Source organism: Fibrobacterota bacterium, assembly GCA_019509785.1.
In the GTDB taxonomy this organism is placed as follows: domain Bacteria; phylum Fibrobacterota; class Fibrobacteria; order UBA11236; family UBA11236; genus Chersky-265.
Window position 1 is genome coordinate 1 of sequence record JAEKLQ010000058.1, and the last position, 44,524, is coordinate 44,524.

36 protein-coding genes are annotated in these 44,524 nt (G+C 64.2%); 16 read left to right on the forward strand and 20 right to left on the reverse strand.

Annotated features, from left to right (window positions below; translation table 11 throughout):
• A partial coding sequence (locus JF616_17365) for a tyrosine-type recombinase/integrase (GenBank protein ID MBW8889527.1) occupies positions 1 to 203 on the forward strand: 203 nt, incomplete at its 5' end.
• A gap of 129 nt (positions 204 to 332) precedes the next feature.
• On the opposite strand, the gene JF616_17370 is transcribed toward JF616_17365, so the two are convergent.
• The 5 genes from JF616_17370 to JF616_17390 all read right to left on the reverse strand — a co-directional run bounded on the left by JF616_17370 (position 333) and on the right by JF616_17390 (position 7,144).
• Entirely contained in the window at positions 333 to 683 is a 351-nt protein-coding gene (locus tag JF616_17370) for a hypothetical protein (GenBank protein ID MBW8889528.1), read from the reverse strand.
• Between the two features lie 27 nt (positions 684 to 710).
• Positions 711 to 3,731: an efflux RND transporter permease subunit gene (locus tag JF616_17375; protein MBW8889529.1), complete on the reverse strand. Its 3,021-nt coding sequence runs from the start codon at positions 3,729 to 3,731 to the stop codon at positions 711 to 713.
• Between the two features lie 254 nt (positions 3,732 to 3,985).
• Entirely contained in the window at positions 3,986 to 5,092 is a 1,107-nt protein-coding gene (locus JF616_17380; protein ID MBW8889530.1) for an efflux RND transporter periplasmic adaptor subunit, read from the reverse strand.
• On the reverse strand, positions 5,089 to 6,522 hold the full coding sequence (locus tag JF616_17385) for a TolC family protein (GenBank protein MBW8889531.1): 1,434 nt from the start codon (positions 6,520 to 6,522) through the stop codon (positions 5,089 to 5,091). Before JF616_17385 ends, JF616_17380 begins: the two co-directional genes overlap by 4 nt.
• The gene (locus JF616_17390; GenBank protein MBW8889532.1) at positions 6,512 to 7,144 is read right to left on the reverse strand and encodes a TetR/AcrR family transcriptional regulator; all 633 of its coding nucleotides are present in this window, start codon (positions 7,142 to 7,144) and stop codon (positions 6,512 to 6,514) included. The genes JF616_17385 and JF616_17390 overlap by 11 nt, the downstream gene beginning before the upstream one ends.
• 269 nt (positions 7,145 to 7,413) lie before the next feature.
• Here JF616_17390 and JF616_17395 point away from each other — a divergent pair, with 269 nt between their 5' ends.
• The 4 genes from JF616_17395 (at position 7,414) to JF616_17410 (ending at position 12,638) form a co-directional block, all read left to right on the forward strand.
• Positions 7,414 to 7,743 (forward strand): carboxymuconolactone decarboxylase family protein, encoded by a 330-nt coding sequence (locus tag JF616_17395; GenBank protein MBW8889533.1) that lies wholly within the window; start codon positions 7,414 to 7,416, stop codon positions 7,741 to 7,743.
• 6 nt (positions 7,744 to 7,749) lie between these two features.
• The gene (locus tag JF616_17400; protein MBW8889534.1) at positions 7,750 to 8,982 is read left to right on the forward strand and encodes an NAD(P)-binding protein; all 1,233 of its coding nucleotides are present in this window, start codon (positions 7,750 to 7,752) and stop codon (positions 8,980 to 8,982) included.
• A 690-nt stretch (positions 8,983 to 9,672) separates the two neighbouring features.
• Positions 9,673 to 10,710, forward strand: a complete 1,038-nt coding sequence (locus JF616_17405) for a metallophosphoesterase family protein (protein MBW8889535.1) — start codon at positions 9,673 to 9,675, stop codon at positions 10,708 to 10,710.
• A 137-nt stretch (positions 10,711 to 10,847) separates the two neighbouring features.
• The gene (locus JF616_17410) at positions 10,848 to 12,638 is read left to right on the forward strand and encodes a DUF2341 domain-containing protein (GenBank protein ID MBW8889536.1); all 1,791 of its coding nucleotides are present in this window, start codon (positions 10,848 to 10,850) and stop codon (positions 12,636 to 12,638) included.
• On the opposite strand, the gene JF616_17415 is transcribed toward JF616_17410, so the two are convergent.
• Positions 12,601 to 15,087 (reverse strand): hypothetical protein, encoded by a 2,487-nt coding sequence (locus JF616_17415; protein MBW8889537.1) that lies wholly within the window; start codon positions 15,085 to 15,087, stop codon positions 12,601 to 12,603. The two genes, JF616_17410 and JF616_17415, sit on opposite strands and share 38 nt — an antisense overlap.
• 113 nt (positions 15,088 to 15,200) lie before the next feature.
• On the opposite strand from JF616_17415, the gene JF616_17420 reads away from it, so the two are divergent.
• Entirely contained in the window at positions 15,201 to 15,902 is a 702-nt protein-coding gene (locus JF616_17420; GenBank protein MBW8889538.1) for a polysaccharide biosynthesis/export family protein, read from the forward strand.
• Positions 15,903 to 16,087: 185 nt separating this feature from the next.
• Here the strand turns inward: JF616_17420 and JF616_17425 are convergent, their stop codons facing one another.
• Genes JF616_17425 through JF616_17435 form a run of 3 tightly spaced genes read right to left on the reverse strand, consistent with a single transcriptional unit; the run spans position 16,088 to position 19,434 of the window.
• On the reverse strand, positions 16,088 to 17,257 hold the full coding sequence (locus JF616_17425) for a glycosyltransferase family 4 protein (GenBank protein MBW8889539.1): 1,170 nt from the start codon (positions 17,255 to 17,257) through the stop codon (positions 16,088 to 16,090).
• Positions 17,247 to 18,431, reverse strand: coding sequence for a glycosyltransferase family 4 protein (locus JF616_17430; protein MBW8889540.1), 1,185 nt, complete (start codon positions 18,429 to 18,431; stop codon positions 17,247 to 17,249). Before JF616_17430 ends, JF616_17425 begins: the two co-directional genes overlap by 11 nt.
• A gap of 1 nt (position 18,432) precedes the next feature.
• Complete coding sequence (locus tag JF616_17435) at positions 18,433 to 19,434, reverse strand: glycosyltransferase (GenBank protein MBW8889541.1); 1,002 nt, start codon at positions 19,432 to 19,434, stop codon at positions 18,433 to 18,435.
• A 386-nt stretch (positions 19,435 to 19,820) separates the two neighbouring features.
• Between JF616_17435 and JF616_17440 the strand changes: the two genes are divergently transcribed.
• The 4 genes from JF616_17440 to JF616_17455 are packed head-to-tail and all read left to right on the forward strand — an operon-like array spanning position 19,821 to position 25,180.
• Positions 19,821 to 20,981 (forward strand): glycosyltransferase, encoded by a 1,161-nt coding sequence (locus JF616_17440; protein ID MBW8889542.1) that lies wholly within the window; start codon positions 19,821 to 19,823, stop codon positions 20,979 to 20,981.
• Positions 20,959 to 22,272, forward strand: coding sequence for a glycosyltransferase family 4 protein (locus tag JF616_17445; GenBank protein MBW8889543.1), 1,314 nt, complete (start codon positions 20,959 to 20,961; stop codon positions 22,270 to 22,272). The genes JF616_17440 and JF616_17445 overlap by 23 nt, the downstream gene beginning before the upstream one ends.
• Positions 22,269 to 23,588 (forward strand): O-antigen ligase family protein, encoded by a 1,320-nt coding sequence (locus JF616_17450; protein MBW8889544.1) that lies wholly within the window; start codon positions 22,269 to 22,271, stop codon positions 23,586 to 23,588. The genes JF616_17445 and JF616_17450 overlap by 4 nt, the downstream gene beginning before the upstream one ends.
• Positions 23,573 to 25,180 carry an oligosaccharide flippase family protein gene (locus tag JF616_17455; GenBank protein MBW8889545.1) on the forward strand — a complete coding sequence of 536 codons (1,608 nt, stop codon included), beginning with the start codon at positions 23,573 to 23,575 and terminating at the stop codon, positions 25,178 to 25,180. Before JF616_17450 ends, JF616_17455 begins: the two co-directional genes overlap by 16 nt.
• Positions 25,181 to 25,221: 41 nt before the next feature.
• Here the strand turns inward: JF616_17455 and JF616_17460 are convergent, their stop codons facing one another.
• The 3 genes from JF616_17460 to JF616_17470 are packed head-to-tail and all read right to left on the reverse strand — an operon-like array spanning position 25,222 to position 27,141.
• A complete protein-coding gene (locus JF616_17460; GenBank protein ID MBW8889546.1) occupies positions 25,222 to 25,833 on the reverse strand; it encodes a YdeI/OmpD-associated family protein in 612 nt (203 codons plus the stop codon).
• A gap of 6 nt (positions 25,834 to 25,839) precedes the next feature.
• The gene (locus JF616_17465; protein MBW8889547.1) at positions 25,840 to 26,193 is read right to left on the reverse strand and encodes a hypothetical protein; all 354 of its coding nucleotides are present in this window, start codon (positions 26,191 to 26,193) and stop codon (positions 25,840 to 25,842) included.
• A gap of 15 nt (positions 26,194 to 26,208) precedes the next feature.
• Positions 26,209 to 27,141, reverse strand: a complete 933-nt coding sequence (locus JF616_17470) for a glycosyltransferase family 2 protein (protein MBW8889548.1) — start codon at positions 27,139 to 27,141, stop codon at positions 26,209 to 26,211.
• A gap of 78 nt (positions 27,142 to 27,219) precedes the next feature.
• Here JF616_17470 and JF616_17475 point away from each other — a divergent pair, with 78 nt between their 5' ends.
• Positions 27,220 to 28,110, forward strand: coding sequence for a hypothetical protein (locus tag JF616_17475; protein MBW8889549.1), 891 nt, complete (start codon positions 27,220 to 27,222; stop codon positions 28,108 to 28,110).
• A 6-nt stretch (positions 28,111 to 28,116) separates the two neighbouring features.
• Here JF616_17475 and JF616_17480 read toward each other — a convergent pair whose 3' ends face one another.
• Both JF616_17480 and JF616_17485 read right to left on the reverse strand, forming a co-directional pair.
• Positions 28,117 to 29,196, reverse strand: coding sequence for a hypothetical protein (locus JF616_17480; GenBank protein MBW8889550.1), 1,080 nt, complete (start codon positions 29,194 to 29,196; stop codon positions 28,117 to 28,119).
• Positions 29,193 to 29,900, reverse strand: a complete 708-nt coding sequence (locus tag JF616_17485; GenBank protein ID MBW8889551.1) for a class I SAM-dependent methyltransferase — start codon at positions 29,898 to 29,900, stop codon at positions 29,193 to 29,195. Before JF616_17485 ends, JF616_17480 begins: the two co-directional genes overlap by 4 nt.
• Before the next feature lie 321 nt (positions 29,901 to 30,221).
• On the opposite strand from JF616_17485, the gene JF616_17490 reads away from it, so the two are divergent.
• Together JF616_17490 and JF616_17495 are read left to right on the forward strand one after the other, a co-directional pair.
• Positions 30,222 to 31,121: a hypothetical protein gene (locus JF616_17490; GenBank protein MBW8889552.1), complete on the forward strand. Its 900-nt coding sequence runs from the start codon at positions 30,222 to 30,224 to the stop codon at positions 31,119 to 31,121.
• Between the two features lie 76 nt (positions 31,122 to 31,197).
• Positions 31,198 to 32,559: a DegT/DnrJ/EryC1/StrS family aminotransferase gene (locus JF616_17495; GenBank protein MBW8889553.1), complete on the forward strand. Its 1,362-nt coding sequence runs from the start codon at positions 31,198 to 31,200 to the stop codon at positions 32,557 to 32,559.
• A 39-nt stretch (positions 32,560 to 32,598) separates the two neighbouring features.
• Here JF616_17495 and JF616_17500 read toward each other — a convergent pair whose 3' ends face one another.
• From JF616_17500 to JF616_17515, 4 genes are all read right to left on the reverse strand, one after another.
• Positions 32,599 to 32,988, reverse strand: coding sequence for a tautomerase family protein (locus JF616_17500; protein MBW8889554.1), 390 nt, complete (start codon positions 32,986 to 32,988; stop codon positions 32,599 to 32,601).
• Positions 32,989 to 32,993: 5 nt separating this feature from the next.
• Positions 32,994 to 34,394, reverse strand: a complete 1,401-nt coding sequence (locus JF616_17505; GenBank protein MBW8889555.1) for a sigma-54-dependent Fis family transcriptional regulator — start codon at positions 34,392 to 34,394, stop codon at positions 32,994 to 32,996.
• Between the two features lie 89 nt (positions 34,395 to 34,483).
• Positions 34,484 to 36,664 (reverse strand): hypothetical protein, encoded by a 2,181-nt coding sequence (locus tag JF616_17510; protein MBW8889556.1) that lies wholly within the window; start codon positions 36,662 to 36,664, stop codon positions 34,484 to 34,486.
• A 39-nt stretch (positions 36,665 to 36,703) separates the two neighbouring features.
• Positions 36,704 to 39,160, reverse strand: a complete 2,457-nt coding sequence (locus JF616_17515) for a P-loop NTPase (GenBank protein MBW8889557.1) — start codon at positions 39,158 to 39,160, stop codon at positions 36,704 to 36,706.
• A 100-nt stretch (positions 39,161 to 39,260) separates the two neighbouring features.
• On the opposite strand from JF616_17515, the gene JF616_17520 reads away from it, so the two are divergent.
• From JF616_17520 to JF616_17530, 3 genes are all read left to right on the forward strand, one after another.
• A complete protein-coding gene (locus tag JF616_17520) occupies positions 39,261 to 41,171 on the forward strand; it encodes a tetratricopeptide repeat protein (GenBank protein MBW8889558.1) in 1,911 nt (636 codons plus the stop codon).
• The gene (locus JF616_17525; GenBank protein ID MBW8889559.1) at positions 41,168 to 42,709 is read left to right on the forward strand and encodes an EpsI family protein; all 1,542 of its coding nucleotides are present in this window, start codon (positions 41,168 to 41,170) and stop codon (positions 42,707 to 42,709) included. Before JF616_17520 ends, JF616_17525 begins: the two co-directional genes overlap by 4 nt.
• Before the next feature lie 243 nt (positions 42,710 to 42,952).
• Positions 42,953 to 43,519, forward strand: coding sequence for a PEP-CTERM sorting domain-containing protein (locus JF616_17530; protein ID MBW8889560.1), 567 nt, complete (start codon positions 42,953 to 42,955; stop codon positions 43,517 to 43,519).
• A gap of 115 nt (positions 43,520 to 43,634) precedes the next feature.
• Here JF616_17530 and JF616_17535 read toward each other — a convergent pair whose 3' ends face one another.
• Together JF616_17535 and JF616_17540 are read right to left on the reverse strand one after the other, a co-directional pair.
• Positions 43,635 to 44,276, reverse strand: coding sequence for a PIG-L family deacetylase (locus JF616_17535; protein MBW8889561.1), 642 nt, complete (start codon positions 44,274 to 44,276; stop codon positions 43,635 to 43,637).
• A gap of 46 nt (positions 44,277 to 44,322) precedes the next feature.
• A partial coding sequence (locus JF616_17540) for a glucose-1-phosphate cytidylyltransferase (protein MBW8889562.1) occupies positions 44,323 to 44,524 on the reverse strand: 202 nt, incomplete at its 5' end.

Here is a 44,524-nt window from a genome sequence, read left to right on the forward strand (position 1 = left end):
ACATCCGGACCGTGCAGGATTTGCTGGGGCATAGCGACTTGGCGACGACGATGATCTACACCCATGTCGTGCAGTCGTTATCGGGGCGGGTGATGAGTCCGTTGGATACATTCGGGGAGGGCGGCGAGCTGCGCGAACCCCAGGCGAGTTACGCGGACTGGGCGGGCGTGCTTTCCCTGGTCGATCGGTCCGGGCAATATTAGCGGGAAGGCGGAATCGGGGCGGAAAGAACGGGCGGCCGGATAAAGTGCCAGGCCTTGCCTGAAGACCGGTCTCGCGGCGGTCAGAGGAGGCGCGGCGGTCGAATGAGCGGGGCGGTCAGACGAGGGTGGTCAGGCGAGTCTGCGGGTGAAGGCGATGTAGGAGAGGTCGGGGAGTTTCTGGCCCAGGGCGGAGGCGCGGGAGGCCATCTGGCCGCGGTGGTGGAAGCCGTGGGAGAAGACATGGAGGATCATGTCGCGCGGGGCCGAACGGTGGGCGGAGCCGTCCAGGCGGAGGTAGTCGATTTCGCGATCGGCGAGGCCGGTACGTAACAGGGCAAGCCAGCCATCGCGGCATTCATCGTTCAGGTTGGCGAGGGAATTGAGGAAGAGCGGGTCGAACATGCGGCGATCCCAGTCCCGGCCGTAGGCCCGGTCCAGCCAGGCCTTGTCGCCCCGGAGGATGTGGCTGGCCATGGCCACGAAATATTCCTTCTGGTCTCCAGCATTTCAATGGCCCCGGGCGACTACGCCGTTGCTGTTCCCGGCGGGTAGGCCGTCCAAAGGCGCGTCGGTCAGGTCTTCCTTCACCTTCCAGCCGCGCTTCTCTTTGATCTTCTCCCACGAGTAGTAGAAGGTCGGAACTACGACCAGGGTCAGCAGGGTGTTGAAGGCGAGGCCCCAGAATATGGCCCAGGCCATCGGCTTCCACCACAGGGCCGATTCCGATTTCGTTTCGAAACCGAAGTGGACGAAGTCGAGGCCCCAGCCGGTGGCCATGGGCAACAGGCCCAACATGGCGGTCACCGCGGTCAGGAGGACGGGGCGCAGGCGCGTGGCGCCGCCTTCCACCACCGCTTGGCGCAGGGGATGGCCGTGGCGGCGCAGATGGTTGATGAAATCGATGAGCACGATCCCGTTCTTGGCCACCACGCCCGCGAGGGCGATGATGCCGATGCCGGTCATCATGATCGCGAAAGGCACCTGCATGATGGCGAGGCCCCAGTACACGCCGCCGATGGCGAGCAGGACTCCGATGAGCACCAGGAAGGGCTGCAACACCGAGTTGAACTGCATCACCACGATCAGGAACACCAGGGATACGGCCATGAAGAAGGCCTTGAAGAGGAAGCGCGTGGTATCGTCCTGTTCGCGGTTGCTGGAGCCGGCTTGGATGCGGTAGCCCGGAGGCGCAGTTTTGTTGAGTTCGGCGGCGATTTTGGCGCCGGCGGCCTTGGCGCCGGACTCGTCCTGGACGCCGGGGGCCATGTCGCCCCAGACCTGGATGGTCCGGTTGCCTTCGACGTGGGAGATCTTCGCCAGGCTGGCGCCTTGGGTGATGCGGACCATGGAGGTGAGCGGTACCTGCGCGCCGTCATGGGGAACGGTGATTTGGTCCAGGCCCTGGAAGTTCTCGCGGGTCTTGGGATCCAGGCGCACCATCACGTCGTACTCGTCCTTACCGACGCGGAACTTGGCGGCTTCGATGCCGTGGATGGAGCCGCGTACCGCCAGGGCCACGTCGGCGGTGGTCACGCCCAACGCCTTGGCCTGCTCGCGATCGATGTCGACGCGCAATTCCGGGCGCACGGGATCGTAATCCCAATCGGGATTGACCACGTTGGGGATGGTCGCGATTTTGGCCTTGAGGTCGCCGGCCAATTTGGAGAGCATGCCGAAGTCATCGCCCACGACTTCGAAGGAGACGGGATGGCCCTGGGGCGGGCCTTGTTGCTGTTCCTTAACCGAGACCTTCCAGCCCGGCAAGATATCCTTCATGTTCCTCTGCATCCAATCCATGGACAGCCAGGAGCTCACGTTGCGTTCGCTATAGTCCTTGAAGGACACGTCGACGTAGGCCTTGTGCGACTCGGGCTGGCGGTCGCCTCCGTTATTGTCGGGGGGCCCGAAGCCGACCACGCCGGAGAAGGCGTCCACGTCGGCGCTATCGGCGGGCATGGTGAAGAGCTTCTTTTCCACCACCTTGAGGGCGGAATCGGTTTCGCTGATGTCGATGCCCAAGGGCCCGGTGACGCCCACGGCGGCGACCAGGGGATCGATCTTGGGGAAGAACAGGACGCCCAAGTGGGTGGCGCCGTAGACCATGATGCCGCCGACGAAGAACAGGACGCAGAACGCGAAGATGAGCCAGGGATGCACGATGATTCGATCCAAGGCGCCGCCGTAACGCTGCTTGACTTTTTCCCAGCGCTCGCCGCCCTCTTCGAGTTTGGGGCTCTTGACCATGAACAACGATGCGAAGACGGGATTGAATACGAAGGCGACGAAAAGGGATCCGGCCAGGGTCACGGATACGGTGATGGGCAGGTACTTGAAGAACTGGCCCATCATGCCGGGCATCAGAAGGAGCGGCAGGAAGGCGAAGATGGTCGTCAAGGTGGCGGTGGCCACCGGCAACATCACTTCCTTGGTGCCGTCGATGGCGGCCTGGACGCGGTTCTTCCCCATGGTCAAATGTCGGTAGATGTTCTCGACCACGACGATGCCGTCATCGACCAGCATGCCTAACGCGATCACCAGGGAGAACAGCACCACCATGTTCAGGGTGATGCCGGAATAATCCAGCACCAGGAATCCCATCATCATGGAGAAGGGGATGGCGGTGGAGATGAAGAAGCTGTTACGGGCGCCCAGGAAGAAGGTGAGCACGATGAATACCAGCAAGACGCCGGTAAGGATGTGGTTGATCAGTTCGTGGAACATGCGGCGGATGGCGATGGACTGATCGAGGGTGTACTTGACTTCGGTTCCGTGCGGCCAGCTGGGCTGCAATTCCGCGACGATGGCCTTGGCCTGGTCCACCAGTTCCACGATGTTGGAGCCCGGGCGTTTGGTGAGGGAGATGGCCACCGAATTCTTCCCGTGCAGGCGGAAGACGGTCGAGCGATCGCGGGCGTATCCGAAATGCACGTTGGCCACGTCGCGCACGCGCACCAGGCTGGAGCGGGTCCCGCGGACGATCAGATTCGCGAAGTCGTCGGGATTGGACAGTTCGCCGGTGAGCTGGATGCTGAAGCGGTTGCCGCCGGCCACCAAGGTGCCGCCCGGGATGTTGCGATGGTTCCCTTGCACCGTCTTCATCAAATCGTCGAGGCTGACGCCGTATTGGCGCATGCGGTAAGGATCGGCGTCGATGGCCACTTCCTTGGTCTGCTTGCCGGTCAGATCTGCGTTGAGAACGCCGGGCAGGGCCTTCATGCGATCCTTGAGGTCGTCGGCGAGGCGATCCAGGCGTTCGCTTTCGTAGTCGCCGGACAGGGAGATGACGAAGATGGGCATGTTGGAGAAGTTCAGCTCCGTGACCACCGGCTCCTTGGCGTCGTCGGGGATATCGGGCTTGGCCTCGTCGACCTTGTCCTTGACGCGGCGCAAGGCGGTCTCCACGGGCACGTCGGCGTTGAATTCCACCTGGATCAGCGAGACGCTTTCCATGGATTGGCTGGTGGACTTCTTCATCCCGTCCAGGCCCTGGAGCTTGTCCTCGATCTTGTCGGTGACCAGCTTTTCCATGGAGGGGGATCTTGACCTCGGGGAAGGATTCCAGGGGCATGCTCTTGAAGGACATCGAGCCCGCGATGAGCAGGATGATCGCCAGCACGATGACGGTGACCGGATTTTTGACTGCGAACTTGGTCATGGGGGACTCCCTGGTGTCAATTCAGTGAAAAGGGTACAGGGTTCAGGGTACAGGGTTTGGGCTGCGGTTGCGCGTTTACGACGTTTCCCTGCACCCTGAACCCTGTACCCTGCACCCTCGGTTTTCCTTACTTACCCGCCGCCAATTGCCGCGGGATGTCGTATACGATCTTCGATCCCGTCGCCACCTGGAAGGCTCCGGTGGTGATCAAGGTATCGCCTCCCGAAACGCCGTTGTCGATGACGACCGAGTCGCCGGAGGTGGCGCCCAGCTTCACGGGCACTTCCAGGGCCTTGCCGCCGCGGGCAAGCATCACCATGGTGCCCTCTTGCATCCGCAGCACCGCCGTCGAAGGGACGACCACGGCATTGGCGATCTTGCGGCGCAGGATGCGGGCGCGGCCCACCATGCCCGGGCGCAGCGTATTGCCCGGATTGGGCACTTCGATGCGGGCCATGACGGTGCGATTGTGTTCCTCCACCGCGCGATCCACGCTTTTCAGCCTGCCGGAGAAAGCGCGTCCGGTGTCTTGCACCAGGGAGAATTCGGCGGTCTGGCCTTCATGGAAATCACGGGCTTCGGTTTCGGGGATGGACACGACCGCCTCCAGACGGTTGGTCGCGGCCACGCGCACCGTAGGCGCGTTGGGGGCCACCGATTGGAATCGCTCCACCAGACGGCTCACCAGCACGCCGGCGAAGGGGGCCTGGCAGCGGCTGTCTTCATAGGTACGCTGGGCCTGCAGCATGCCGACGCGCGCCTGTTGGAAGCCCAACTCGGCCTGGTCGAGCACGGCCTTGCCCACGAATCCCTTTTCCACGTTCACCTTTTGGCGCTCGAGCTCTCCCCGGGCCACTTCGACCTGGGACTTGGCAGCCGCGAGCATGGCCGAATACTTGGCGCTCTCGATGTCGCACAAGGCTTGCCCCGCCGCCACCGACTTGCCCACGTCGCTGATCTGGTTCACCCGCCCGCCCTGCATGGGCGCGGTCAGGGTGGCGTCTTCGCCACCACGCAGATCGGCGCTGTAGGCGCCCCAATCCTCGAAAGGACGGACCAGGGCCGCCGTGACCACCACGTGGATGGCTTCGCCCGACGCGGCCGGCGCGCCGCTTTCCGCGGCCCCTTCTTTCTTCTTGCAACCGCCCAGCGCCAGCAGGACGATGAGGGCCGCCGCAGCGGTGACGGCGTGCGGGGCCGCTCTAAATAACGGGGCGTGGATGCGGATGTTCATGGGACCTCCTCAGTAATCAAAGCTTTGCCTAGGGCGAGCCGCAAGGCGGCCTGGGAACGGATGCGGGCATGGTTGGCGCCCAAGTAACCGAAGGACGCGTCGCGAAAGGCTTGCTCCGCTTCCAGTAAATCGGTGAGCTGGCCTTTACCGGCCCGGAAATCCTCGCTGAGCATTTCCTGCGCAGCCTGGGCGGCTTGTACGGCCTGCTGGGCGGCCGCCAGCGACGTATCCGAAGTCTGGTAATCGCGCCAGGCGTTCTCGATCTCGATACGCATCATCTTGCGGGCCTGGCGGGCCGAGAGCCCGAGGGAACGGGCGTCCGACTGTAACTGATGCGCTTGGGACATGAGTCCCATGCCGTCGAAGATGGGCCAATTGAGGCCGATGCCAACCTGCCATTCGCGGTTTTGCTCCAGCTCCCCCAATTGATTGAGCTTGTAGGCCAGCACGCCGACCTTGCCCGTCGCCCCGAGGGAAGGCAGGTATTGCATCTTCAGGTATTTGGCCTGGCCTTCCAGCGATTGCTGGCTCAATTCCATGGCCCGCACGTCCGGACGCTCGCTAATGATTTGATCCAGCGACTGGCTGTCCGGCAAGGCGCTCACGGGCTCGACGGCGATATGCGCCGAAGTATCCAGGTCGGTTTGCGCGTTCAGGGCCCGGCCCAGTACGCGGTTGAGCGCCATCAGGGAAGCGGCCGCATCGCGCTCGGCCTGGAGGCGCTGGGGTTCCAGCGACTTTTGATAAGTGACCGCGCGCAAGACGTCCGAGCGGCGGAAGGCGGCGCCCATTTTGAAGTTCGTCTGGAGGAAGTTCACCGTTTCCGTGGCCCGCTTGGTGGAGGCCTCGAAAGTGCCGAGGCGGGCCTTGGCGGTCACCGCGCCGTAATACGCGTCCAGCACTTGCAATTGCAATTGCTGGAGGGAACGCCGTTGGTCGCTTTCGTTGGCGCGCTCTTGGATGCCGGCGGTGTGGATGGCTTGCGACAAGCGGCCGAAGGAGAAAAGCGATTGGTCAGCCTGGACCCCATAGCTCATGCGGGTCTGGGCGATGTTGATGACGCTCGATCCGCCTCCCTGCGGGGTATTGTCGACGGGTACTTCGCCGTTCACCACCTTCAGGCTACCGTCCGGATTCTTCTGGTAGACGGGAGCCGGTTTGAATCCCAAGGAACTCGGGTCGAAGGGCGAAGCCCCGCGGCCCACGTCCGCGTAGGCGGAGATGCGCGGGAAGCCGCTGGACCAGGCTTGCTGCTCGAGCGCTTTGAAGCGTACCGTTTTCTCCTTGAGGATCAAGGCCTCTTCGCTATGGGCCATGGCCTCGCGGATGGCTTGCTCTAAGGTGAGGGACTCGGCATGCGCGCGCGCCCCGAGCAGGAGCACGGGGAGCGTGGCGGCGAGGAGGCCGAGTCGAACGGGATTATTTGGCATGGTATTCCGCCCTGGCTTTATCGGTGAGCAAACCCTCGAACAGCGTCTTGCAGATGGCGTCGTACACGGCGGAGGGCTTGAAGGGAAGCGATGACAACGTTTCCGGATTGAGGATGTCGCGCACGACGGTCGAGTAGATCAGGATGAACAGGCGTTCGTCCACGTCCTTGCGGAACTGGCCCTTCTGCCGGCCTTCCTTGATGAGGGCGCCGAAATCGTCGGCGATGGTCTTCTGCCGTTGCTCCTCGACGCGCTTCCAGATATCCGGGGCATGGCGGCGCAGATCATGGACCAACGGCTCGCTCATCTGGTTGAAGAGCGCGTTCAGGTAAGACATGGTGAGCTTCAGCCGTTCCAAAGGGGATAAGTCCTTCCGGCCGCATATCGCCTTGAGCTCGCCGTTGCATTCTTGGATATGGGCGGAAGTGGTCGCCTCCAGCAAATCCTCTTTGCTGGGAAAGTGCCGGTACAGGGTTTTCTTGCTCATGCCCAGCGCCTCGGCGGCTTCATCCATGGTCACGCGGCTGAAGCCGTAACGGAAGAACAAGCCGCGCGCCTCCGCGAGGATGCGGTTGCGGACCTCGTTCTCGGTGTGCACGCTGGTGTCGGCTGGGGCGGACATAATCAGGAAACCCTGGAAACTCCTTAAGTGTCTGGAGTTTCCAAACTAATCATTGTCCTGTCAATTTGACAAGGGGGTTTCGCGCACCGGGCCGTTTCCGGGGGCGTTTCCAAATAGGTAGCAAAGCCAGATTTGCTGGTCAGCGGCCCGGCGCTAATTAGGGAGCATGGCCCGATTCCGGTTACTGACCGAGAGGTAACCGGTAATTTCCCGCCGCTCAATCTCCAGAAGAGGTAATTTCTCCCCCACTCCCCCCAGAAAGGCAAGCCATGTCCAGCTATTATCTCTCTGAAGATTTGGCCCGATTCGGTGAAATGGCCAAGACCCAGCCGGGACTGTTCGATCTGTTCATGAAATGGTACGGGGCCGCGATGGAGCCCGGCGCCTTGGACGGGCGGACCAAAAAGCTGATCGCCCTGGCGGTCGCATTCGCGATCCAAGAGCCCTACTGCATCGACTCCTACGCGGGCCAATGCGCCGAAGCGGGCATTTCCCCGGAAGAAATGGCGGAAGCGGTGAACGTGGCGGCTTCCATCCGGGGCGGCGGGACCATCGCCCATTGGGCGCAGGTGGGAAATACCCTGGCCCGTAAGGGCTGAGGCCGCATGGGCAAGCGCCTGATCGTGATCGGGGCCGGCCCCATGGGCCTGTACGCCGCCTTCCTGGCCGCGCGACGAAACCTGGACGTAACCGTTTTGGAACGGGATCGTATCGGCGCCTCCCTGCTGGGCTGGGGCCCTACGCGCTTGTTCTCGCCCTTATCCATGAATGCGCCCGCGGCCGTGCTGCAGGCCTTGCCGGGACTGCCGGCCGGGGACGCCCTCTTGACCGGGCCCGAAATGGTCGAACGCGTGCTCCTTCCCTTGTCCCGCCATCCGCTCCTATACGATCGCGTGAAGACGGGCCGGCGCGTGCTGGCGATTGGCCGCGCGGGGATGCGTCGTCTCGACTTCGCCGGCCATCCCGTGCGTCAGGAAAAACCTTTCCGCTTACTGGTGGAGGACGACGCGGGCGAGCGGATGATGGAAGCGGATTTCGTTTTCGACGCCGGCGGTAGCACGACTCCTGGCGCGGCCGGAGCGGGGGGAATGCCCGCCGTGGGGGAAAGGGCCGTCGAGGGCCGCATCCTACGGAGCCTGGGATCGCTGGAGGCTTTTCTCGCGGATGCGCCCCGCGGGAGGCTCCTCCTTATCGGCCATGGGCATTCGGCCGCCCAGGCCATGGTCCTCCTGTCCGCTGCTGTCCATTCCCGGGGTAACTTGCAAGTGACCTGGGCTTTCCGCTCCCGCCACCGCCGTCCCATACCGGAAGTGGCCGAGGATCCGCTGCCGGCGCGCGCGGCCGTGGCGGCCGCCGCCAACGATCTGGCCGCCGCGCCGCCGCCGGGCCTGGAAGTGCGCCGCGGGGTTTCCTTGAGCGCCTTGGAACGCATAACCGGTTCGGGTCGATCTGAAGCTCGATCTAGGGATCGGTCCGGGGAGCGATCCGGAGAAGGATCCGGAAACCGGTCCGGGGAGCGGCTAGAAGCCGCCTTCACCGCCGGCCCCTCTCTCGAAGTCGATACCGTGGCCGCCTTCACGGGATATCGGCCCGATCTCACCTACTTAAGCGAATTGGCCCTCGACCTTTCCCCCGTTTCCGAAGGCACGCGCCGGCTGCACGCCGTTCTCGCGGGCGCTTCCGATTGCTTATCGGTGCCCGCGCCGCAGGCGGCGGATCTGGATTCCGGGGAGGCGGGCTTGTTCCTGATCGGGGCCAAGTCCTACGGCCGGTCCAATGCCTTCCTCCTTCGCGATGGCATCCGCCATGTGGAATCGATCCTTGGCCGCATCGCCTGAATCCGCCTACCCTTCGGTTCCCATGCTCGGCTTGGACACGGTTTGGTTCCAGGTCGCCGGATCGGTTTGCAATCTCGCCTGCACCCACTGCTTCATTTCCTGCTCGCCCCAGAACACCCGCCACGCGCCTCTCGATCTGGCCGCGGTGGAACGCTATCTCGCCGAGGCGGAGGCTCTAGGGGTGCGGGACTATTATTTCACCGGCGGCGAACCGTTCCTGAATCCTGAATTGGAAGCCATCCTGGCCGCGGCCTTACGGCGCGGGCCCGCCACGGTCCTGACCAATGGGACCTTGATCAACGCGCGCCGGGCGGCCGCCCTCAAGGCCTTGTCCGAAGCCTCCCCGTATAGCCTCGACATCCGGCTTTCCCTGGACGGTTTCGATGCGCTCTCCAACGACGCCATACGGGGAGAGGGCACTTTCGCCCGCATCCTGGAGGCCTTGCGCCATTTGGCGTCGGCGGGGATCAATCCCGTGATCACCGTGACGGAAGCTTGCGAAGAGGCGGCGACGGCGGAAGGGCGGGCCCGCCTGCTGGAAGGGTTGCGGGCCCTGGGCCTGGAACGGCCGCGCTTGAAGGTGATGCCCTTGTTACGGCTGGGCGCCGAAACGGAACGCTCCCGCGCTTACGCCCCCGAGGAAAGCCTGGCCGGGGCCGAGCCCGGCCCGGAGGCCTTGGCGGCCTTGCAATGCTCGTCGGCGCGGATGGTGACGGCGGAAGGGGTATTCGTTTGCCCCATCCTCATCGACGCGCCGGAGGCGCGCATGGGGGCGACCCTGCGGGAGACCTTGCGGCCTTATCCTTTGCGGCATCGCGCCTGCCACACGTGCCATGCGAAAGGCCTGTCGTGCGCGACGTGAGAGGGGAAACCTCAAGGTTACCTCGGGAAAGCGGAGGGGCGCGCGAGATTTTCCTCGGCGATTTCCGGCGCGTGGCCCTGTTCGGGGGGATCTATTCCAATTACCTCGCCCTGGATGCCGCCTTGCCCATGGCCGTCGCCCGCGGCGTCGACCGCATCGTGGCCTTAGGGGACTTCGGGGCCTTCGGCCCGTTTCCCGATCGCAGCGTGGAGATCCTCCGCTCGGCCGGCATCCCTTGCCTGCAAGGCAATTACGAAGAGGCCCTCTCCCAAGGGGCCGACGATTGCCGTTGCGGCTACGTCGATCCGCGGGACAATCATTACGCGCGCTTGTCTTTCGAGTACACCGCCGCGAAGACCGCTTCCATACACAAAGCCTGGATGGCGGGGCTTCCCGGCCATCTGCGCTTCACCCTAGGGAACGCCCGGGTGCTGTGCTGCCATGGATCGCCGCGGCGGGTAAACGAATTCCTATGGGCCAGCGCCACGCCGGATGCCTTCCTGCGGCGCATGCTGGACGAATACGAGGCGGATATCCTGGTATGCACGCATACGGGCCTGCATTGGGCCCGATTCCTGGCGCCCGAGCGGCCGGGAGCGCCGCGGCGCGGTTTGGTGAACGCGGGCGCCTTGGGGAGGCCCGCCAACGACGGCCGCACCGAGGTCCGCTTCGCGATCCTGGAGGCCGCCGGTCCGGACGGGCCGCGGGCGGAATTCCTGCCGGTGGCCTATGACGCCGCGCGTTTGGCGCGGGAGATGGCTGAAGAAGGCCTGCCCCGCGAGTTCGGCGAGACGCTATTGACCGGCTGGTGGACGACCTGCCTGGAAATCCTGCCTGCGAAGGAGCGGGCGGCGGGGCGCTTCTAGGTCCCGCCGGCCGGCCTTAGCGGTTCCCTTTTTCGTCCTAACCCCTTCGCTTTCCGCGCTTCCGCATCACCCGCCTGGATTAGCTTAGCTAACTCAGGGTATGATGGGAAAGGCCCTTAGGGGAGGGATCTTTGACCGTGTTCCGTTCAGTTTTAGCGGCACTCGCTTGCCTGCTCGGGGGGTTGGCCGTGTCCGCGGCCGGCCCGGCGCAAGCGGCCGATGACCTCAATTCCTGGTCGCATTCCCAGAACCTGTATTACGATACCTCCCCCGCGGGCGCCGACGTGCCCGCCCTGATCGGGAATTTCCCGGTGTTGGTGCGGCTGCGGGCCGCCAATTTCCCTTTCGATCAGGCCATGCGCGGGGGACAGGATCTGCGCTTTTCCAAGCCGGACGGCACGCCCCTCAATTACGAGATCGAGCGCTGGGATTCGGCCGGGGCCAAGGCCGATGTCTGGGTGCGTATCGACAGCATACCCGGCAATTCCCAAGGGGTGCTGGCCCGCATGTACTGGGGCAAGGCCGGATCGGTTTCCGCATCCGATGGCAATGCGGTCTTCAATCCGGCCATCGGCTTCGAATACGTTTGGCATCTCGGAGGAGCGGGGACGGGAGCGCGCCCCAATTCCGTGGGCGGGAAACCGGCCGCGACGCCGATCAATTACGACGGGGACGAATCCCGGGAAGGGATGGCGGGCCTGTGCGATAGCCTGGACGGGAACGCCGCGGGGGATTACCTGGACCTGGGCAGCGGATATACCGACCTATCCCCCAACCTGACGATTTCGATGTGGGCCTCGCCCTCGCGGGCCTCGGTATGGGGCCGCCTTCTCGATCTGGGGAATGGCGCCGCCATGGACAATATCCTGTTCTCGCGGGTGGGCGGTTCCCAGGATCTTGTTTTCCAGCTTTATGCGGCTTCCGGGCAAACCGCGGCCGCGGAATTGAAGGCGACGGGCGCGCTGACCTTGGATCAATGGCAGCTTTTCGCCCTTACCGTGAACGGTACCGCGGCATCGATATACCGCAATGGCGTGTTGGTGGCCTCGGGAACGCTGGCCGCGCCGGTTTCGAACGTGAGCCGCATCCACAATTACCTGGGGCACTCCAATTGGACCGCCGACGAATACTTCGCCGGCAAGCTGGACGAGGTGGAACTGATCCGTTCCTCCCATAGCGCCAATTGGTTCAAGCTCGCATACGCGAACCAGAAGCCGGACCAGACCCTCATCTCTTTCACCCCGCCCACGCCGCAATGCGCGAACCCCAAGTTCGGCGTCCCCGCCGATACTTCGCTTGCGGAGGCTTCCCCGCTGGACTTGAAGGGCGTGGCCGATTGCGCCTCTTCCTACCAATGGGCGGCGGTGTCGGGGCCGGCGCCCCGCATCCTCGATCCCGAGGTTAAGACGCTCCACGTCGCTTTGCCCCGCGTCACCGGGGACACGACCCTCGTTTATCGGTTTACCGCCATGCTCGCGGGAGCCGCCCAAACCCACGACGTAGCCGTCCACGTACGGGAAGCCATTCCCGATCCGGCCTTCACCCTTGCCAACGCCGCTTGGAACGGAAAGGACTCGCTGGTGCTTCGGCCCGCGATCGAGAATTCGGCCGCCATACGCTCCAGCCCGGAGTCGACCCTTACCTACGCTTGGACCCTTTCCGGGGACCTGGCCGATACGACCTGGGAAAGCGATGGCCTGCTTCTGCGCGCGGCTCCGGATGGGAGCGTTCTGCGGGTGGGATTGTGCCTGGGCAATAACGGCCCGCTCGTTTGCGATACGGCCACGGTCACCGTGGGCGGGACCGTAGGATTGGCGCCGTTCGTGGGGAAGAAGCCGCCGGCGCGGTCCCCTCTCCGCGATGCGCGCGGTCGTAGGCTAGCCGGCGAATCTAAGTCCCGACGCGCGTTTCCTGTTCCGCGGCCGTAAGGGTTTTCGGACCGTTCCCCGCGCCTACGGGGGGCGGTTCCTCCGTGTGATAATAGTAACCGTAGCGGGCATAATAGTTATCGTCCGCCGGGGAGCGGTGGATGCCGTTGATGGCGGCGAGGATGGGAACCTCGCGTTCCAGGAAGGGCTCCAGCGCCCGCGCCGCCTCGCGGGCGGGCACTTGCCCGGAGCGCAACACGAAGAGCATCCCGTTGCACATGCCCGCGAAGTTAACGGGGTCGGCGGTGACGATCACCGGCGGCCCGTCCACGATGACCACTTCGAAGGCGGCGCGCATCAGCTTGAGGTAATAATCCATGGGGGCGCGATAGGCCGCCTCCGTGGCCGACTCGTCGTAATGGCCCTTGGGCATGACCGAGAGGCCGGCTTGCACGGTGGGCAATTCCAGGCTATGGGCGCGGCGGCCGAAATCGGGATCGACGCCGCCGCGCAGGAGATCGATGAGGCCGCGTTGCGGGGAGAACCCGAAGATGGCCTCCTGCCGGCCATGGCGGAAATCGGCGTCGACCAGCAAAGTGCGCCGCCCGCGGCGGGCGAAGCCGACGGCCAGATTGGCGGCCACGGTGGACTTGCCTTCGTTAGGCTGGGTGCTGGTGACAAGGAGGGTGAGGGCCCCGCGACCCGGCTCGTTGCCGAAATGGTGTTCCAGTTCCACCCGCAAGGCGCGGTAGGCTTCCACGTCCGCGGGACCCGGGAGGCGGCCATGGTGCAGGAGGTGATCGTCGACGGGCCGCCCGCCTTGGGAACGGCCGGGCATCCGGCGCGCGCGGCCGCTTAGGTAGAAGAGCGAGCCGGCCACCTTCACCTTGAGCATGCGCTCGGCGTCGTCCTTGGTCCAGACGCGCGGGAACAAAATCTGCGACAGGAGCAGCCAGAACAAGCCCGGGAAGAAGGCCACCACCACGGCGGCGGCGGAGAATACCAGGCGGCCGCGCAGGGTGGGCGCCTCGTAAATAGGCGGACGCGCGGGATCCATGATGTTGACGTCGAACAGGCCCGGGCCCGCGCCCAGCTTGGCTTTATCGTACTCGCCTTGCAAATCCTGGAGCGCCTTGGCGGCATTGTCCCTTTCCTGGGTCAGGCGTTGGGCCTCGGCCGTGAGGCCCATGTCCCCGCCGCCGCCGGGCAGGCTGCGGGCGATCTCCCCGCTGGCCTGGGAAAGGCGGGACTTATCCAATGCGCGGGTATCCTCGGCGAGCTGGGCCACCGACGGGAACAGGGATGCCATCTGCCCGTCCACCGCGACCACCATGGGATGGGCCGGATTGTATTTGGCCGTGAGCTCCACCTTCTGGCGCTCCAGATCGGTCATGCGCGCGCGCAAGGCTTCGGCCCGTTGCACGCCTTGCCCGGAGAGGAGGGCCAAGGCCTCATTCATCCATAGAATGCGGGCTTGCGCGCTATCTTCCGGGCCGGGCTTTCCGGACAAGGTTTGCGTGAGGCGATCGAGATTGGTTTCGAGCTGCGACTTCTGGGTTTGCGCGCTGGCGAGCGCGTAGGGGTTGCCTTCCTTCACCGCCAGGCGGGCCTGGTGCTTGTCATAAAAGGAGGCGAGGCGATCCTCCGTTTTGTCGAGGGTGGCTTTGGCCGCCGCGATGTTGTCGTGCATCTTGGCCAGCACGTCCTGGTCCTGGTTCTGGTTGGCCCCCGAGTAAGCGCGGATGAAATTATCGGTCAGGCGGTTGACGACGTCGGCCACCAGGAAGGGATCGCGATCGTCCAGTTCGATGGAATAGTTGACGGCGGCCCCGCCCTTGTCGAGGGGCGTCACCTTAAGGCGTTCGCCGAAGTCGACCAGGGCTTCGTCAGGGGTGCGGAACAGCATCTCGACCTCGAAGCCGCGGGAGACGTCGAGCAAGGCGGCCGGGAAGGTGATGCGGCCGCCGGGGATGGCGACGCTGTTGGTGCTATCGGCGCGGCCGTCGCTATAGGTCGCGTAATGGTCGGTGCCCCAGGGCCGGTATTCGACGCGCACGCGGCGATCCCCCGGGAAGTGTAGGCGATAGCGGCCCGCCGGCGTCTTATCCGAATAGGCGATGTCCTGGATGATGTACTTGCGGAAGACTTCCTTGGTGGTCACCTGCATGCGCAGACCCATGTCGTCGATGGTCTTGAGCAATACCTTCTGGGAATGGAAGAGGCGCACCACCGATTCGGCTTCGCCCAGGGAGACGTCGCGCACGGGGGCGTTCTGGGCGCCGCCCATCACGTGCGGAAAACGCAAGAAGGCCACGCTGGTATAAGTCTTGGGAAGATCGTATACGGCCAGGAAGGTGGCCGCGGGCAATGCGATGAGGGCCCAAATGGCCAGCAGCTTCCATTTCTTGAGCCATAGCATATGGAAGAGAGTGCTCGGCGTTGATACCTTGCTTTTGGGATTCAAGAAGGCTTCGAGGTCGAGCCCGCGCTCCCGCCGCTGCGATTCCATAGGAAACTCCGCGTTAATGTCGTCGGAAAAACGGTACAGAAATGAATGAAAATTTTTGCGACGGTAGCGGACAGCATTTAGTTTACCCACAGAATAAACGTGGGGAGGACCAGGTGATCGAGCTTCAGCCGAGATTGAATCGAATCAAGACCGTTTTCCCGATGCTATTGCTCTTGCTATCCGCGCTGGCGGCAATCCCGTGCGGGGCCCAACAGGCCAAGGAGCGCTCGGTGCCCCGCGAGGAATTCCTCTCCGGGGACGCCATCCGCATCGAAATCCCCGCGGATACCGGATCGGTGCTCGACGGCGTCTATCCCATCGATGGGCAAGGCATGGCCGATCTGCCCATCGCGGGAAAGGTAGTGGTGGCGGGCAAGACGCGCGCGAACATCGAACAATACCTGGCGGGCCTGTGGGCGCCGCTTTTGAAGGACGCCCACGTGCAGGCCACTCCCGCCATCCGCGTGGCGGTGATGGGCAACGTGAAACTGCCCGGCTATTATTATCCCTCGCCGGACGCTGTCATCTACGACGTCATCAACATGGCCGGCGGCCCCTTGCTGCCGTGGAAGATCGAGGATACCCAGCACATCCGAGGCCGTGAAGTGATCAACAAGCGCCTGATCGATTACGTCAGCCGCAGCATGACGCTACGCGAATCCGGCATCCTCTCCGGCGACGAAATCCTCCTGCCCGTGCCGGAACGGATCACCATGAAGGAAGCCATCCCGCTGATCGGAACCACCTTGGCCATCATCTTGAACGCGATGACCATCTACTTCCTGACGGCGGATCGCTCGGCCCGCAGCAACTGAAGCCGCGGGGATATGGCGCGAGAGGACCTCCCCTAAGGCGGGCTGGCATCCCCACGCTTCCCTCCCACCGGGCCCACCTCCCCTCGCATGCTGCAAGACAATGTATTGACAACGATTGTCAATACATTGTCTCTGGATAGGCGAACAAGTCCTTTCCCCGACTCCCCGCGACCGCTCGCCGCTTTTTAGGCTGCGAGCGCTTCGGCGTCCGCGGGGATGGCATCCTCGGCGGCGCGCCGGGCGGGAACCTCGAGCAGCGCGAATGCGGCGGCCACGCGGTTGCGCAGGGCCGCGAAGCTGAACTCCCGTTCCGCGAGGCGGCGACCGGCCGTGCCCATGCGGGCTCGCAAGGCGGGATTGTCGATCAGGGAGCTGAGGGCGGCGGCCCAGTCCTCGGCGCCGGCGCGGTAAGGCACCAGCACTCCGTTTTCCCCGTTATGCACGGCTTCGCGCACGCCGCCCACGTCGGTGGCTACGATGGGCAGGCCCGCAGCGCAGGCCTCCGTGGTGACCATGCCCATATGCTCCTTGCGCGTGGGGAAGACGAAAACGTCGGCGGTGCGGTAGGCTTCCACCAGCGCCTGCGGATCGGCATGGCCCAATCCCGCCAGATGCTCGACGTTGGCGGGCCATTCCCGGCCGATCAGGGCCGGGTCGTTGGACACGATGCGAAGGCGCGCGCGGCCGGCGAAACGCGCTTGGAACAACTCAAATAGGAAACGTCCGCCCTTGCGTTCGAAATCGTTACCCACGAAGAGGAGCACGGGAAGATCGCGCCGCGGTCCCGCCGGGGCCGGCTTCCAATGGCCGATGTCGATGCCGCCCGGGGCCACTACGATGCGATCCGGATCCACCCCGAAATCGTTCAGCAGGGAACGCGCGCACCAATGGGTCCGCGGCAAGAAGGCCTGCACGCGGCGGACGTAGGGGCGATAAGCCGGAGTCACCAAGCGCGATTTGAGGGCGCATCGGAGGGCGGCGCCCGGAGTAGGATCGGTGTCCCGGATGAGGCGATAGGACAGGACGTTGGTGGCATCATGGGCCAGGATCACCGGCAAGCGGGGATCGATCGCCGACAGGGCCGGCAGGATCTCGAAGCTCTGGAGGAAGACCGCATCGCAAGGCGGGGGCGGTTGCGCGCGCAATTTATGCCGCAGGATGGCCGGCCCGATGAAAAGGCCGGAGGCGCGCTGCCATAAGGGGACGTGCTTGCGCAGGGTCGCGTATTCCGGCCCATCCAGGAACACGTAATGGGGCTCAAGGCCCATGGACTCGGCGACCCGTTGCATCTGGCCCGAGAAGGTCCTCCCCCCCAGTACCCGGGACATGAGGAAGAGCACGCGTTTAGGCCGCATCCAGCACCCCCTGCGGCCGGGGCTCGAGGGCCGGGTCCCGGGCCTGCACCTGGCGCAACACGCGTCCGTAGAAATCGAACAGCCTGCGGAAATAATGCTCCGCGTTCCACTCCGCCAGCGAGCGCATGCGCGCATGCATGCCCAGCTCCTTGCGGAGGTTATCATCGCCCATCAGGCGATCGAGCTTGGCCGCCAGATCCTGCGCATCGTTGGGCCGGAACAGGAGCCCGTCCACCTCGTTCTCGATCACGGTGGGGATGCCTTCCAGATCCGATCCCAAGCGCGGCTTGGCGCAGGCGGCCGCTTCCAGAAGCACCCGGCCCATGGCTTCGGTGCGCGAAGGCAGGACGAAGATGCCGCAGCGGCCCATGTGGGCGGGCATGTCCGAAGGCAGGACCGGCGGTTGGTGGAAAATGCCGGGGTGGCCGCCCATGCGTTCCTTCAGCTCGCGATCGTCCGGATACCAACCCAGGATCTTCAGCTTCCACGCGGGATGCCGGGGGGACACGGCCTTGAACGCCTCGATCAAAAGATCCACGCCCTTGAGGCGGAAAGGATAACCCACGAACAGGATGGTTTTCTCCTCGCCCAGATCGGTGAACGGTTCCAGGTTCACGAAGTCGAAGAAATACTCCACCACGGGCGTTTTGATGCGATCCTGGTAATGCTTCAGTTGGGACGGGAACAGGGTCTTGATCCCGTCCGAGCGCGCGAGGGTGAAGCCGACCACCCGGGGATAGAGCCAGCGTTTGCAGGCGAGGGCGAAGCGGGATCCACCCTCCAGGTAATTGGCATAGGAGTCGTATACGCCGTTGACTTCGGGGGCGAAACGGGCGCCGGCCAGGCGCGCGACCAGAAGGCCGATCAGGCCCGAGCGCAGGGGATCGTAGGCCACCACCAAATCCCATCGCTCGCCGCCCAGGCGCGCGGCCAACCCTAAGCGCACCCCGTAGAGGAGGTATTTGACGTGCATCCAGGGCTTCCAGAAGGCCCCGCGGCGATAGCGCAGGGCGGTCAATCGGAAGCGTCCGCAATCGTGATCGCCCGGCTTTTCCATGGTCGTGACGATACGGCCCTCGAAGCGCTCCGAAAGGCGTTCCATGCGCTTGCGCAGGGTGGTGGGGATTTCCCATAGCGGGCCCGGCAGGACCACCAAAAGGCGGTTGCGAATCATGCTATCTCCGGGATGGGGCCCACAGGGTGATGCGCTCGCCGCGCAGGTACCGGAACCAGGCGGCCAGGATGGCCGCATTCACTTGGGCGAAGAAGAAGGGGATCTTGATCAGCAGGTTGTCCCGCGCGGCAGGGAAGGCGAGGCCGATGACGGCCAGGCCCCAGAAGCCGGTCTGCATCACCGCCAGCGCTTGCGCCAGCGGGTCGCCCAAGGCGGCGCCCAAAGCCGTGACGGGGATGAGGAGGATCATGAAGACGGGGGCCAGCCAGCGCATCAGTTTGTGGCTCAAGAGCTGGAAGGAGAAAAAACCGAAGCGGCGGAAATCCAGCAGCTCCAGGTTCGCGAAGAAAGCGGTGATGCCCCGAACCAGGGTCCGCACCTTGCGCTGGTATTCGCTTTGACCGCGCTTGATGTCGCGGTAATACCCGATCACGCTGTCGTCGGAAACGGCGATATAGCCCTTGCGCACGCAATTGAGGACGGTATTGAAATCGGAGGGCAGGTTTTCCGCCCAGGGCATGCAAACGGAGCGCCGGGCCGCGAAGAACGATCCCGACATCCCCACCAGCCCGCGCACTTCCGATTCCAGGCGGCGCAGAAGCATCTCGTAGCGCACGTAAAGGTTCTCGCCCGAGGGCTTGCCCGCCTCGTCCACCATCTTGTCGGTGGAACTCAAGGCCCCCACCCGCGGATCGTCGAAGGCGCGGGACAAACGGCGCAGGGCGTCATGATCCAGCAAGGTACCCACGTCGGTGAAGACCAGGACGTCGCCGGTACTGCGCAGGATGGCCTGCTTTTGCGCATGCTCCTTGCCTTTGCGGTCCTCCACGCGCACCAGCTTCACGCCGGGAAAGCCTTCCACGATGGCATCGGTCCCGTCGCTGGAAGCATCGGAGGCGACCAGGATTTCCAATCGGCCCGGATCGTAATCCAACGTGAGGCTATTCTCGAGCTTGGGCCGGATCCGTTCCGATTCGTTATGCGCGGTGATGATCAGGGACATGCGCGGCGCCTCTTCGCTGCGCAGGGCCCCGCCGGTAAGGGCGGCGCCATCGGCAAGGGTCGCCACACCGGCGCGGGCGGCCCCGCCGGACCCCGGGGATCGGCCCGCCAATTTGCGGGCCGCCACGAGCACCAAGGGATACACGCAGTATGAATAGACGGAAAGGAAGACCAATATGATCAGAGAAAGGGTCGCATTCATTTAATCGCTCCTCCGCCCACGCGGCCGGCGGACGATCCTAAACTAAATTCCGCCGTCCCCATGGCGGAATTATTCACAGGACCCTGAAACCGGGAGGTTACGGTCCCGTTCATGGCCTTCCCCGCGCTTGTAGGTCCGGTTCCCAAAAGCGTATTTGAATCGGACATCCCCTGCCGGCGGAAACCATGCCCATTACCGCATCCGAAACATCCGCGACGTCCCGCATGACCGTGGCCCATGCCATCCACAGCGGGGGTTTCTACGGCGCCGAAAAGGTGCTCTGCGACCTCGCGCGCGAGCAGGCCGCCGCTTCGCCCTATGCGCCGCGCCTTTTGGCCTTGCTCGATCCCGATCAGGCCGGCAACGAAGTCTGCGTCCGCGCCGCGGCGATGGGGGTTCCCGTCGATCACGTGCGCGCCAAGCCGGGCCTTTCCTGGGAAGGCCTGCGGGCCTACGCGCTGGCTTTGAACGCGAGCGGCGCCTCCCTGGTGCATTCCCACGGCTACAAGGCCACCGTCTTCCATCTGCTTTCGCGCTGGCTGGGCTTCCACCGCGTGCCCTTGATCGTCACCGCCCATGGCTACCCCAAGGACTCGGGCGGCCGCAAGGCATCCCTATACAGATGGTTGGACCTGGGGCTTCTGACCGCCGCCGATTGCGTAGTGGCCGTCTCGCGCGAGATGGAAGGCTACCTGCGCGCGCATAATCCCTTGTGCAGACCCTGCACCATCCCCAACGGCATCGCCGCGCAGGCGGAGGTCAAAGGGGAACATCCCCTGCGCGCCGCCTTGGGGACCGCCCCGGACGTACCCATCATCGGGACGGCGGGGCGCATGGCGCCCATGAAGAACCACGCCCTGCTCATCCGCGCTTACGCCCGCGTACGCGCCAATCTCCCTTGCCGCTTGGCCATCCTCGGCGACGGGCCTTTGCGCCCCGAGCTGGAAGCCCTTTGGCGCGAACTCATCCCCGACGAAGAGCCGGGCCTGTTCCCGTTCCAGCCCAAAGTCCTGGAATGGATGGCCGATATGGACGTGTTCGCCATGCCTTCCAACGACGGCGAAGGCCTGCCCATCGCCCTGCTCGAAGCCGGGATGCTATCGCGCGCCGTGGTCGTATCCGACGTGGGTGGCATGCCCGAGGTCGTCTCCGACTGGGTTTCCGGGCGCGTGTTCCCCCGCGGAAACGAAATCGCCTTGGCCCGCGCGCTGGAAGACCTGCTGGCGGATCCGGGGCGGCGGGAATCCTTCGGGAGGAATCTGCGCGCCGAGGTCCTCGCCCAACACGATATCCGCGCGGTCCATGCGCGCTATATGGAGGCCTATGCGCACGCCCTGGCCGCCTGAGCCCGCCCAAGCCTCCGCAGCGGCCGATACGACCGCGACGAGCGGCCCGGAGGCCCGCGCCGACGCCGATGCGAACGCCCGGCCGGCCGCACCCATCGCCACCTCGCCCGTAACGCACGCCCCCGGCCGTCCCCTGCGCATCCTGCAGATCAGCCATGACCTCAAGCCCGGCGGCCTCCAGCGCGTGGTGATCGATTTGGCCCAGGGCCTCCGGCGGCTGGGCCATGACGCGCATATCTGCTCCCTGCGCGGCACCGGGCCCCTCTCCGCGGAGATCCGCGCGCGGGGCATCCCGCTCCGGGAAATGCCCTGGCCGGAGCGCGGATCCGATCGCCGGATGTTCCTGAAGGTAACCCACCTGTTACGGGAACATCGGTATGACGTGGTGCATACGCATAACACCCAGCCTTTCCTGGACGGCGGGCTGGCGGCCCTTCTGGCCCGCGTGCCGGTCCGCATCCATACCGATCATGCCCGCCCCTTCCCCGACAAGATGAGATACATGCTCATGGAACGCCTGATGTCCCTCGCTTACGACCAGGTGGTGGGGGTGTCGGCGCATACCGCCGAAGCATTGCGGCGATACGAAGGCATTTCCCGCCGCAAGCTGGCGGTGATCCCCAACGGCATTGACGGGGAATGGTATCGCGCCGAATGCGCCCGCGCCGATCGCGCGCGTTTGCGGGCGGAGGCCGGCTTGGGCCGCTTCCGGAACGTGTTCGGCCTGGGCGCGCGCCTGGAAGCGCAGAAGGGGATCGCCTTCCTGATCGATGCCATGCCCGCCATCCTGGCACGCCATCCCGACTCCGCCTTGGCGCTGGCCGGTTCGGGATCCCTGGAAGGCGAGCTGAAGGAAAAGGCCCGCGCCTTGGGGGTTGCCGATCACGTGCGCTTCCTGGGATCCTACCCGCAGTTGTTGCGCTTTTATCCCATGCTCGATTTCCTGGTGCTGCCCTCGTTATGGGAAGGCCTCCCGCTTTGCATCCTCGAGGCCATGAGCCTGGGGCTGCCCATCATCGCGACGGAGGTGGGCGGCGTAGGCGATGCCTTGCAGGACGGGCGGACGGCCCGCCTGCTGCCCGCGGCCGATTCGGCCGCCTTGGCGCGGGCGGTGGTCGGCTTCCTGGACGCGCCCGAGGCCGCGCGCGAATTGGGCCGGGCCGCGCGCCGCGCCTTCGACGAACGCCACGATGCCGCGGTCATGGTGCGCGGCTATCTGGACTTGTACGGGCGGAAATCCAACGGAACGGGATCGCCGGGAACGCGATCGGTCGGGGATCGGCGCGCATGAGCCCCTATCGCGTCGGCTTCTGGACTTGGTTGGCTTACCTGCTGATCGATTTCGGCCAGGTCCATCGCATCGTCCCGGGCATGTCCCATCTGTTCCTCGGGGCCCTGGCCACCGTCACCTTGATCGTGCTGGTCTTGACCGAACTCCCCCGCGGCCTTACCGCCCCCGGAGGCGGCTGGTTCAGGCCCCTGGTGGTCTGGCGGGTGCTCTTCCTTTTCGCCATCGCCACCGGCCTTCTCTTGGCGGTGACCCAGGGCCGCGCCTTGATGGTTCTGAAGACCGAATTCCCGCGCTTCCTCGCCGCCTTCCTGGGCGCGCTGCTTTTCCTCCGGAGCGTGGACGATTTGCGCAAAGTGCTGAACGCCATGCTGGTGATGGACTTCCTGCTTTCGGCCTGGGTCATCGCCCATCACGGGCACGGGCCGGGCCTGTACATCGACGAGAACGACGTGGCCCTGGTGCTGGTGATGCTCCTCCCCTTCCCCTTCCTGCGCATCTTCGCGCCGGACAGCAAGGTAACGGCGCGGTTACTATCCATCGGGATCTTCGGGTTATCCCTTTGCGCCATCGGCATCACCTTGTCCCGCGGGGCCATGGTGGGCAGCATCCCCGCCCTGCTCTTCTGCTGGATGAAGAGCCGTCAGAAGGTCCTGAGCCTGGCGCTGGGCGGCCTGGCGCTGGTCTTGGCGGTGCTGTTCGCGCCGCCCACCTTCACCAAGGAATTCGAATCCATCAGCGATACCCACGAGAGCACCGCCGAGGCCCGCCGCTACTATTGGGATCTCTCGACCCAGATGTGGCCGCATCGCCCCATCTTCGGGGTGGGCGCCATGTGTTGGGGCAATGCGCTCTATTCCGGGCTCTTCACCACTCCCGATCGGCGCGCGCATATGACGCCGCATTCGATTTATTTCCAGTGCTGGACCGAGCTGGGCCTGTTCGGCATGACTTGCTGGATCGGCTTCATCCTCGCCGCCTTCCGCGAAACGCGCTCCTTGGGCCGACGCAAGCTGAACGCGGGCCTGGCCATGGTCGCCGATGCCGATCCCGATCCTCTCCAAGTGGCCCGTCTGCGGGCCACCATGGATTTCGTCGGCCCCTTCTCTTCCTGCCTCGCCATCGGTATGGTCGGATACCTCGTGAGCGGCGCCTTCCTCTCGGTGCTTTTCTACCCGGGCTTCGCCCTCTTCGCGGCCATCGCCCAGGCCACGGCTGCCGTGTGGCGGCGGGAGCTTTTGACCGAAGCCATGCGGGCCCGCGCGGGCGATCAGCCCGTTCCGCGCAGGGCGGAAGCGGCGCAATGGGTCGCTTCATGATCGCCCGCCAGGACATGACCGCCGATGCCGAGGCGCAGTCTCCCGCGGCGCTGGCCCCCTCGGTGGGCCCGGCCACGGTGCCCACCACGGACCCGGTGGCGGCTTCGTCCGCGGTTTCGGTGACGGCACCCAACCCGGGCCCTTCGGCGCCCGCCCAGAAGATCTTCGCCGGCGCGGGCTGGCTCGCCCTGTCCAAGGTGGGCTCGCAGATCTTTTCCTGGGCCGGCACCTTCTACGTGGCCACCCATCTGTCCCCCAGCGATTATGGCCTCTCCAACCTGTCCACCGCTTTTACCGAGTTCGCCGTGATCCTGACCAACCTGGGGATCGGCACCACCTTGGTGCAGCGACAGGAAACCGATTCCGTAAAGGCCGACAACCTGTTCACCGCCACCTTGGGCCTGGGCGTCCTTTTGGCCTTGAGCGCATTGGGCCTGGCCTACGTGGGCGCCTGGTATTTCCGCGATGCCCGCCTGGTGGCCCTCACCCAGTTCACCGCCTTCATCTATCTGCTCAGCTCGCTGACCATCGTTCCCTACAATTTCCTGAATCGCGACATGCGCTTCCGGGAGCGGGGCTTGCTGGACATGTACAGCGTGGTGGCTTCCATCTCGATCCAGATGCTGCTGGCCCGCCTGGGGTTCGGCGTGTGGACCTTGCTGTGGGGATCGGCGGTGCGCTTCGGGGCGCGCCTGGGGCTCGCCTTCTGGTATTCCGGCTACCGTCCGCGTTTGCGCTTCAGCTGGACCTTGCTCAAGGACGACATCGCCTTCTCGGCCCGGCTCACCCTGAACTGGCTGCTGTTCGTCCTCAAGGAACGCAGCATCCCCATCCTCATCGGGCGTTCGTTCAGCGTCGCGCAATTGGGCCTGCTCGGTTTCGCGGGCAGCCTGTCGGGCATCCCCAACCTCAAGATAGTGCAGCTCCTGCGCGAGGTGCTTTTACCTCTCCTCTCCAAGCGCAACCACGATCCCATCGCGCAATTACGCGGCTTGGGCACCGCCCTGAAGATGATGACCCTGCTCATCCTTCCCATCTACCTGTGCGGATGGCATTACGGAGTCGATACCCTGTCCTTGATCCTTCCGGAACGCTGGGTGCCCATGTTCCCGCTCTTCGAGGCGCTTTGCCTGGTGCAACTCTGGACCGTGCTGGCCAGCATCGTGTCCATCTACAACACCGCCCAGGGCAAGCCCGGCCGCTCCACCTGGTACGAAGGCGCCATGGCCCTGTGCATCCCCATCGCCACCCTGGCCTGCCTGCATTTCCGCCTGATCCAACTGGCGCATATCTGGTCGGCGGTGGGGGCGGGCGTCTTCTTCATCTGGTTCCTATGGCAATTCCGATCCGAGACCGCCCTGGTGCGCGGCTTCCTCGGCCAGGTCTTTTCCGCGATCGGCGTTTCGGGAGCATTGTTCGCCTTGGATACGCTGGTCTCGCGGCATCTCCCGGGAGCCGGGATGGGAAGGGAGATGGGAAGAGAGGTGGCCTGGGCCGTATTGCTGGCCCGCATCGCCCTATTCTGCGCGGGCTACGGGCTCTTCCTGCGCCTGGCGCATTGGGAATTCCTGAAGGGGTTGCGGCGGAAATAGCGGTCAGCGGCAGGCCCGGAAGAACGGCGTCGCCGCTCCCCCTACTTCTTCTCGTACTTCCAGTTCCGTCCCTTGCCTTCGGCCATCCATTCCAAGGCCTGCGCCAGGCGCTTCTCCCGGGTCGCTTCCGTCTTCGCTTCCGCCAGCCATTCGATGTACTCGCGTTGCTTGCCCGGAGGGAGCCCCTTGAATCCGGCCGCCGCCTTGGCGTCCCCGCGGAAGGCCGCTTGCAGGAAGGCCGGCAGCTTGGCCGGCGGCTTCGGCTTGGCGCGGTCCTCCGCGCTCCGGCCGGGGTTCTTCGCGCCCTGATCGGTCAGGGCCATCGCTTTCTTGATGCAGGCCAGGATCACCTTGTCCGCGGGCAAATCCTGGAGCGAGGTGATACGGCCGAACTGGCCCATGGCAGTTTCGAAAGCCTTCTCCTCCACGATCAGGCGTCCCAGCCAGAACCCCAGGACCACATGGGCCTTGAAGGCGGCCATATGCATCAGAGGGCTGCCGGCGTAGGTGAAAAAAGGCATTCCCCATTTCACGGTCTCTTCGGTTTCCGGGCAGCCCTTATGGGCCAAGGCGCGGATATGGGTGAGGATGGGCCGGGCGAAGGCGGGGGCGGAAGCGATCTTATCGTCGATGCGCGGATCGCGTTTGGGCATAGACGTTCAGTCCTTCAGCTTGTTGGTTTTGATCTTGAAATGCAATCCGCTTTCCATATAGAGCACGTCGCCCTTGATGGGCAGATAGCCGGCGGGAAAATGGGGCTTGAAGGCGTCGGCCAGGAACCAGATCGTATCATGCGCGTAACGGTAACCGCCCTGTGCCTTCAGGTTCTCCTTCACCACGCCGTAGCCGTACTCGGCATGCCCGTCCGGGAACAGGCGGATGAACTCGCTGCCCACAGGGGCGGGGCGTTCGGCCTCGAGCACGGGGCCCTGGCGGCAGGCCGTGAATACGGCTAGCGCAAGAGAGGCGGCGAACAGCAGGCCGGGAAGGCGCGAAAGTTTACCCATCGGCATGGGGCAGAAAGGTAATTACTGGGCCGCGACGTAGGTATGCGTTCCGGCGTGCGCGGCGTCCGGCGGCAGTGGCTCCGGCCCTGGGGCGGGGGCGAGGCGTCGAAAGATCCAATGGGTCATGCGCGCGCTGCTCCATTTGCCGAAAACGCCCAGGCAGGCCAGGCGGTCCATGGGGGAGAGCGGGGCGCGATTGAGGGATTCCCAATAGCCCCAGGCGCGGCTGAAGGCGGGCGACAACGGGGGGCGGGCGCCCACCCGGAACCAGGCCATCCGTTCCCTCGCCGAGGGGAATTGCCGGGTACTCGTGCCCGGATGATCGCGGCGGAGAAAGAGGATCTCGGGCACTTCGACGAAGGGGCCGTGCAGGCAAAGCTCCGCCAGCAAATTGCGATCGGCGCCGGCGTAGGCCCCGAGCAAGGGAGTGCGCCGCAGGAACTCGGTCCGCATCACGCCGAAAATGGGGAAGCAGGCGTGATCGACGCAGATGCAATCGTGGAAGCGCACGGCCGGGTCGGGCGAATCGGTGCGCAGGCGGATGCCATAGTCCCAGAGCGTCTCGCCTTCCGGCCCGATAACCCGGGTGCGCGGATAGGCGAGCACGGCGGAAGGGCGGGCCTTAAGCGCGGTGACGCAGCGCTCCAGCAGTTCCGGCGAGCAAACGTCGTCATGGGCCGCCCACCGGAAAAAAGGGGAGCGGCCGAGCCGGAACACGCGGTTGAAATTCCAGGTGGCGCCGCGGTTGACCGGTTCGCGCAGATAGCGGATGCGGCCGTCGCGCGCCGCGAATTCGCGGCAAATGGCCTCGGTGCCGTCCTTGGAGCCATTATCGGAGAGGATCAGTTCCCAGTCGGTGAACGTCTGGGCCAGCAAAGACTCAAGGGATTGCCGCAGGTAATTCTCCCCGTTATAGACGGGAAGGCCGATCGTCAGCGAGGGAGCGTCATCCATGCCTTGAAAAAACCTTATGGGCAAGTCACGGTCAATAGGCCATTTGCGATCGGAGCCGCCACCTCGTATCTTCCCCATATGCTGCGAACGGCCCTGCTCCCGATCCTGGCGGCCGTCCTCGTTTGCGGAACGCGCGCCCAAACCACGGCGACCTTCACCGGCGTTCCTTTCGCTTCCGATTTCGAGGACGCCGACGCGGCCTGCATCCAGTCCCGCCCCGCCGCAGGATGCGCGGGCTGGATGGGGATCCACGACGCCCCCATTTCCCTAAGCTCGGGTGAGAAGGCGCATAGCGGCAACAAGGCCTTGCGCATCGAATTCACCAAGAACGAAGACTATGGCGGCACCTGGCGCAAGACGGAAGCCCGCCGCATCTTCACGCGCTTTTACGATTACTACGATTCGGGGTTCGACTTCGCGGCGGGCATGAAAATCCATCGCCTCTCTTCGTTCAACGACGCCAAGCAGATCAACGATTTCGATATCATCCTGCAGCTCAAGGCCGATACCCCGGACGCCAACTATTGCGGCCTTACCGATGCGCGCTGGATCGCCCTATCGTTCAACGGGGGGCCCAACGATTGGGGCAGCGTAGAGGCGCGTTTCACCCCCGTGCGCGGCCGCTGGTATTGCATCGAAACCGAAGTCTGGCTGAATTCGCCCGGCATGTCCGACGGCGAGGCGCGCGTTTGGATCGACGGCCAACTCGTGGCCGAAGGCAAGAAGATGAACATCCGCGGCTCGCTCGATACGCCCATCAACCGCGTGATGTTCGGCGGATGGTACTCGAACTCTGCGGCGGGCAAGAATCCCTGCCCCAACCCCGTCTCGCCCTCGCGCCGCTACGTCGACGATGCGGCCATCTCCGGAACCTATATCGGACTCCTGCCCGCCAGTCCCGGCACGCGCCACCCGACCCATCGGCCCCGCAATTTACCCGCCCACGAGTACGATCCCATCCCGGACTAAGGGCCGCTAAGCAGAGGTCTCGAAAACCGGGCCGGCGGCGGACAAGGCCGGCGCGGCAAGCGCGGCCAGCGCCCCTTCCAAAGCCGCCAGACGCTCCCGCTCATCGCTTTGGCGCCGATCCAGCCAGGATCGGATAGCCGATCTGTAGGCGGGAAGGCCGTTCATCAGTTCGCGGATGCGCGCCTCCAGATCGGCCGCGCTGCCATCGGTATAAACGCAGCCGGCGTCGAAAAACCCGCGCAGCGCCCGCGAGTTCCCCAGGATGAGCGGCTTGCCCATGGCCGCGCCTTCGTAGCCCCCGCAGACCAAGGTGGCCTCTCGCCGCGTCACCGCCATTACGGCATCGCAATGGGCCATGGCCGCGAAGAAATCGTTTTCGGACAGGTAGCCCGTGGCGATGAAATTGTCCGGGGCCGAACGTAAAAGGCGCGCGTAGCCCGCGGGAGCGCGGCCCGTGATGCGGACGATGACCTCGCCGCGCAGGCGGCGGCAGGCCTCCATGGCCGCCTCGATAGGCTCGTCGAAAGCCCAGGACGAGACGAACAGGATTTCCTTGATCGCGCGCGGCTTGGCCTCGGCAGCCTCGGCCAGGGGGCGCCAGGCGGAAACATCGGGAAAGGGATCGGGCAGCACGAAAGCCCGGCCGCCGGCCCGCTCCACGCTTTCGGCCAATTCCGGATTGGTCACCAGGGTGAGGTCGGCGCGCCGCAAGGTGAAATCGCTGAGCAAATCCGAGAGGCGGCGCTTAAGGCCCGCGCCGGGCCCGGAGAGATGCGCGAAATTGCTGTGCCGGTCGACCACGAGGGTATAACCGAGCGGGCCTTTGAGGGCGCCCGCCCAGGCCGCCAAAACCATGGACGGATTCTGGACGAAGACCAAATTTCCTGGTTTTTTCGAGAGGAGCGCGGCGGTGCCGGCCAGGCACCGCGGATAGCGCAGCCAACCCTTGTGCAGGAAAAGCCGGATTTCCGCGCCCAGGATGCGCGCCAGCCCCAGGGACCGGCGCTGGGTCTCCCAGGCGATCCATGTGCGGGAGAGAGTGCGGGAGAGAAATGGGGCGGAAGCGCCGGATGGGCCGTTCCTCACAAACGAAACCTCCGCCCCAGTACGTTGTAGAGGTGCCAGATGCGGCGGTGGCGGGATAGATCGAAAAGGGGGGCCAGCTCGCGATCGACGCTGCCGATCCACATGCCCCCCGAGTAGCGGCGGTAATCCTGGAACAGCAATTGATGCGGGAACAGGTCCCATTCCGAGCGCAGGAACAGGCGGTTGGCATCGTGCAGGACCACCACGCCGCCGGGCGCGAGGAGTTCGCGGGCCTTGCGCAGGCAGGCTTCCCGGGCGCGCCCGTCGATGAGGATGAAATCGAAGGGCTCGAAGCGGTCCGGGTATTCGACGTAACTGCGGAAGTCGGCGTAGGTGCCGTCGCCGTTCTCGGGGTGCCATGGCTCTTGCTCGGCCGGCACGGCATGCACTTCGACGTTAGGGGGCGCCTCTTCCCGGATCCGCGCCGCCCAGGCGGGATCATGCTCGATGGCGATCCAAGCGCCGCCGGGGGCCCCTGGTTCTAAAAGGCGGGAGAAATGGGAGGTGCCATAGCCGGCTCCCCATTCCAGGGCCCGCTTGGGACGCAGGCCGGCAAGCAGATCTTCCATGATCCGGATTTCCCGGTATTTCATCCATGGTTTGCGCACCTCTTGTTTAAGGATGCGCTCCAGGACCTTGTCGCGGTATTCCCGCACGGCCTGATCGAGAAAGGTTTGCAGGGGTGCCGGAATGGTATTTGCCATCCTTTTAAGATGAAAATCGGCGCGCGGGGGCCGCAATAGGAAAGATTCCGCGCGATTGCCGGAGGTTAGCGTGAGGCGGACCCGTTCCACCCGATTTCGGTGCTGCCCGCGAATTCGTCACTTTCTTCACGGATCATTTTGCCGCTTGCGTAAGCAGTCGAAATAACTGACGGGAATTTTACTGGTGCCATCGAGACCGTGGCGGTAGAATAGACAAGTCTCCGCATGGGACCGAGTTCAAGCCTGATGGGATGTGTGCCCGAAGGGCGTCCTCAGCGGCGATACCACCTGACCTGAGCGGCCGGAAAGGGATTTTTCCCGATGTCCCCTGTGTCCCGTTTTGCCTTCGTTTTCGCGGGCATCATCGCCTTCGCAGCCCCTTCCCATTCCAAGGGCATCAGGGTCCGTTTCCTTCCCAATCCCCCGGAGGACTCGGTCGTCAGTTACCAGGTGATGCGCGCCGACGGGCTCAACCTGGCGACGGTAAAGGTGGGGCAGGTTTCCGCCGCGGCCGCGCGCGATACCTTCGATTTCGCGGACACCACCGCCCTCAAGGGTCGGCCCTATGTCTATAGCATCATCGGGCTCGACGCCGGCGGCGGAGCCAGCGCCCCGTCCGAATCCACCGAGGTGGCGCAGCCCTTCCTGGCCTTGCCGGATACCTTGCTCGGGGGTGCCCAGGGCGCCCGTTTCACCTTGAGCATAGGCGCCAACCCCTTGTCCGGCTCGGCGCCCCTGGCCCTTTCCCTGGAAGACAGCTCGCGTTTCAGCTTGCGCTACGACAGCGCGGCGGGGCAAATCGTATTCGCGCCGCGCGGCGCGGCGCGCTCGGGCCAGGTGGTTTTGCATGCGACCTATTTCGGCAAGTTCACCGATCAAGGTTCGGTTTGGATTTCCCTGGAGACCACCGCGCTGCGCCCTTCGCCGAGAACGGAGGGAGGCATCTGGGCCGTTCCTTCCGCATGGTCGTTGCGCCAGGGCGTGCTCCGCATCCGCGGCGCGGCCGGTTCGGCAGGATCTGCAACGGCGGCGAACTGGAGCCTGTGGACGGCGGATGGCGGGACGGTGGCCGTCCTACCCTTGCCGGGGGATGGTTCGGAAGCGGCCTGGGATGGGCGCGATGGAAGCGGCCGCCCGGTGAAACCCGCCGCATACCTTTGGGCCGCGCGGGGACCCGGAGGGACGCTTTTGCGATCGGGATCGCTGCGCATCCTCCCTTAAATACCCTCCCAGACTGATTTCACGGCCGGCGCCGGTGGCGCTTGTTTCCCCCTCCCGCGGAAACGTTTTTCATCGCATGGCCTTTTTCGCCCTGCCTCCCAGCGGAAATGCCACGCCCCCCGCCTTCCTGTTGCGCGCCGGCGATCCCGGTTTCGCCGCCTCCTTCGCGGAGCATATCGGCCGCAACGAAAACGGCATCCTGCTGACCGACTCGGGAACCTCGGCTTTGTACGTCGTTTTCCGCGCCGTGGCCGCCTTACGGGGCCGGGGGGGCCGGGGGCGCGTGGCGGTGCCGGCGTGGTGCTGCCCATCGGTCCCACAGGCGGCCCTCCAGGCCGGACTGGAACCGGTGCTGGTCGATCTCGATGCGACCACCCTGGCGTACGCGCCGGATTCCCTGGAAGCGGCGCGCGCGCATCCCTCCGGGCTGGCCGCCGTCCTCCTGGTGCATTTCTTCGGAAGGGAGGCGGTCCGTCCCGGCGGCGACTGGGGCGAGGTCCTATTCATCCGCGATTGCGCCCAGGACTTCGATTACAATCCCGCTCCGCTGGAATCGGCTCCTTGCATCTATAGCTTCGGCCGCGGCAAGGCGCTGAACGCCGGCCACGGGGGCGCCCTATGCCTCCCGCCCCCGGGCCCCTTCGCCGATGCCTGCCGCGGCGCCTACGCGGAGCTTTCCGTCAGCGGCGCGCGGCCCTTGGCCAAAGCCCTGGCCATCAACGTCCTCTCGCGTCCCCGCCTGTACTGGGCCGTCAGGGCCCTGCCCGGCCTCGGCATCGGCGCCACCGTTTGGGACGCGCCCTTGTCCTTCGCCCGCCTATCGCCCGCCTTCCCGCGCTTGGGATCGGCCTGCCTGGAAGGCTACCTGCAACGCCGGAACGGCTATCGCGGTTTGATCGCGCGTTACCGGGCCTTGGCCCTCGCCTGCGATCCGGCGCGGGCGCGGGCCGCAGGGGCCGCTTTGGAATCCGCCGGGACCGAGCTGGAATCCGTTCCCGTGCGCTTTCCCTTGCTCTTCGAGGATGCGGCCTTGCGGGAGCAATTCCATGCCGCCGTCAAGGCGCGTTTCGGGGGGGTAACGCGCATGTATCCCGCCATCCTCGCGGAGCTCCCCGGCGCGCCCCGGGATCTGGCCGGCGCCGACGGCGATCCTTACGACCCCAAGGCCTTTCCGGGAGCCCGTCGGGTGGCCCGGGAAATCCTGACCCTGCCGGTGGCGGCGGATCTGATGGGCCGCGAGGACGCGTTCCTGGCCTATTTGGAGGGCTTGCTGCGGAAGGCGGGGGCGCTCCGTGCTCCCGTAGCCGATGCCAAGGGGATGGAGCCGGGGGGCGCAAGGGCCGGGTCGGGAACCGAGGTGCCGGCGGGGGCCGAGGGTCGCGATTGGGCGCCGGGGCGCGAACGCGTGAGCCGGCCGGCGCTGTTCCCGGCGCCGTAACCGACAGGGTACCGTTTCACACGGGTTACCTTGGTCCGGCTAGACGTTCACCTTGTAGGCGAGTTCGAGCTCGTCGCCCAGCTTCCCGCGGATGCCCCAGCAACGCCGGGGCGATTCGAAAATCGTGACCTCGAGATCGTTGGGATGCATCCCGAATTCCGATTGCGCGTCGTCCATGAGTTTGCGCAGGAGGGCCTTAAGGGCCACGGGCGAACGACCCTCGAAAAGGGAGATCTCGATGATGGTGTACGCCGAAGTCCGATCCGAGGGATAGAGGAAGTCCTCCCCGTCCAAAGGGAAAAAGCGCTGGAAACGTTTGTCCTTGGGCAGGCTCAACGCCGCGACCACGGCGTTTTGGATGAGATCGGACCAGCGGGCCCGGTTCGGGACCAGGACTTCGCGGCGGCCGTAAATCTTAACCTGTGCCATGGCCCTCAGCCTCCTACGCTGGAAGAGGGGGATTGAGACTCAGGCGGCCGGTCTTCCATCTTGGCCTCCATGGAAACCGTGATGCCGTTCTTCTTCATCATGTCGTATAAGGTGGGGCGCGTGAGGCCGGTGACCTTGGCGGCCAGGCTGATGTTGCCTTTGGCCTGCTTGAGGGCGTTGAGGAGGAAATTGCGGTCGAACATCTGCCGCGCTTCGCGGTAGCTGAGGACGGTGAAGGAGGTCTCCGAAAGCTGCAAATCCTCGGGCTCGATGACCTGGTTGGCGCAGGTGATGGAGGCGCGGTTCAGCTTGTTCTCCAGTTCGCGCACGTTGCCGGGCCAGCTGTAATTCATCAGCATCTGCTCGGCGCGCTTGGAAAGCTTCAGGCGCGCCTGGTTGAACTTCAGGCGGTTGGCCTCGATGATCTTGGCGGCGATGAAGGGGATGTCGTCCTTGCGATCCCGCAGGGGCGGCAGATGGATCTCGAACTCGCTGAGGCGGTAATAGAGATCGGTCCGCATGGCGGGATTGTCCTTCTCCGCCAGGTTGGTCTTGTTGGTGGCGGCGATGATGCGGACGTTCAAGCTGCGGAAAGCGGTCTCCCCTACGCGCTGCAGCTTCTGGTCCTGCAGGAAGCGCAGCAGCTTCACTTGCAAGGCCATGGGCATGTCCCCGATTTCGTCGAGGAACAGGGTTCCCTTGTTGGCCGATTCGATGAGCCCCATCTTGTCGGTGTTGGCCCCGGTGAAGGCGCCCTTCACGTAGCCGAACAGTTCCGATTCCATCAGGCTGGCCGGGATGGAGCCGCAGTTAATGGGTACGAAAATCTCGTTGCGGCGCGGGCTGTGGAAATGCACGGCGCGCGCGCACAGCTCCTTGCCGGTCCCGCTCTCGCCGGTGATGAGGACGTTCACGTCCGTCTTCGCCAGCTTGCGGATGTTGTCGAAGATCTTCCGCATCAGATCGCTTTGCCCGATCATGAGGTTGTCCGCCTCGCTGGGCAGGCCCTGCGCCGCCTTCTCCTCGGCCGGCTTCTCCAGGGTGGCCATGCGGCAGGCCCGCGCCAGGATCACTTTCAACTCATCGATGTCGATCGGCTTCTGCAGGTAGTCGAAGGCGCCGCGTTCCACCGCGCGGCGGCCCAGATCGGCGCTATTGTTCGAGGTATTCACGATGATCTTGGCCAGGCGATCCTCGCGCAAGACCGCGTCGATGATCTCCAGCCCCCGCTCAGGCTTGTTCTCCAGGCCCATGTCCAGGCAAATGACGCCGGGCTTCTGCCGCCGCACCGCGTCCAAGCAGCCCTCCAGGGTCTCGGCCTCGAGCACCTCGAAGTCCGAGTTCAGGGCCCATTTCATTTGTTCGCGCAGGCCCACGTTGTCTTCCACGAGAAGGAGCTTGATCATGGGGGGAAAGATAACAAGCGGGCGGGAGGGACGGGTCGAATGGTTCCGGCGCGCGCGTAAATCCGCGCCGGGACGGAGCTGGAAAGGGCTTATCCCGTTCCCAAGAGGATGCAGAACTCCGTCCCCTTGCCCAATTCCGAATGCGCCAGGATGCGCCCGCCCATTTGCTCGACCAGGGTCTTGCATTGGTACAGGCCGATCCCCACGCCCTTTTCCTTGGTGGTCGCGAAGGGCTGGAACAGGCGCCGCCGCACGAATTCGGGATCCATGCCCGCGCCGTCGTCCTCGACCATGATCCAGGCCGCGTAGCTGGCGAAAAACCGTTCGCCGCCCCCGAAGAGATCCCGCAGGCGCTGGGGCGCGCCTTCGGCCAGGTACCCGAAGGAAAGGCGCAGCCTGCCCCGGGGCGAGGCTTCGCCGTCCCGGCGCATGGCCTCCAGCGAATTGGTGACGAGGTTGCGGACCACGAAGAACAGGGCTTGCCGATCCATGGGGACCGCCGAAGCCCCGCGGCCTTCGAGGGCGAAACCCACCTGGGGCAGGGAGGCCAGGCCGGAATTCTGGACCACCTCTTCCAACAGCGGCCGCAAGGGGGCATGCGCCAGCTTCACCTCTTGCGTTTTCGGGGCCACCGCCAGGCGATCGATCAGCCCTTGCAGGTTCACGGCGCAACTCTTGACCGAGGCCAGCATGCTGGCTTGGAAGGCCGGATTGCCCAGGTTCTTCTCGGCGTTCCTCATCAACAGGTTCAGGGTCGCGATCTGGTTCTTGATATCGTGGATGATGAAGGAGGCCACGTGGTGGAACGACTCGAACTGCTTGCGCTCGATGCGTTCCTGGAGCACGCGGTTCTTGAAGAGCGCATCGCCGATGGAAGTGGAAAAGACCTCGATGAGGGCGAGATCCTCCGAGTCGAAGGCCTCCCCCCCGCTGCGGCCCTGCAAGGCGAGGATGCCCCCCAACCGCTCCCCGATGAAGACCGGGAAGGCGCCGTCCAGGCGCAATTCCTCGACCAGGGGCTCCTTGCGCGCGGCCTGCCGGCGCGCGCGGCCCGCATCGTCCTCGGCCACCAGATCCAAAGGACGCCCGTCGGCGACCAGTTCGCGCGCCAGCGGGCTGTCGCCGCTGATCACCAGCCCGCGCCGCGTCGCCTCTTCCTTGTTCTCATGCTGGTAGAAATTCCCGTCCTGCCAATCGAGCAGGAAGAAGTAGGCGTCCTCGACGTTCACCGAGTATTTCATGTTCTCGATCAATTCGGTAATGGCGCCGTCCACGTCCGCGCCCGACCTGGACGTCTTATGCTGGCGGAAGAATTGCTCCTGGTAATCGTACTTGCGCGAGTAGAACCGGCTGTTGATCCAATCGCTGATGTGCCGGCGCATGGTGCCGGAGCCCAGCACCAGCACGGCCAGGAAGCAAAGGGAAAAGCCCACCAGAAAGCGATCGAAATAAGTGAAGTCCAGGTGTAGCCATTGGAAGGCCAGGATGGTGAGGGCCACGCCCAGGAAGGCCGCCCCGGTGAGGAAGACGGTGGCCGAGGAATACAAGGTGCCGCGCGGGATGGCGATGCGTTCCGAGCCCAGGCGGTAGCGGAGGAAGCCGGCCAGGATCACCGGATACACCACTCCGTAAACCACCGAAGAGGCTTCCGCGAAATGTTCCGGCAACTCGCGGTAGATCAGCACTTTCGAGAAATAGAGGATATGGAAGACGGACAGGCTGCCCAAGCCGATGAAGCAGAGCCGGCCGATGCGCCGCTGGTAATCCTTGGCGAAACGGTAGGTGCTTTCCAGCAGGTAAAGCGTGTAGACCGCCGTCAGCACGCGCATGGCGGGGATCAGTATCGCCGGACCCGTGAACAGGATGCTCGACAGGCCCAGGGAACCCGTGGCGGAAACATGGCCCGGCAGCCATAGCGCCGCCATGGCCGCCGCCGTGCCGAAGGCGGCCACCGAATAAAGCGAAACCTTCAGGCTTCCCCAGGCCAGGGAAGGCCCATCGCCCTCGTCGCGCAGGAAATGCCGGGCCAACTCCAGGATGCCCAGGGAGATCAGCAGTCCGATGAGCTGCAAGGCGAGCTGGTAATGGTACCAGACCGCGTTCTCCCTGGCGAACACGGCCCCCCAACCGAACCAGAGGTGGGCGACGAACAGGCCGGAAAGCCCTGCCAGTACGACGCGCAAGGCGGTCCGGTAGGATCGGAAAAGGACCAGGAAGCCTAGCGCCAAGTCGAGGAGGGTGCCGACCAGGAGGAAGGCGAGGGTAAGCATGGGCTGGTCCGCGCCTTAGTGCTCAGTCATGACCGAGTACTAGCCCGCCTCCGCTTCGGGGGCGGATTGGACTTGGTAGTAGTACGAGTACTTCCGGTACCGGTTCTCCTCGAAAGGGGAGATTTTCGATCCGTTCAGGATGCATGAGACCCTGGCGTTGCGCTCGAACAAGATGTCGACGGCCTCGCGCGCCTCGCGCGCGGCGGTGACGCCCGAGCGGCAGACGAAAACCACGCCGTCCACCTGGTCCGCCAGGGAGAGGGGTTCCGGCGTGATCATGACGGGAGGCATGTCGAGGATGACGACGTCGAATTGGCTGCGGGCCATCTCGACGAAAGCCTTGAAACGATCGGAACCCACCAACTCCCCCGCGTTGGCGTTCGGCGATTTGCGCGGAGCCACCACCAGGTTCCGCTGCAAGGTAGGCTGGAAAACGAGGCTCGCGGATTCCAGGAAGTGCCCGGCCTCGATGTCGGGCTGATCGAGGATGGTGTCCAGGCCGGTGGCCACGTGCAAGTTGAAGATCTTGGCGACCCTCCCCAGGCGGAAATCGGCGTCGATGAGGAGGGTACGTTTCCCCTTGCGGGCGAAAGTCACGGCCAGGTTGGCCGCGCAGGTGGACTTGCCCTCATGCGGCCGGCACGAGGTGATCAGCAGGCAGAACTTCCCGGGCGCGCCCGCGTTGCGGAAGCCATTCTCGATTTCTTCCCGGATCATACGGAAGGCTTCCACGTCTTCCAACCGCGACATCCCGCCGTGGATGATCAGCATGGGGTCGACCGCGGGCTTGCGCGAGTCGCCCTCTTCCTCGCCCTTCTTATACTTGAGCTTACGCTCGGCGATGACCCCGAGGACCTTCAGCCCCAGCAAACGCGTTACGTCTTCCTTGGTCCAGATGCGGATGAAAACCAGGGACCAGGCCAGCACCAGGCCGGGGATGAGGATAAAAAGCAGGGCGACCGCCGCCGCCGCGATCAGCAAACGCGTTTTGGTGGAAGGCGGATAGTAGATGGCCGGGCGGGCGGGATCCACCACCGACACCTTGAAGAACTCCGACCCGGTCACCAGCTTGGCGCGGTTGTAGCTTTCCAGCAGGCGATCGTAGATGTTCTGGTTGTTCTTGTTGACGTTGTTCAGGCGCTCGAGCTCCAGTTGGATCTTGACGGGGGGCCGGTAGTTCTGGCGCGGCGCGGTGGTGGCGACCCGGGCCCGCGCTTGCGCGAGTTCCTGGTCGATGCGCTTTACCAACGAGCCTTCCGCCCCCTCGAGCTGGCGGTAGAGGGAATCCTTCTCCGCCTCCGCTTCCTTGATGCGGGGATGATCGGGGCCCAGGGTGGCCCGCAAGCTCTGCTGCCGCGCGTTCACCTCTTGCAGGCTCGCCCTCAGGATGCCCGCTTTCGCTTCGCCCGCCTGCGCCATTTCCCCCAACAGTTCGAGGGCCCAGAAATAACGCCGCTCGGGCGTTGCGTCGGGTTCCCGCGCCGCGAACGCCTGGACCACCCGCCGCTTCTGGCCCTCCAGCTGATCCATGGTCTGGCGCGATTCGAGGTAGGTCAGGTTGTCCCCCGCGCTGGGGCCTTGTTGCTGGGACAACTCCGGGTTTTCGGCATAATAATGGGAAAGGTCGTCCTGGCTTTTTTCCAGGCGTTCCTTGGCCAAGTCCAAATCCTTTTCCATCTGCGCCAGGATGCCCACGTCCTGCACCTCGGTGGTGCCGTAATAGACGTCCAGGAACTCGCTCTGCAAGGTGGAGAGGATATCGGCGACGAGGAAGGGATCGCGATCCTTAAGGTGGATCTCGAAATTGGTGCCTCCCAGGGGCCGCGCGGAAACGTTCTTCTTCAGATCCTGGAAGACGGCGTCGAAGGGCATGAAATCCAGATCCACGCGATTGCCGTGCTCCCCGGAAAGGAATTCCGGCGTGAACTGCACGTCCAGTCCCGGGAAGGAAAGACGGCCCTCGCCCACGATAGGGCCTTGGTGCACCTTGTAATCGGTGGTCGCCCCTACGGGCTTGTAGTTCACCGTGGCTTCGGTGCCGCGGCCGGACAAAACGATGGTGTAACGTTCCAGCCCCAGGTTGTCCGTGTATTTCACGTCTTTGAACACCCACTTCTGGAACTGTTCCTTGGTGGCGATGCGCAGGCGCAATCCCAGCTTGGTAATGGTCCCTTCCAGCACCTGATGGCTGGAGAGGATGCTCAGGATGGATTGGCCCGAGGTGATGGCCACGTCGCGCATGACGTTGGTCTGGGCGCCGACCACGTCGGGAAAACGCATCACCGTGGTGGCGGAATACGATTTCGGCAAATCGAAAAGGGACAGGGCGATGCCTACCGGCGCGGCCACGACGAACCAAGCGATGAGCGCGATCCATTTCCGCATCCAAAGGACGTGGAAAAGGGTGGTGAGCGAGGGGAGCTTGCGCGGACCGGAGGGGAGATCCTCCATCTCCCCCGCTGGGTGCGCATCGGGAGGCGGGGTTCGGGGGCTCATTTACGGGACCGAAAGATAGATATTAATTTTTTTGGATTGGAATCCGTGACCGCGCCGGATCCTTCGTCGTAAACTTACCACCGAACAGAACCGGACGGCCATGAAAAAAATCCTCCTGATAGCGCCTATTCCCATCCTCGCGATCGGCGCTTTGTTGGTCTGGCAGAACCTGCCGCAGAAGCGCTTCGCCAAACACGTCACCAAGGCCCGGCTGTACGCGAAGGAAGGCAACCTGACGGCCGCCCGGATCGAGTACGAAAAAGGGTATTCGGCCCAGGGGGCATATACCCCTTACGTTTCCCTGGAGGTGCTCAACCTCGCCAACCGCCTCAGCATCCAGGACGGCAAGCCGCGCGAGGCCCTGGAAAATACCCAGAAGTTCGTGGCCGCGCACAAGACCAACAAGGAAGGCCGGGTGCTTTTGGCCGGCCTCGCCTTCGAGATGGGGGAAACGGAATTGGGATTCGACGCCCTGAACGAATTGCTCGTCCAGGATCCTTGGAATTACCGCGGCCGCCTGCTGCTCACCCAGGTGCGCGCGAAACAGGGACGTTTGGATCTCGCGGAACAGCAGTTGCGGTACCTCTACAGCAAATACCCGGATTCGGTGCAGGCCCTGTTGCCCATGGCCGAGGTGCTTTTGCGCGAACGTCGATCAAGCGAAGGACGCGAGTTCCTCCGCCGCGCCCTGGTAAAGGAACCCAAGAACGTCCGCGCCCGGCTGCTGCTGGTGGACAGCTACCTGATGGAGAAACAACTCGACTCGGCCGAACTGATGCTCGATCAGTGGCAGGAATCGGATCCGGACAAGAAGCAACAGGTGCAGATCCGCAAGGCCCGGCTTTACTCCCTGGCCGGACGGCTGGGCGATGCCGAGGCCGCCTTGGCGCCTTACCTCAAGCCCACGGAGGACAATCTCCAGGCCCTCTCCGAGCTGGCCATCCTCCACGCCAAGGGCGGCCGCTACGATTCGGCCCTGGCCTTGTACCGCGCCATCGGCGACGTCTCCCCCAAGGCGAGCGCGACCGCGGAGATCATGTCCTACTACCTGGACATGAAGGCGCAGAATCCGGCCCGCGCCTTGGAGGCGCTCAAAACCCTGCAGATCAGCGATAAGCGCCCGGCCCTGCTGCCCCCGCTCATAGCCGCCTACCTCGCCATCGGCCAGGACAACAAGGCGCAGGACCTGATCGCCCAGCAGCCCGACAGCCTGAAGCGCTCCCTGACCGCCTTCATGGGCAGCCTCCTGCCCGACAAGGAATTCATCGGGCAATGGGCGCTCATCACGTACTTCAGCGCCAACCACCAGAACCCTTCCGTTTTCCAGGCCGTGGAAGATCTCTATAAAAGATGGCCCAAGCAACGCCTCGCCATCGAAATGTGGACCAGCCAATTGTCCGCCATGGGCCGATACGCCGATGCGGCCAAGGTGCTGGCCACCCTGGACAAGCCCGAGCTCGGCCAACGGGTAGGTTATCTGCAGCTTTTGGCCAGCGCGGGCCAGGGCGATAAAGCGCGGGATGCCGCCCTTAAGCTTTCCGCCGATTACCCCGACCTGAAGGGAGTCAACCTCATCCTGGCCGAGTACTGGGTCAAGAAGGACAAGGCCAAGGCCATGGACTATTACCAGAAGGAGCTGGCCCTCAACCCGGACAACCTGGTGGCGTTGAACAACCTGGCCTGGGAATACGGCGTGGTGCAAGGGGACTTGGCCAAAGCCCGGCCGTTCCTCGACAAGCTGAAGGGGGTTAAGAATCTCGACCCGCGCATCCTCGATACGGTGGGTTGGATCCTGGCCGTGAACGGACAGGCCGCCGAAGGCGAGCCCTATCTGCGCAATGCCATCGATCTGGTCCCCGATTTCCCCGCCTTCCAATACCATTTGGCCTTTATCCTGGCGCGGACCGGAAAGAAGGACGAAGCCCGCGATCTCCTGAAGCAGGCCTTGTCCGCCACGGCCGCATTCGAGGAACGCAAGGACGCCGAGAAGCTGATGTCGGAGCTGGGATGAGGGGAGCGGCCTGGGCGGCATTCTCCCTCCTGTTCTTCGCCAACTATTTCCCCGCTTTCCGATGGATGGTGGCGCGCTGGGACGAACCTGCCTCCTACATGTCCCATGGGTGGCTCATCCCCCCCATTTCCGCCTTCCTTCTCTGGCAGCGCAGGAGGGAAATCGCATCGCTCCCCCGCGGCCCCGCCCAGGCAAGCGCCTGGGGTTTTCCTGTGATCATCGTATCGCTTCTTCTCCATCTTACGGCCGGCCTGGCCGACGTCTCTTCCCTATCCGGGCTGACCCTGGTGGGAGTACTGTTGGGCTTCGTCCTATTGGTCGAGGGAAAGCCGACGGCGAAGGCCGCCTGGTTCCCTATCCTGTTCCTGGCCTTGATGGTGCCCCCGCCGGAATTCGTCATCGACAAGCTCAATTTTTCCCTGAAACTGATGGCCGCCGATATCGCGACCAGCCTCCTCGACTTGGTGGGCCTGCCGGCCATCCGCCAGGGCTCGTACATGATTTTCGGCGATGAGAAACTGGCCGTCGGGGACGTATGCTCCGGCCTGCGCAGCCTGCTCGCCCTGCTCGACCTGGGCGTACTTTACGCCTACCTGGTGCGCGAACGCGGACGCGCCGGGGTGGGCGCCGCCCTCGCGATGGCCGTCCCGGCCGCCATCGTCGGCAACGGCCTGCGCATCTTCCTGGTCGCCTGCCTGGTGATCGCTTTCGGGCAAGCCGCCGTGTTCAAGCCGCTGGTGGGCAGTTGGGACCTGCACTTGTTCACGGGCGCCTTCATCTTCATAGCCGCCTTCGGCTGCCTTTACCTCGCGGTGTGGGCGGTAGACCGTTTGTCTCCCGCCGTTTCCGGGCGGGAGCCCGTTCCCCGGGCGGAACCCGTCCAAAAGGGCGTACCGATGACCGCGCGGCGGCAACGCGCGTGGCTGGCGGCATCCCTCCTGGCCCTGGCGGCGGCGGCGGCGCTCTCGGAATCGGTCCTCTTCAAGCAAGTGGTGCAAGGCCAAACCGATCTGGCCCGTAACATCCCCCGCCAACTCGGGGCTTGGCAATTAGTGGACGAACAAACGGCCACGCCATCCGAAGTACAAGGGTTGGAGACGCGCGACATCATCAAGCGCACCTATAGCGACGGGCGCGAATATATGGAATTGGTAGTGGCCTACATCGCCCATAGCAGCCGCAAGTCGGCCCATGCGCAGGAAGCCTGTTTACGGGGAGCGGGAGCCCTGGTGGGAAGCATCGGGAAGGTCTCCTGGGAGAATGGCCGGGTGAACGGAAAGCTCATTTCCATCGACGTGCGGGACCAACGCGAATGGGTCTGCTATTGGTATAAGATCGGGGATACCTATACCGCCGACTACCTGGCCTCCAGCTTGCGCATGTTCCTGGGCGGCCTCATCGGCGAGAAGATCCAGGGAGCATCCTTGGTCCGCATCCTCACGCCCGAGGCCCGCGGCGAAAGCCAAGCCCGCATTGAATCCCGCATGCAGGACTTCACCCATGCCTTGTTGCCGGAATTGAAGAAGGCTCTACCTTAGATTGGAAATGGCTTTGCCGAAAGTCCGGTTTTTCATGGAGGAACTCGCGATATATGGACTTTTTGAGTCTGTAAAGTCGAAGAGGGAAGCGACGGCATTCTTTACGCCTCTCCCCGACGAAGGAAGCCGGGGTTCCGAAATCCCGGTTTCGGGCGCATTCCAAGCTGGATAACTCCCTAATTTTCTTGGCATTGAATTAGCTTGTCTAGGGCTGAGCAGCGCATGAATGAGAAGAGGATTTCAATGCAGAAGTTATTAGCGATTTTGGCACTTTCGGCGGGTTTGTCCCAGGCCACGGTAATTCACTGGAGCGCGTCCAACGACTCTAAGTCCTTGGCTGATGCCGTTGCCAATGACAGCATTTACACCGGCTACGTCGACTTGGTCGAGTTCAACGATGGTTCGTTCAGCAGCATCTGGTCCACGCCCGATCCGCTCTTGGGAAAATACGTGGTCATGAATACCAAGACCGACATGTTCTACATCTCCACCAGCAACGCTCCCGCTTCGATCGCCAGCAATGCGCTGTTCTCGGCGAGCTTCGACTTCGACCTGAACTCGTCCAACCTTTCGACCGCGAACGGTTACGTGCTCGGGAATATCTCCATCAATAATACCATCGGTTCCGCGGGCCTAACGGAGTTCGCCCAGACCGAGGCGATTTATCCGGACGCCCAGTACACCTTCTCCGCCCAGGGCTCCTTCGGGAACGGGCAGTTGGGCACGGTTCCCGAACCCACCTCCCTCGGCCTGATGGGCTTGGGCCTGATCGGCTTCGGTCTCTTCATCCGCCGCAAGAAGACCGTCTGAGCCTTTTTAGCATCGATTGAAAAAAGCGGAGGGGAAACCCTCCGCTTTTTTTGCGTACTCCCCGCATCCATAGGCAAACGGGAAATCGGGTAGCGGACGGCCCGGCAGGGGACCCTTAGAACTTGAGCTTCCGGCCGTAGAAAGCTTCCGCATAGCTGCTTTCGGCTTGGCACTCCATCCCTCGGATGCGCATCAGGCCCAGGAAGGTATCTTCGCTGAACCAATTCTTGCCCCATTGGGTGGGATAACCTTCGCGGATCAATTCCACTTTCCGGCGGAAAACGGATTCGGGTAATTCCACGAAAACGTTGGGAACACCCAGGTCGCCATCGTACTTGGGGATTTCGTACTCCCAGATCAAATGATTCCGCCATGTGTTCCAGGTCAGTTCGGAGATGAGGCGATGGTCCTGATGCAGATCCTGGCGATAATGCGTGAGGATGAGGTCGGGGTTCACTTGCGCTTTCAAAACCTCGAAGGCCTCCTTCACCTCGATCCCATGGTAGGGAAGGAATCCATCGCGAAACGCATGCACCCGGACCTCGGCCTTGGCGGCCCCGGCCAGGAACAAGCCGGCGGATTTTTCCGCCTCCGACTTGCGGACCGGGTTGGATGCGAATACGATCCAGTACACCTCGAGGCCGGGGTTCTCCTTCAAGAGCCGGAGCAAGGCGCCGCCGCAACCGATTTCGATATCATCGCAATGCGCCCCCAGGGCGAGCACGGTCTTGAGTCCCGGCAATCGGGCCGTCAGCATCGGGCTTCACCGGATGGCTGGCGGAGCCCGGCGGAGGGACGGGGGCCTACAGGGCGCTCTTCTTCCAGACTTCCCATGGGGCATCGCCTTTCGCGTATAAATCGTCCAACTGCTGCTTGTCCTTGAAGGTGTCCATGCAGCCCCAGAACCCGTTGTGATGGTACGCGGTCAGCTCGCCCTTGGCGATCAGCCGCTGGAATGGCTCGTGCACCAGCTCTTCGCCGGGCTTGATGTGGTCGAATATCTCG

Coding starts and splice junctions, on each gene's coding strand:
- JF616_17375 (MBW8889529.1), bottom strand. CDS start 3,731: ATGGAAAAGCTGGTCACCGACAAGATCGAGGACAAGCTCCAGGGCCTG.
- JF616_17380 (MBW8889530.1), bottom strand. CDS start 5,092: ATGAACATCCGCATCCACGCCCCGTTATTTAGAGCGGCCCCGCACGCC.
- JF616_17385 (MBW8889531.1), bottom strand. CDS start 6,522: ATGCCAAATAATCCCGTTCGACTCGGCCTCCTCGCCGCCACGCTCCCC.
- JF616_17390 (MBW8889532.1), bottom strand. CDS start 7,144: ATGTCCGCCCCAGCCGACACCAGCGTGCACACCGAGAACGAGGTCCGC.
- JF616_17395 (MBW8889533.1), top strand. CDS start 7,414: ATGTCCAGCTATTATCTCTCTGAAGATTTGGCCCGATTCGGTGAAATG.
- JF616_17400 (MBW8889534.1), top strand. CDS start 7,750: ATGGGCAAGCGCCTGATCGTGATCGGGGCCGGCCCCATGGGCCTGTAC.
- JF616_17405 (MBW8889535.1), top strand. CDS start 9,673: ATGCTCGTCGGCGCGGATGGTGACGGCGGAAGGGGTATTCGTTTGCCC.
- JF616_17415 (MBW8889537.1), bottom strand. CDS start 15,087: ATGGAATCGCAGCGGCGGGAGCGCGGGCTCGACCTCGAAGCCTTCTTG.
- JF616_17425 (MBW8889539.1), bottom strand. CDS start 17,257: ATGCGGCCTAAACGCGTGCTCTTCCTCATGTCCCGGGTACTGGGGGGG.
- JF616_17430 (MBW8889540.1), bottom strand. CDS start 18,431: ATGATTCGCAACCGCCTTTTGGTGGTCCTGCCGGGCCCGCTATGGGAA.
- JF616_17435 (MBW8889541.1), bottom strand. CDS start 19,434: ATGTCCCTGATCATCACCGCGCATAACGAATCGGAACGGATCCGGCCC.
- JF616_17440 (MBW8889542.1), top strand. CDS start 19,821: ATGCCCATTACCGCATCCGAAACATCCGCGACGTCCCGCATGACCGTG.
- JF616_17445 (MBW8889543.1), top strand. CDS start 20,959: ATGCGCACGCCCTGGCCGCCTGAGCCCGCCCAAGCCTCCGCAGCGGCC.
- JF616_17450 (MBW8889544.1), top strand. CDS start 22,269: ATGAGCCCCTATCGCGTCGGCTTCTGGACTTGGTTGGCTTACCTGCTG.
- JF616_17455 (MBW8889545.1), top strand. CDS start 23,573: ATGGGTCGCTTCATGATCGCCCGCCAGGACATGACCGCCGATGCCGAG.
- JF616_17460 (MBW8889546.1), bottom strand. CDS start 25,833: ATGCCCAAACGCGATCCGCGCATCGACGATAAGATCGCTTCCGCCCCC.
- JF616_17465 (MBW8889547.1), bottom strand. CDS start 26,193: ATGCCGATGGGTAAACTTTCGCGCCTTCCCGGCCTGCTGTTCGCCGCC.
- JF616_17470 (MBW8889548.1), bottom strand. CDS start 27,141: ATGGATGACGCTCCCTCGCTGACGATCGGCCTTCCCGTCTATAACGGG.
- JF616_17475 (MBW8889549.1), top strand. CDS start 27,220: ATGCTGCGAACGGCCCTGCTCCCGATCCTGGCGGCCGTCCTCGTTTGC.
- JF616_17485 (MBW8889551.1), bottom strand. CDS start 29,900: ATGGCAAATACCATTCCGGCACCCCTGCAAACCTTTCTCGATCAGGCC.
- JF616_17490 (MBW8889552.1), top strand. CDS start 30,222: ATGTCCCCTGTGTCCCGTTTTGCCTTCGTTTTCGCGGGCATCATCGCC.
- JF616_17495 (MBW8889553.1), top strand. CDS start 31,198: ATGGCCTTTTTCGCCCTGCCTCCCAGCGGAAATGCCACGCCCCCCGCC.
- JF616_17500 (MBW8889554.1), bottom strand. CDS start 32,988: ATGGCACAGGTTAAGATTTACGGCCGCCGCGAAGTCCTGGTCCCGAAC.
- JF616_17505 (MBW8889555.1), bottom strand. CDS start 34,394: ATGATCAAGCTCCTTCTCGTGGAAGACAACGTGGGCCTGCGCGAACAA.
- JF616_17510 (MBW8889556.1), bottom strand. CDS start 36,664: ATGCTTACCCTCGCCTTCCTCCTGGTCGGCACCCTCCTCGACTTGGCG.
- JF616_17515 (MBW8889557.1), bottom strand. CDS start 39,160: ATGAGCCCCCGAACCCCGCCTCCCGATGCGCACCCAGCGGGGGAGATG.
- JF616_17520 (MBW8889558.1), top strand. CDS start 39,261: ATGAAAAAAATCCTCCTGATAGCGCCTATTCCCATCCTCGCGATCGGC.
- JF616_17525 (MBW8889559.1), top strand. CDS start 41,168: ATGAGGGGAGCGGCCTGGGCGGCATTCTCCCTCCTGTTCTTCGCCAAC.
- JF616_17530 (MBW8889560.1), top strand. CDS start 42,953: ATGCAGAAGTTATTAGCGATTTTGGCACTTTCGGCGGGTTTGTCCCAG.
- JF616_17535 (MBW8889561.1), bottom strand. CDS start 44,276: ATGCTGACGGCCCGATTGCCGGGACTCAAGACCGTGCTCGCCCTGGGG.